This is a genomic window from Aeromonas sp. sif2416 (assembly GCF_019218665.1).
Taxonomy (GTDB): domain Bacteria; phylum Pseudomonadota; class Gammaproteobacteria; order Enterobacterales; family Aeromonadaceae; genus Aeromonas; species Aeromonas encheleia.
Genome location: NZ_JAHUXC010000011.1, coordinates 57,672 through 115,342, shown reverse-complemented (window position 1 = coordinate 115,342; position 57,671 = coordinate 57,672). Strand labels below are relative to the sequence as shown.

Here is a 57,671-nt window from a genome sequence, read left to right as displayed (position 1 = left end):
CATCAGGTCATCGCTGGTCCCCCACGCCTTGCCGTTCGGAGTCTGGATGGCTGCCTCGGGAATGACCCGGGTCTTGGACTTGGGTTCGGGATCGGCAACCTCCTGAGCAGCGGGATCTTCCCCAACCTGGTCGAAAGTCGCGTCAGCGAGTTGCGACAAAGAGTCTTTAAGATCTTTGTTTGTTTTGTTGTTTATCTTGTTTAGATCTTCGGCGTGATACTCCGCGCCTAACTCCGCTCCATCAGATTGCGATACATCCTCAATCCCCTGCCCTGATGCGGGTTGCAACTCCGCGCCCAACTCCGCGCCAATGTGTTCTGAAACTCCGCGCTGGTAAGGGTCGTAGTTGAGCAAGGTGACCAGGGTGTAACCCCGGGTACCCTGCTTGCTGGTGCGGCTGATCATCCCCTCCTGCTCGAAGGCCTCCAGGGATCGGCGAGCACTGTCCTCAGAGATGCCGCAGGCCTCCCCCAGGGAGCGAGCCGAGCCCACAATCTGCCCACGCAGCAGCAGCAGACGATTGCCGTTGAAGGTCACCTCACAGCGTTCATGCGCGGCCTCCAGCAGCAGGTGCAGCCACAGCGCCTTGCGCACTGGGTCACGGTAGAACGGCGCCTCCTTCAGGCTCTTGTAAAGCAGCACAAACCCGCTGCGGCGGTTGTCGGCCACGTTGCATCCTCGTGAAACTGGGGCGGCCACCGGGGCCGCCAGTCTGACTACCTCACCCATGGCTCACCTTCTTCAATCGCGTCGGCTTGGCCGCCTTCTTGGCATCCCTCTCCTGCTGGCGCAGCTTGCGCTGCAGCAACTTGGCCATCTTCTTTCCTTCCGCCAGACACTTGGCAAAGGCCTGCCCCTTGGCAAAGCACGGCGTGGTGCGAAAATGCCGCAGGGCCGCTTGGGTTGCGGTATGCACCACATCCGGGGTATATCCCCCCGCCGTCAGGATCTGCGCCACGTTGCGCTCGATAAACAGCTCAGGATGCATGGGCCACCTCCTGCAGGTGCTGTTGTAAACAAGCCAGATGGCGTTGCACCTGCTCGGCCGTGGCCGGAATGCGCAACCCGCTGTAGACCAGAAAGGTCCCCCGGGTGCCCACCACCAGCCTCGGCAGCATGGGCGGGATGCACGAACGGCGACTGCCTTGCGCCCTCGGCGATTGTTGGGTACGCTTGTCCACGTTGTTTTCTCCGCGAAAACCAACCTCGGGTCGGGCTGTTACAGCAGCGCCGGCCCACTCTTTTTGTGCTCCACTCATCACTTCTCTCCTTGTGCATGTGGCCCCGGGAACGGGCGCACCTGACTGGCTACCGACTCTTCCAGGCTCAGCAGCTCCTTGATGGCCCGGTGCACTGCCGCCGTGATGGACTGCCGTTCAATCGGGTCGATCACCCCGTCTTGCCGCGCCTCCCGCAGCTCGCCAAACACCGCCGCCACCACCTCGCCCACCAGCATCACCTGGTCAGCCAGCTCCTCTTCGGTCACCGTGCTATCCGGCAGAGCCACCAGCGTATGGCCGCGGGCCAGCGCCCAGGCCTGCAGGATGGCGTTGTCACCGGTTAGCTCGGTCACCGCCATTGCCTCGGACAAGGTCAGGTGGTGGTCTTCGCAAGCAGGGTTGAACTTGTTGTTCAGGGTGGTCGGGCGCTTGGAGCCCATCAGGCGGGCCAGATCGGTGATGTTGTACCGGCGGCTCAGCTGATAAGCGGCGTCAATAGGGTCAGAAAGGTGGGAGTGTTCCCGCTTCACTCTCGTGGTTGTTCTGGTGGGTTTTGTCATGATGGTTCTCATCGAGCACGCAAGGCCGTCGTTACTGCCGATGCTCTGGGTAAATGATTTCCATAACGCTGATTTTTTTAGAAAAAAAGTCAGCTATCCGCTGAGCTCGCTCAAATGATGCCCGTTGAATACCTCGTTCAATGCGGCTCAAGTTGCCAACATCGATCCCAACGGCCTGACTCAGCTCATTGATCGTTACCTTCTGCTGCTCCCGCAGCTTTCGAAGAGGAGTAAGCATGAATGACTCCCTATATGCGTTAGACGCATATAAAAACACAGAAACATATGCGTGTCACGCTTTGCGTGATTCGCATATAAATTGCCATCATGAGCAAATGAAAGTCGGAGCAAAAATCAGGGCGCTCAGAAAGGAGCGCAAAATGACCATCAGCGAGCTGGCAACCCAGGTTGATAGCGACGTTGGCAACATTTCTCGATTGGAACGGGATATACAGGGCTTTAGCCCCCAGTTACTCTCGAAGATCGCGGACGCATTAGGTGTACCTGTTGCCAAGCTCTTCTCTGATGACCCCCAGCCAACTCAGCATCAGAACATGACGATTGCGTCACCTGATATACACCGTATACCTGTGATCACCTATGTACAGGCCGGGGTATGGACAGAGACTAGTGAGATCCGTGAGTGCGATGGTAACTGGATTTACATCACGACCGACCTCGAACTGGGTGAGCGTGCATTTGCCATTGAGTTGAAAGGCCATTCCATGGAACCGGAGTTTGTTGAAGGGGATATCGTTCTGATTGATCCGGACGAACACCCTCACCCAGGTGACTTCGTGGTGGCCAAGAATGGCGAGGAAGCAGCCACTTTCAAAAAGTATCGCCCCCGAGGTGTAGGTGAGGATGGGCAGGAGGTCTTCGAACTTGTCCCACTAAATGACGACTTCCCCACCATGCGATCCGATCGCCAGCATATCCAGATCATCGGTACTATGGTCGAACACCGCCGCCGTAGAAAGCGGCGCTAAAGGCTATGCTTCTATGAAAGACTTATGCGGTCAATTTTATATCTTACTTGTCCATACGACACCTCGTAATCGATATTCCCCCTTATTCATCTTGCTTGTAATTCTGTCGTCAGCATTTTTATTCCTGCAGAGTAAGTGTGTTGCCTCAATAAGATCGTTTTATGCCGAGGGGAAAATACATGAAGTTTAGTGAGCGGATTGGCAAACGACCAGTCAAAGATATTATCCAAATTGATGGAATGGATGACGACCTTCGTAATTCATTATGGAATGTTCTTGAACTTTGCATATGGAGACGAAGCGGTTTTCTTCATAGGCCAGGGATGACCGTTGGCTTAGGTACCATTGATGACTTCAGCGCACAACTTTGGACAGCCTTTTATAAAAGGAGGTTAGACTCTAGGCCACGTTTCTCTGACCGCATAATGGATCAAATACGTAGTGATTTTTTTAGTTGTGAATGGTTCGATGTATACGATTTTCTAGAATTTGTTCTAAATTATAAACGAGCGGAGTTTATAGAAAAGGAAGTTAATAGTGTACTTGAAAGAGAGCTTGCTGGCTATCGTTATATTTCAGGTAACTTTGTTCAAGTTACAGATAAACAAGAAATTGAGTCAATAGAGCAAGCTTTAGATGCCGGACCATTTGTAGGGGTTGAAGCTCATCTAAGAAGCGCTATCGACCACCTGAGCAGGAAGCAAGATCCAGACTATCGAAATTCAATCAAAGAATCGATATCAGCTGTCGAAAGTCTAGCAAAAGAGCTAACCGATAATCACAAAGCAACTCTCGGTCAGGCCCTCTCAATCTTAGAGAAAGATGGAAAAATCCATCCGGCGCTCAAAAGTGCGCTTACTGCTTTGTATGGCTATACAAGCGATGAAGGTGGGATACGTCACGCCATGCTTGACGAACCGAATCTTTCTGCGTCCGATGCAAAATTTCTGTTGGTAGCCTGCTCGGCATTTATCAACTACCTGAAAGAAAAAGTGTAATCTCACAATTATAATGTGCCATAACTTGTACTGCGTACCACATTTATGATGTCAAGCAAGACAATTTAAATTAAGCCCACTGGTACGTGGGCTTAGTCAATATTATTACAAGTCATCGCTTACCATTTGTGTCTGTTTTAGTTGAGCTAAATGTTCATAGTCTGGTGTTGTATAAATGATCATAGCCATCGGTCCAATAGTCTCGTGCTTAGTCATTTTAAGAATCACGGTATCATTATCAAACTTGATGTATGCAACTGCCCCAGGCGTAGTGTTTAAAGCATCGAACTCCTCTTGCTCAGACATGGAAGATGCACCACCATATTTTTCCTTCAATCCCTTGGCAATACTGAGAGCCTTATCCATATCGACTATGAAGCCAAGACGCTGAAATTTATTATCGATGAAATAAGCGAATGCCATCGTTGTCTTATCACCAAACTTAAAATCCATGCATTGCCATGCATCAGTGCCATCCTCTGAAGCATCTTTAAATGAACAGATATTGGCTTTTTTTATCTCATTTTTTGACATGCCAAACTTTAGATTTTTATAACCATCGACCGCATAAGTGCTCATAGATAGTGAAATTGCAAGAGCTGCAACCGTCCAGCGAATCATGGCAATTACTCCTTTTGCTTATTGATGTATCTTAAACTCTATCATGTGGAGTTATGACTCAACAGCAGCAACTAATGCTAAATGGCTGATGGATCACACAATCCATTTTCAACAACACTGGTGCTTGCCGCTGGCTAGTAGCCAGCTTACCCACCATAGTAGTTGCTGATTTAATTTGGCAAAAGTATGCGATTGACGCATTTGCGTTTTACGCATATTTTATCTCGTACACACCAGTGAACGGGATAAACCATGTCGAATCAACACCACCAAAAGCGCATCTACATCGCCGGCCCCATGTCCGGCCTGCCTGACTGCAACCGCCTCTCCTTCCATGCCGAGGCCAACCACCAGCGTGAGCGCGGCCATATCCCGCTCAACCCTGCCATCCTCCCCGAGGGCCTGACCCAAGCCGAGTACATGGCCTGTTGCCTGCCCATGGTCATGATCGCCGACGAGCTGGTCATGCTCCCGGGCTGGCGCGACTCCCAGGGCGCCACCGCCGAGTTCCACATCGCAATGAAGTGCGGCAAGGTCATCCGCCAAGCTGAAGACGGCTTTGCCTGGTACCCCAGCAGCCCCGAGGTGGCGGCATGAACCACTACGCCCAAGCGCTGGCCGAACTGCAGGCCCAGCCTGACCACGAGCTCAAGCAGATTGGCGACCAATGGCAGACTCCCAAAGCGCTGGCCTGGGGCCTGTTCCACCAGTTCGCCCCCACCCTGGGGCCGGTGGTGCTCGACATGTTCGCCGACGACTGCAACCACCTGGTGCCCAACTACTACGACGCCGAAGACAACGCCCTCACACAGGAGCTGGCCGCCGACCTGCGCCGGCTGGGGGGCGCTGCCTACGCCAACCCGCCCTACTCGCGCCCCTGCACGGATAGCGAGGGAAACCCCATCACCGGGATGGAGTCGATCCTCAACTACTGCCGCGAACAACGGGTGCTGGGCGCCAAGATCATGTTGCTCATCAAGGCCGCCACCAGCGAAACCTGGTGGCCGGAAGATGCCGACTTCATCCAGTTCATCAGCGGCCGCATCGGCTTTGAGGTACCGAGCTGGTACGTGCCTCGCGACCCCAAGAAGGACAAGCCCAGCTCCAGCGGTTTTGCCTCAGCCGTGGTGATCTTCGACGCCGGCTGGCAGGGCGAGCGCCGCCCCGAGGCACGCCTGCGCCGTGACGACCTCATCACCACCGGCACCATCATCCTCGACATGATCCACCGCCAGGCGGTGGAGCTTACCCTGGCCGCCGATCACGTTATCCGTAACGCCGGCCCCAAGCTGGCCCCCGTGGTCACCCAGGAGCAACCCGCCATAACAGAACCGGCCGCAGGGGAACAACCAGCAGCCGACGATAACGAGGCCAGCGCCGCGGCGGCGGCCGAACTGGGCTATGCCGATGCCAGCAGCATCATGGCCAAGCAGATTGAGTGCGTTGATCTCGGCGAAGAGCAACAGGATACGGTCAGGGGTTATGTGCAAGGCTGGCTGGACGAGCCTTATCCACTCTCCGAGATCTTCTATCGGCTCGATCTGGCCGTCGCCAACTTGCTGGCTGGCAAGCCTATCCATCAGGGCTTTGTCGCAGAAGAGAGTCGTTCCCCCGCTCTGCCCCACTGGCAACGCCACCCCGCAGTGAAGAGGATTATCTACCAGATCGACGATGCGGACATCCTGACCCCGGCCAGGACCGCCGAGCTGGCCGCCTGGATCATCGACAACCTGACGGCCCCAGGCGATCTGCTGGAACTGGCCACCGCCAAGGCCGCCGAGCTGTTGGCGCAGAGTGCCGAAGCCACCAGCCCAGAGCCAAACCATGTAGAGCGGCAGCTCGAGCTGCTGGATGCCCACCACCCAACCGAGGAAGCCAGCACCAAGCCGCTCGAGGACTGGGCCTTTGACTACCAGAACAACGAGCTCAATTTGGGTGGCGCCGAGTGGTCGTGCTTTGTCGCCGTGTTGACCGTGCTCTACGGCGCCAAGGAGCACTACACCGCCCGGGAGGTAGCGATCGCCATCTCAGTCAGCGATGAGCAGCTCATGGACGAATACACCACTTTGGACGAGGAAACCAAGGCGCTGTTGCGCAAGGCTGTCTCCACTCTGAAGCAGGTTGAGGGATACAACTTCACAGAAGCCTTCACCATGCTCGACCTGCACCGCCAGGAGGCCGTCATCGCCTTTCTGAACGCCCTGCATAACGAGCCGCCCCTCAGCCCCGTCACGCAAAAGAGCGTGATGGTCAATGCCATTACTCGAGTGAATGAGGTGGCAACATGAGCATCATTCAGGAGGTTGCCGAGTGGGTTCATGCCCGAACCGATGGCGCCATCAGCACAGAGGTGGCAGCGGCCTTCTTCCTCACGGTCAGCAAGGCCAGCATCGTGATGGGCCAGATACACAGGGAGGCCCGCTTCACCACCCGGGTTGAACACTTTTGCATGGTCGGGGAGAACGGCAGAGGGCGGCACACTCGCCGCCTTTTCGTGGACCAGGTGCGGGATCCGCAATGGCATAAGACGCCGGTGATCGGCATCAACGAGGAGCAGCAGATTGTGAGGTTCGACAGCATTGTCGAGGCGGAACGAACAGGCGGGTTTGTGCGCGTCAGCATCACCCGTTGCCTGAACAACTCTCAGGCAACCCATGGTGGCTATCGCTGGACCGTCGCTACAAATGAGCAGAATGGATAGGAGAAATCATGCAAGAACAGATTGAGAAGATTGACCAGAGTGAGCTGATGGTCATGTTGGGAAAAGGGCGCACAGCGCTGTACCACCTGCGCATGAGGGATACCACCTTCCCCAAACCTATCGACCACCAGCCACTGCGCTGGATCAAGTCACACATCATGGCCTGGATTGACAGCCACAACAGGATCAGTGGCAACGCCTAGTTCCCGCTGGATCACTGTCCACCAGCGCTCATAGGCAGCCGCTTGATCCTCAAGCCAGTCATGTTTGTTGTAAACAGCCATTACGCCAAGCAAGGTGTGCCCCAGCATCACTTCGGTGATATGGGGCGACACCCCCATTTCTGATAACCGGGTCGACAGGGTCCGTCGAGCATCATGGATCCGCCAATGGGGAATCCCCAGGCTGCTGCGCAAGCGGCTCACCAGCCGATTACACGAGTGGATCTCCAGCGGCCCATTCCCCTCCCCCTGACCCGGGAACAAATAAACCGGGTCCAACGACGCCATTGCGGCTCGTTCGAACAGTTGCTTGCCTACCGATGTGATGGGGCGACGGATAGGCCTGCCGGTCTTGCTGATCTCCGCTGGCACGGTCCAGACCATAGACTCGTAATCCAGGTCCTGGCGCTTGAGCGTCCTGGCCTCTGACAGTCGACACCCGTAGACCAGACAGAGCAGATGTATCACCTTGTTACCGGTACCTGCCCGACTTGCCTCGATGGCCCGCCAGATTTTCGCAACCTCGGCAATCGTCAACACGCGGTGACCGGTTTTGGCGGGAGCGCCAACATCTCGGGCCCGCAGGCTCATCATGTTGGGCATATTGATCGTACCGCGGCGAACATGCCAGTTGAAGCAAGCCTTCAACCCGGTGATCACTGTACGGGTTACTCCAGGCGCCCGCTCACTGATGGTATCGAAATAGCTCAACCACATGTCCATGGTGATCTGGTTGAGTGGCCGGTCAGGCAAGCGGTTCTTCACCGACGAGAAGGTATAGCGGTAATATTTCTGGGTGCCTTCTCGGCACTCCCGCATCACGTACTTCTCGAACCACTCTTCAAACAAGGCTGCAGGCGTAGGCTCGTCGCCCGAGGCACTGATCGGCGCAACACCGCTTTTAAGCTCATCGGCCTTTATCCGGGCCTCTCGCAAGGTCAGAGCCGGGTACCGACCGAGAGAGGTCCGAACCCGCTTCCCGTCGACCACATGCCGAACCTGGAACGCAACCACCCCCTTCGGTGAGACCCGGACACTCAACCCATCACTGTCACTCACTTCGCTCGGGCCAGCATATGGTTTACCATTCACCCCTCGAAGCCAGCTATCTGATAACGCCATTGCTACCCCATTAAAATTTTGTACCACTCTCATGGGGTGTTTTGTACCAGATAATGTACCAGCAGGCCATTGAACAACGTCAGGTTTGGGTGAACGATGAAAGTGTCTTCGGAATTTGCACCTCACCAGAACGGCACTAAACCCTGAAAAATCAATCAGAAGCGCGAACACACAAGAACACATGAGCACATCAGCGAAGCAGACCACCCAGCCCACTTACTACTTCCACGACTACGAGACCTTCGGCATCAGCCCGGCGCGGGACAGACCGGCGCAGTTCGCCGGCATTCGCACCGATGCGGATTTCAACGTCATCGGCGAGCCGCTGGTGATCTACTGCAAGCCGCCGGCGGACTACCTGCCTGAGCCCGAGGCCTGCCTCATCACCGGCATCACGCCGCAGAAGGCGATGAAGGACGGGCTGTGCGAGGCGGACTTCATCCGCCAGATCCACGAACAATTCGCCCAGCCAGGTACCTGCGTGCTGGGCTACAACAGCATTCGCTTCGATGACGAGGTGACCCGCTACACCCTGTATCGCAACTTCTACGACCCCTATGCCTACGCCTGGCAGAACGGCAACTCCCGCTGGGACATCCTCGACATGCTGCGGGCCTGCTATGCCCTGCGCCCGGAGGGGATCACCTGGGCCTTCGATGAGGAGGGCAAGCCGAGCTTCCGGCTGGAGAAGTTGACGGTGGCCAACGGCGTCGCCCATGCCAATGCCCACGATGCGCTGTCGGACGTGCTGGCCACCATAGAGCTGGCCAAGCTGGTGAAGCAAGCCCAGCCCAAGCTGTTCGACTACCTGTTTGGCCTGCGCAACAAAAACAAGGTGAAGGCGCTCATCGATGTGGTGACCATGAAGCCGCTGGTGCATGTCTCCGGCATGTTCTCCCCCTGGCAGGGCTGCGTGAGCTGGGTGTCACCGCTGGCCTGGCATCCCACCAATCAGAATGCGGTGATCATGGTGGATCTCACCCGTGACCCCAGCCCGCTCATCGAGCTCTCCAGCGACGAGATCCGCGAGCGGCTCTACACCAAAAAAGAGGAGCTGGGGGAGCTGGCGGGCATTCCGGTCAAGCTGGTGCACATCAACAAGTGCCCTGTGTTGGCCCCCGCCGCGACCCTGACCCCGGCCCGGGCCGACGAGCTCGGGGTCAACCGCGAGCAGTGCCGCAAGAGCCTGGATCTGCTGCGGGCCCACCCCGAAGTGCGGGAAAAACTGGTGGAGGTGTTCAATCAGGAGTTTGCCGGCAGCAACGACGGCGACCCCGATACCCAGCTCTACGCCGGTTTCTTCGGTCACGGCGACAAGGCCGCCCTGGATCTGGTGCGGGCCACCCCGGCGGAGCTGCTGGGGGAGCGGGAGTTTGCCTTCAGTGATCCACGCCTGCCGGAGATGCTGTTCCGCTACCGTGCCCGCAACTGGCCGCACACCCTGAGCGAGGCGGAGCAGAAGCGCTGGCGTCTGCACTGCAGCGACTACTTCAGCAGCCGTCTGCCGGATTATGTGCCACGCCTCGAGGCGCTGGCGGAGCAGAACCAGGGTAACGAACGGAACTTTGCCATCCTCAAGAGCCTCTATCACTACCTCGAAGATCTATGAGATGTGAGCCGTTTCACAGTAAAAAACCTGTACGCTCCCTGCGCTCACGACATAATGAGCAAGGGAGGCAAGACTCCTGACAATTTAATTACTTGTATGCACGGCTGGCATGGATGCCTTGCTTTCGACCCTTGGGGATCTTGATGCGCTCCGGACTCACTGCTCTAACGCTTATCAGCTGCACTCTGCTGCCATCGGCCGCCATGGCGGGGATCCGTTTCGAGGTGCCGGACTATCTGCTGCGTCTGCCGGAGCAGACCTATCAGCTGATCGAACGCAACTTCAGCAACCTCTATCAGCAGACCGACTTCACGCCCCAGATCGTCAACAGCTATTTCAACCACTCCGATCTCTACCGCTTCGCCGGGATCCCGCTCGCGATCACGCCGCAGAACGGCTTCCAGATGGAGATCTTCGGCCAGCTCTACAACAAATCCTCCCAGATCTATGCCCAGATGAGCCAGGATCTCTCCCTCTACCGCACCCTGCGCGTCGACATGATGGGGGATCAGAGTGACGAGGTCGCCATCGGCATGGGGCTCGGCATTCCCCTGAGCTCCCGCCTGACCCTCAAGGCGCTGGCCTCCAGCAACGAGATCCCGGGCTATGGCTCCGCCAACTACGCCATCGGGATGGAGTGGCACTTCTAAGCCGTCTGCCAGACCCCTTACCATACAAAAAGGCTCCCGTCGGGAGCCTTTTTGTTGGGCGCTAGCCTCAGGCGTAGCGGATCACCCGCCCCTGGCCCCCCTGCAGCACAAGGGCGTCGCCCAGCGGGCTGTCGTCCCAGAAATCCGTGCCCCCCGCCGGCAGCGCGAGCCTCTTCGCCTGCTCGCCCCAGTTGAACAGGCAGAGCAGCTCGCCGCCCCCGGGCAGGGCCACCCGCCCACGGGAGAAGCCCATGTCATCGAAGCGGGCCGCCGGCGTGCGCGCCTCGCACAGGGCCAGCAGCCTGAGCAGTTGCGCCCCCTGCAGCTCATCGAGATCCTGCAGCCGGTCGCCGGCCAGCACCATGCCACCGCTCGCCACCAGGGCGGCCAGGTGGAACTGGTAGTCGAACGCGCCGGCCTGCTGATTGGGCAAGTCGCGCAGGCAGACGCAGTCGGGATCCAGCGCCCAGAGCCGGTCGTTCTGCCAGGCGCGGCAGAAGGCTTCCCGGGCTATCTGGCGAAAACGCGGGCCCTGGCGCTCCACGTCGTCGCTCACCCGCATACCGTGCACCAGCCCCAGGCTGGGCCAGAGGGGGGCGTTGCAGCCGAGCAGGAAGGCGCCCTCGCCCGCCCCGCGCAGCACGGCCGCCATGCCACGGCGATAAGCCTCCACCCGGGTGGCGGACGGATCGCAGAAGTGGCCGCCGTGGATGGCGCCCCAGAAGTTGGCGTCCAGCTTGAAATAGTGGATGCCCCACTGCTCGCGCAGGGTCCGGAACACCCGCTCGAGGTGGGCCTGCACCTCGGGGTGGGTGCCATCAAGCACATACCAGGGGGTGCAGCGCCAGCCGCCGTAGGTCACCCGCTCGGAGGGCAACGGCAGGCCGTCATCCCCCTTCACGAACCAGTCGGGGTGATCCTGAAATACCCGGGAGCCCGGCTCGGTGATAAAGGGGGCGACCCAGAGCGCGGGCTCGCAACCCGCCGCCCGGATCTCGGCCGCGAGCGGCGCGACCCCCTGCTCGAACTTGGGCGAAGGGGTCAGCCAGTCCCCCATCCTGGCCTGGTAGCCATCGTCTATCTGCACGTAGCGCAGCCCCGGGAAACGCTCGGCCCGCACCGCGAGGTTCTCGCGAATATCCGCCGCACTCACCTCTGCATAGTAGTGATACCAGGAGCACCAGCCGCTCGGCCGCGCGGGCACCTGGGCCACCAGGCTGCCGTGCTCTGCCTCGACTCGGCTCGCCAGCTCCCCGAGCAGGGCCTCCCGATCCGGCCCCTCCAGACAGATCAGCGCCTCGCTCTGCCAGTGCTGGCCCGGCGCGAGCGAGCGCCCCTCGCCATTCATCAGGATCTGCAAGCGACCCTCGGGGTAGAGCCGAAACTCGCCGCCAAAGCGCTGACAGCTGGCGAAGGCGAGCAACAGCCAGCCCTGCGCCCGCTCGACCAGCAGCAGGTTGTGGACGCTGTGATAGCCCTCGTCCGCCGTGATGCGATAGACGCCCGCATCCGGGCAGCGCCCGACCGGCTCGGGGCGCTGCCAAGTACCCATGGTCTGGGCCAGCATCTGGAAGCCCTCTCCATAGATGGCCGCCTCGGGGGGGATGCCCAGCTCGCCGTCAAACAGCAGCCAGTCCTGCACGGGCTCAGGGGTGGCGCCGGTGTTATCCAGCCTCACCCGGCAGAGGGGGCCGTCCCACTGACGGGTCTGCAGCAGATGGGACGGCAGGGCGGGATCGGCGGGCCACTGGCGCAGCACGGACAAGAGAGCGGGATACGACATGGGATCTCCTCATGATAAGACGCGGAAAAACGGCGGCGATGGGCCGCCATTGTATCGCCTGTGGGTCAGTTGACCCTGTTCTGTGACCCCTGCGCTCTGCTAAACTGCGACCTCGCTCACAGTTGCCAAGATGAGGCCCCCGTGCTGCTTCAACGCACCCTGCTGTACCTTCGTGACTTCATGGTCATCCTCGCCTGCCTGCTGACAGGCAAAACCCTGGCGGCCCTGCTGCCCTTCGCCTTCCCCGGCAGCATCATCGGCATGCTGCTGCTGTTCGTGCTGCTCTCCCTGCAACTCATCAAGCTGCACTGGGTCGAACAGGGTGCCGGCCTGCTGCTGCGCCACATGGGGGTCCTGTTCGTGCCGGTGGCGGTCGGGCTGGTAGCCTGGCTCGAGCCCCTGCGTCAATCCTTCGGGCTCATCATGCTCTGCGTCGTGCTGGGGATAGTGCTGATCCTGGCCACCGTCGGCCACCTCTACCAGAGGATGAACAAGCAATGATCTCCTCGTTCGCCCTGCCACTCATGCCGTTCCTCTCTGCCATGACCAGGAGGCTGCCATGATGTTCTGGCTCGCCATTCCGCTGACCCTGTCCCTCTATTTCATGACCCGGGCGCTCTATCGCCGCCTGCCCTGGCCCATCGTCAACCCGGTGCTGATCCCCACGGCCGTCATCATTGGTCTGCTGCTCTGGCTGGATCTGCCGCTGGATCAGTACCAGCACGGCACCTTCCCCATCACGGCGCTGCTGGAGCCGGCGGTGGTCGCGCTGGCGCTGCCGCTCTATCAGCAGGCCCGCCAGATCCGCTCAAGGCTCAAGCCCATCCTGGTCTGCACCCTGGCCTCTGTGCTGATCTCGGTCTGCACTACGCTGCTGATCGGCCATCTGATGGGGGCGGATCCGGCGCTGCTGGCCTCGCTCGCCACCAAGTCCATCACCACCCCGCTCGCCATGAGCGTCAGCCAGTCGCTGGGCGGCATCCCCGCCATCGCGGCGGCCGTGGTGGTGGTGGTCGGGATCCTGGGGGCCCTGATCGGTTATCCCTTGCTCAAGCTGATGCGGGTGACAGATCCCGAGGCCCAGGGCCTCGCCATGGGGGCCTGCGCCCACGCCATCGGCACCGCCACCTCCGCCGAGAAGGGGGTTACCCAGGGCGCCTTCTCGTCGCTGGCCATGGTGGTGTGCGGCATCCTCACCGCCGCCGTGGCCCCGCTGCTGTTTGCCATCTACCACTGGCTGACCTGAGACCACCGCACGCTGCCCCTGCAATGGCCGCCTCTGGCGGTCATTGCTCGCTTTCCAGCCAAACTCCCGCTCATACTCAGGTGACACTTAAACTCCCCCGTGCTGGGAGCTGACGCACAGATTGCGCAAGACAAACGTTTCCTTTAACATCGCCGGCCCTTTGCCCACCAAGGCGTGAGCGCGCTCACACATTTCACCGCGCTTGCTCCCTACAATGGCCCCCCAATTGGCCTTTGAGGACACAGTATGCATCCCCGTTTTGCCAAGCCACTCGAGACCCTGTCTGCCCCGCTGCAGGCAGCACTGCTGCCCATGCTGGGCGACGATTTCCAGGCCCGCTTCAGCCCCGAGCAGATCGCCACCCTGAGCGCCGCCACCGGGCTGGAGGATCGCGCCCTGCGCCTCGCCCTGCTGCCGCTGGCCGCCGCCTGCTCGGTCGCCCCCATCTCCAAGTTCTTCGTCGGCGCCATCGCCTGCGGCCTGAGCGGTACCTGGTACCTGGGCGCCAACATGGAGTTCGCCGGCCAGGGGCTGTTCCACTCGGTGCATGCCGAGCAGTCTGCCATCTCCAACGCCTGGCTGGGCGGCGAGACCGGGATCTCCGAGATCACCGTCAACTACACCCCCTGCGGCCACTGCCGACAGTTCATGAACGAGCTGAGCACCGCCAAGACCCTGAAGGTCTCCCTGCCGGACGACCTGAGCGAGCTGCAATCCTTCCTGCCCCACTCCTTCGGCCCGGCGGATCTCGACATCACCGATGCCCTGATGAGCCCGCAGTCCCACCATGAGCTGGTGCTGGAGAGCGACGATCCCCTGTGGCAGGCCGCGCTGGCCGCCGCCCGCCAGAGCTACGCCCCCTACAGCCAGGGTTACGCCGCGGTGGCGCTGCAGTTCGCCGACGGTCGCATCTTCTGCGGTCGCTACGCCGAGAACGCCGCCTTCAACCCCAGCCTCCCCCCGATGCAGATGGCCTGCGCCCACGCCGTGCTGAACGGCGAGGATCTCACCAGGGTGCGCCGCGCCGCGCTGCTGGAGAACAAGCAGGGCCAGATCAGCCAGCGGGATGCGGCCCAGTCCACCCTCAAGGCGCTGGGCTCGGTCGAGCTGGAATACCGGGCGGTCTGACGCCAGCGTCGCCCATGAGCCCATCAAAAAGGGGAGCCACTGGCTCCCCTTTCTATTTCTGCTCGCGAGTCCCGGATTGATCAGGACTCCCAGATAATGCTCTCGCCGCCGGACCAGCGCTCGCCGATGTCCGCGTATTTCTGCTCCAGCAGGTGGCGGCGGATCTTCATGGTCGGGGTCAGCACCCCGTTCTCGATGTTCCAGGGGCTCTTGACCACCAGGATGCCGCGGATCCTGGCATGGGACTCCAGCTGATCGTTGACCCGCTTGCGGGCGGCCTCCAGCTGGGCATTCACCTCGGCCCTGTCCCCTCTCATGGCACTCTCGGCCAGTTGCACCAGGGCGACCGGCTGCGGCATGCCATAACCGATGACGCACAGCTGCTCTATGATGGGCTCCTGCCCCAGCAACCCCTCGATGGGCACTGGCGCCACGTACTTGCCCTTGGCGGTCTTGAACACGTCCTTCATGCGGCCGGTGATGGTGAGGTAGCCTTCCCTGTCCAGCTTGCCCATGTCGCCGGTGTGGAGCCAGCCATCGGCGTCGATGGCCTCGGCGCTGTGCTCGGGATCCTTGTAGTAACCCAGCATCATGCCTTCACAGCGACAGAGGATCTCCCCCTCGTCCGAGATGCGGATCTCGACCCCGGGCCCCGCCTTGCCGACCGTGCCTATCTTGTCGGCCCTGAATGGATAGTTGAGGGTGGAGAAGGCGTGGTTTTCGGTCATGCCCCAGGCCTCGGTGATGTTGATGCCGATGCTGTAATACCACTGCAGCAGGGCTGGCGCCACCGGGGCCGAGCCACAGCCGAGTACCCGCGCCTGATCCAGCCCCAGCCCCTTGCTCAGCTTGCGCTTGATCAGGGTCGAGACCAGCGGGATCTTGAGCAGCAGGGCGAGCTTCTTCTGGGGCAGCTTCTCGTGGATCTTGATGCGGAACATGGCCCACAGCCGCGGCACCGAGATGAACACCGTGGGACGACAGCGCTTGACGTCGTCGATGAAGGTGTCGAGGGACTCGGGGAAGGCGATGGTGGCGCCGCTGAACAGGCTGCCGCCATAGATGTAGACCCGCTCGGTGATGTGAGCCAGCGGCAGGTAGGAGAAGCCGCGATCGGCGTCGGTCAGTGCCACCGCCTCCACCAGTTTCTCGCACGACCAGGCGTAGCGTTCGACGCTCAGCATGGCGCCCTTGGGCTTGCCGGTGCTGCCGGAGGTGTAGACCAGGCTCAGCAGGGAGTCCGGTGCCTGCACCGGGCTATCGGGAATAGGGGCGTGCGCCGCCAGCAACTTGTCCCATTGCAAGGCGGCCGGCATGGTGTCGTAGGGGAAGGCGATGCGCAGCAGATCGGCGGGAACACCGGCCTCCTGGCTCTGCCAGTCGTCGAGCTTGCCGACGAAGATCGCCTTGGCCTCGCTGTGACGCAGCACGTATTCGATGGTGTCGACGTTGGCGGTCGGGTAGATGGGCACGCTCACATACTGCCCCATCTGCATCGCCAGATCGGCGATGAACCACTCGGCACAGTTCTTGGAAAGCAGCGCCACCTTGTCGCCGGACACCAGCCCCAGCTCGCGCAGGGCGGTCACCATGCGCCGCGCCTGATCCGCCACTTCCGACCAGCTGAAGTCGCGGTATTCACGGTGAATGGTCTGTCTGAGATAGATCCGGTCAGGACACTGCCGCTCCCAGTGATAGAGCATCTCGAGCGGCAGTTTGGTGGCAATGCGTGAGGAGGAGGCCATAGTTTAATCCCTGAAACAAAAGGCAAGACTCATTATTAACCTTTTGATAACACTCAGGGAAGCAGATTACTCAAACTTCTGTTTGAATTGTGTGGGGGATCAAGCTTCCGCCTGCTGCTGCAGCCGTCTCCACATGTCCTGCACCAGCACCTCGTCCTGCTCGGACAGCTCGCCCTGCAAGATGGCCTCGTTCAGGCTGCGCAAGACATAGCTCTTTACATCCCGCACCAGGGTCTTGCCTTCCAGCTCGGCTCGCGCCACCGCCAGCGAGATATGGCCGCGCAGATAACCGCCCGCAAACAGATCGTCTTCGCTGGCCGTGGCGACCATGGTGTCGATCAGTCCCAACAACTTGTGCTCAAAATCGTGAATCGTCATGTAACGCAGCCTCATTTTCAGAGTGGCTGGCAATAAGTTGCCGGCAACATAATTCGGGGAGTGGAACCGCGATCCGGTTGATCGCGGCTCTCTGGCGCCAGGCCAGCCGCATCCTTGATGTCCTATTCCGGGTTGGCCACCGGGTAGATGACCTGATCCTTGTATCCGGTGGTTATCCGCAGATAACCACTTAACGACCGGTTCAGTGCCGGGTCATCGGTATCCACCAGCAGCGGACGGCCATCGAGTGCCGCCAGCTTGGCTTTGGTGGCGAGAACCTGGATATGGTCCCGCCCGACGGCCCGGATCACCTCTGGACTCAGTTGCTGATTTCCGCGCCCGAACAGATGTCCCTGGCCACCGATCAGGGTAATGATCAGGCGGCAGCGACGACCGCGGATCCGGGTCAGGATGTCCGCGGCGGACAGATCCTGCCCGATAAGCCGGCCATTTTCCACCAGATCCACACCGAGCAAGGTATTTTCCAGCCCCAGCTCCCCCATGCAGGCGGCGACCGTGCTGCCGGATCCCATCAGATAGAGGGTATCGGCCTCCATCTGCTCCACCACCCCGGCGGCGAGATCGGCCAGCACCAGCTCCTCGGACTCCCGCCCGCCCTGCTTGACCGCCTGTACGTAGCGCAGATCGCCCGGCACCAGCAGCTGGCCATAGTGACGGGCGCGCACCTTGCCCGCCCGAAACGCCTCTTCGTCGATGTCCATCACCTCGGCATCCACCAGGCTCAGCAGCTCACCGCCTATCATCCGCGCCACCACCCGACCGCTGGCGGCCGGGGTCACCCCGTACACCCCGGAGTGGATCTTGCACCCGGCCGGAATGCCGAGCACATGGCAGGACTCCCCCACCGCGGCGCAGATATCCCTGGCGGTGCCATCGCCGCCGGCGAACAGCAGCAAATCCACCCCAGCCGCCCGCATCAGCTCGGCGGCGGTGCGGGTGTCGGCGGCGCTGGTGGAGCCGGCGGCGGGTCGATGGACGATGCGATGGGGCAACCCGAGCGACTCGGCAAGCGTCCCCCCCATGTCGCCCGCCACCGTCAGCAGCTCGAAGGATTGTGTCAGCTGACAGAGCGGCAGCAGGGCCTGACGGGCCCGCTCCTGCGCCTTTGGCACCGCGCCCCGCGCCAGCGCCTCGGCCACGACACCGTCGCTGCCCTTGAGGCCGACCGCCCCGCCGATGCCGGCGACCGGGTTGATAATGAGCCCTAAACGAAACATGATTCTCTCCCTCTGATCGCCGCTATTTTATCTGTTCGCCGCTATGGGACAAGCCAAGTCGGCCTGCTAGAATGCGCTGCTTCAATTTTTTAACCAAGGTTCAATCATGCTGGAATGGATTGCTGATCCCTCTGCCTGGGTCGCGCTCGCTACCCTCACCCTGCTCGAGATCGTATTGGGCATCGACAACATCATCTTTATCTCCATCCTGGTCGGCCGGCTACCGGAGGCCCAGCGTCAGCGCGCCCGGATCCTGGGGCTGGGGCTGGCCATGGGTACCCGTATCCTGCTGCTGCTGTCACTGGCCTGGGTGATGCGACTCACCCATCCGCTGTTCAGCCTGTTCGACGAGGCCATCTCGGGCCGGGATATGATCCTGCTGGTGGGGGGCCTGTTCCTCATCGCCAAGAGCACCCACGAGATCCACCAGAGCCTGGAAGGGGCCGCCGACGAGCAGGGGATGGTGAGCAAGACCGCCGGCTTCATGTCGACACTGGTGCAGATCGCCATCCTCGACATCATCTTCAGCCTGGACTCCGTCATCACCGCCGTCGGCATGGCGGACCACGTGCCCGTCATGGTGCTGGCCATCATGATCGCCGTCGGGGTCATGATGTTTGCCGCCAAGGCCATCGGTGACTTCGTCGACGAGCACCCCACCATCAAGATGCTGGCACTCTCCTTCCTGATCCTGGTCGGTGTCGCGCTGGTGGGCGAAGGGCTGGACATGCACATTCCGAAGGGTTACATCTACTTCGCCATGGCCTTCTCGCTGGTGGTGGAGATGATCAACATTCGCCTGCGCGGTCATCAGACCCGCGCCAAGTAAGCCCCTGTATTCAGGCATTCAGAGCAACAAAAAGCGCGACCAGAGGTCGCGCTTTTTTTATGTCTGCCATGCGGGCATTGCCCGCTGGCGCTGTGCTCAGAGCGCGTTGCGGGTCGCCACCGCATCGGCCAGGTTGCGCAGCAGCACCTCGGTATCGGCCCAGTTGATGCACGCGTCCGTGATGCTCTGACCGAAGGTGAGTTCGCAGCCTTCCACCAGATCCTGGCGCCCTTCCACCAGGTGGCTCTCCACCATGACGCCGAACACCGCCTTGCTGCCGGCGCGCAGCTGATCGGCCACGTCCTCGGCCACTATCATCTGATTCTTGAACTGCTTGCTGCTGTTGGCGTGGCTGAAGTCGATCATCACCTTCTGCGGCAGACCGGCCTTGTCCAGCCCCTTCACCACCTCATCCACATGAGCGGCGCTGTAGTTCGGCTCGCGGCCACCGCGCAGTATGATGTGGCAATCCGGGTTGCCCCGGGTGGAGACGATGGCGGAGTGGCCGTACTTGGTCACCGACAGGAAGTGGTGCGGCGCACTGGCGGCACCGATGGCGTCGATGGCGACCTTGATGGTGCCGTCGGTGCCGTTCTTGAAGCCGACCGGGCAGGAGAGACCGGAGGCCAGCTCGCGGTGCACCTGAGATTCTGTGGTGCGGGCACCGATGGCGCCCCAGCTCATCAGATCCGCCATGTATTGCGGCGTGATCATGTCGAGGAATTCGGAGGCAGTCGGCAGCCCCATGTCGTTGAGATCCAGCAGCAGCTTGCGACCGATGCGCAGGCCGTCGTTGATCTGGCAGCTATTGTCGAGGTAAGGGTCGTTGATCAGCCCCTTCCAGCCCACTGTGGTGCGCGGCTTCTCGAAGTAGACCCGCATCACTATCTCGAGCGACCCCTTGAGCTCATCACGCAAGGCCTTGAGGCGCTTGCCATATTCCAGCGCGGCCAGGGGATCGTGGATGGAGCAGGGGCCGATCACCACCAGCAGGCGCTGATCTTCGCCGGCCAGGATCTGATGAATGGCCTGACGGGATTCAAAGACGGTCGATGAGGCGGTCTCGGTCGCCGGAAACTTCTCGAGCACCGCAACCGGGGGCAATAACTCTTTGATTTCACTGATTCGAACGTCGTCGGTTTGATGCTGCATGACAAGATTTCCTGCTAGATGACTGCGATAGAGAGATCTCAATCTAGCCCTACGGCGGGACGGTGTAAATAGAAAATTACATTGCCAATGGAAGAATTTTTAGAGGTGATCTTGCAAGTTACAGAAATGATGCTAGGGAGGCAGGAAGTGAAAAGGCCCGCACTGAGGCGGGCCCGACGGGGTTAGACGGCCTGGCTGATGCCAGCCAACTTGTCGAAATAGTCCGGGAAGGTCTTGGAGGTACAACCCGGATCGTTGATGGTCACCGCCGTATCCGACAACGCCACCAGCGAGAAGCACATGGCGATACGGTGATCGTTGTAGGTGTCGATCGCCGCGTGTTGCAGCTGCGCCGGCGGGGTGACGGTGATGAAGTCATGCCCCTCCTCCACTTCCACACCCAGCTTGCGCAGCTCGGTCGCCATGGCGTGCAAGCGATCGGTCTCCTTCACCCGCCAGTTGTAGATGTTGCGAATGGAGGTCGGCCCCTCGGCGAACAGGGCCGTGGTGGCGATGGTCATGGCCGCGTCCGGGATCTGGTTCATGTCCATGTCGATGCCGTGCAGCGGAGCCTGCTCCGCTTCGATGAAGTCGTCACCCCAGGTGATCTTCGCCCCCATCTTCTCCAGCACGTCGGCGAAGTGAATGTCGCCCTGGATGCTGTGCTTGCCGATGCCGGTCACCCGCACCTTGCCCTTGATGGCGCCCGCCGCAAGGAAATAGGAGGCGCTGGAGGCATCCCCTTCCACCAGGAAGTCACCGGGGCTGACATAGGTCTGGTTGCCCTTGATGTAGAACAGCTTGTAGTCGTCGTGTTCGATGACCACCCCAAACTGCTTCATGATGTGCAGGGTGATGTCGATGTAGGGCTTGGAGACCAGCTCCCCCTTGATGTGGATGCGGGTATCGCCGGCCGCCATGGGGGCCGCCATCAGGAAGGCGGTCAGGAACTGGCTGGAGACGGAGCCGTCGACGTGCACATCGCCGCCCCAGAGTCCCTTGGCATCCACCACCAGCGGCGGGTAGCCATCTTTCTTCAGGTACTGGATGTGGGCGCCGGCTTCACGCAGGGCGTCCACCAGATGGCCGATGGGGCGCTCCTCCATGCGCGGCTCACCGCCCAGCATGTATTCACCGGATCCCAGACACAGCGCCGCGCAGAGCGGACGCATGGCGGTGCCGGCGTTGCCGAGGAAGAGGTTGACAGGCTCCTTCACCGCGAAGCTGCGACCCAGGCCGTGCACGGTGCACTCGGTCTTGTCGGCGGAGAGCTTGTACTTGACGCCGAGCTGGGTCAGCGCCGCCAGCATGTGACGGATGTCATCGCTGTCGAGCAGGTTGGTCAGCCGGGTGGTGCCCCGCGCCAGGGCTGCCAGCAGCAGGGCACGGTTAGAGACACTTTTGGAGCCAGGCAGATTGACCACGCCAGCCACACGAGAAATGGGTTCCAAACGCAACGAATTCATAGACTTCCTGTACTATCTCAATTAAATCACCTGACCGGACGTTAACAGCCTGCGTTCTGCGCGGCAAGACTACTCTTGGCACAAAAACCGGGCCGCTGATGCGGGCGGTCAGGATCCACCGGAAAAACAGACGCCGGGGAGTCCCCGGCGCCTTGCATCAGAGGGAAGATGCTTTAGAACCTGTTCACGGGTTGTCGCGAGAGGCCGTCAGCAAGGTGAAGCGCAGCGCAGGAACCGGAGTTTATCCCCATAAATGAGGCTTCCGAGCAGCACATGAGCCTTGATCACGGCGTCGCAGCAGGCACGTGAACGGCTTCTCAGCCGTGGCGCTTGGCAAAGCCATCCATAAAGCTGACCAGGGCCTTGACCCCCTCCAGCGGCATGGCGTTGTAGAGGCTGGCACGCATGCCGCCGACGATACGGTGCCCCTTGAGCGCCAGTAGACCGGACGCCTCCGACTCGGCCAGGAACAGCTTGTCCAACTCGGCGTTCTTGAGCTGGAACGGGATGTTCATGCGCGAGCGACAGGCCGTATCCACCTGGTTGCCATAGAAGCTGGACTGATCGAGATAGCCGTAGAGGAAATCGGCCTTCTCCTTGTTGCGCGCTGCCATCGCCTCGAGCCCGCCCTGTTCTTTCAGCCACTCGAACACCAGCCCGGCCAGATACCAGGCGTAGGTGGGCGGGGTGTTGAACATGGAGTCGTTCTTGGCGGTGAGCTGGTAGTCAAAGATCGAGGGCACATCGGCTCTCGCCTGGCTCAGCAAGTCGTCGCGCACTATGGCGATGGCGAGGCCAGAGGGGCCGATGTTCTTCTGGGCGCCGGCATAGATGATGCCGAAGCGGCTCACGTCGATGGGACGGGAGAGGATGGTGGAGGAGAAGTCCGCCACCAGCGGCACGTCACCGGTGGCCGGGATGTCGAACATCTCTATGCCATCTATGGTTTCGTTCGGGCAGTAGTGCACATAGGCCGCGTCGGCGCGAAACGCCGGGGTCGGCAGCAGGTGGCTTATCCCCTGCGCATTCTTGGCCACCCCCTGGAAGGTCTGGATATCGCCATACTTGTGGGCTTCATCCACGGCGCTCTGGGCCCAGACGCCGGTCAGCAGGTAATCCGCCTTCTTGTTGGCGCCGCCGAGCAGGTTCATGGGCACCGCGGAGAACTGGCCACGACCACCGCCATGCATGAACAGCACCTTGTAGTTGGCCGGCACCGCCAGCAACTCGCGCAGGTCAGCCTCGGCCTTCTCGGCGACCGCCATGTAGGGCTTGCCGCGATGGGACAGCTCCATGACCGAGGCTCCCAGCCCCTGGAAATTACAAAATTCGCGCTGGGCGCGCTCCATGACTTCAACCGGCAACATGGCGGGGCCGGCGCAGAAGTTGTAAATCTGTTTGCTCATGACGCTTTCCGTGAGTGGATGAGAGTAATCGATGACTTGAACGTTTTTACACGAGAGGCCCCCACCGGATCAAAGGCTTTTTGGGATCTGGCGCAAGCTTTTGTCCCGCGGGGCTGGCCCGGGCGCCATAGAAAAAGCCCTGAACGGGTCAGGGCTTGTGCGACATCAATGCCGACATGGCGAGGATGCCTAGGGGCCGCTCACCGCGACCAGGCTACAGCTTGGCGGTGAGCTCAGGCAGCAGGCTGAACAGGTCCCCCACCAGGCCATAGTCCGCCACCTGGAAGATGGGAGCCTCGGGATCCTTGTTGATGGCGACTATCACCTTCGACTCCTTCATCCCCGCCAGATGCTGGATGGCCCCCGAGATGCCGACCGCGATATAGAGCTCGGGCGCCACCACCTTGCCGGTCTGACCCACCTGCAGATCGTTGGCCACGAAGCCGGCATCCACCGCCGCCCGGGAGGCACCGACCGCGGCCCCCAGCTTGTCGGCCAGGGCCTCGATCAGCGCGAACTGCTCCTTCGATCCCAGCGCTCGCCCCCCCGAGACCACCACCCGCGCCGCACCGAGTTCGGGCCGGGCGGATCGCACGGCGCGCCGCTCGATGAGGCGGGTGCGGCAGCCCAGCTCGGGCACCGACACCCGCGAGCTGGGGGCCAGCTCAGTACCGCTGCCCGCCTTGGCAAAGGCCGTCGGCCTGATGGTGAGCACCTTGACGGGCGCCGAGCTTGCCACCCTGGCGATGGCATTGCCCGCGTAGATGGGGCGCAGGAAGGTATCGGGCCCTTCAATGCCAGTCACCTCGGAGATCATCTCCACCCCGAGCCGGGCCGCCAGCCGCGGCAGCAGATCCTTGCCATGACAGCTCGCCGCCATCAGGCAATGTTGATAATCCCGCGCCAGCCCGACCAGCCAGGCATCAACGCCGTCGTTGAGCCCCTCCGCCAGCATGGGGTGCTCGGCCAGCAAGACCCGGCTCACCCCTTGCAGCGCCGCTGCCTGCTCGGCCGCCTCGGTCAGCCCCTGCCCCAGCAGCAACAGGTGCAGCTCACCGCCGAGCTGCGTCGCCGCAGTGACCAGCTGGGCCGCGTTGTCGGCGAGCCGGCCCTGATGATGTTCGACTATGACCAGTACGCTCATGGCAGCACCTTAATTTGGTTGTTGAGTTTGCCCGCCACACCAGCTATTCCGGCAACCTGCTGGCACCCGATGGGGTCCACCATCACCAGGGCGCTCATGGCAGCACCTTGGCTTCGTTTCTGAGTCTGTCCACCAGCTCATCCACGGAGCCGACCCGCACGCCGGCGCTGCGCACCGCGGGTGCCATCACCCCGAGCAGCCGGGTCTGGGCGGCGGGCTCGACGCCGAGCGCCGCAAACGGCTGGCTCTCCAGCGGCTTGCGCTTGGCCTTCATGATATTGGGGAGCGACGCGAAGCGGGGCTCGTTCAGCCGCAGGTCCACCGTCACCACGGCGGGCAGCGGCATGCCGAGAGTCTCCAGGCCGCCATCGATCTCGCGGGTCACCTGCAGCTCCCCCTCGACCAGTCTGACGACGGAGGCGAAGGTGGCGAGCGGCCAGTCCTGAAGGGCCGAGAGCATCTGGCCGACCTGATTGTTGTCGGAATCGATGGACTGCTTGCCGAGCAGCACCAGGTCCGGCTGCTCCTGCTCACAGACCCGTTGCAGGGCGCGCGCCACCGTCAGCGGGGTCAGTGCCTCGGCGGTGCCGCCCTCGTCCGTGAGATAGTGCAACGCCCTGTCCGCCCCCAGCGCCAGGGCATGGCGCAGCTGCTCGGCTGCCGCCTGCGGCCCGAAGCTGACCACCACCAGCTCGCTCGCGACCCCGGCTTCGCGCAGCCGCACCCCCTCCTCCACCGCGATTTCACAGAACGGGTTGATGCCCATCTTCACGTTGGCGAGCTCCACATCGGAGCCATCGCCCTTGACCCGGATCTTGACGTTGTAATCAACGACCCGTTTGACAGCGACCAGCAGCTTCATGGCGGTCATACCTCGTATCGGTTGAGTGAATCCATTTTGCACTCTCAGAACCTGTCCACGATCTTACTGCGAGGCCGTGATCAAGGCTCATGTGCTGCTCGGCATCCTCACGTATGTCTATACGCTCCGGTTCCTGCGCTGCTCTTTACCTTGCTGACGACTTCTTGTCACAGGTCGTGAACAGGTCCTCACACTTTTGTGCTTACAAAATGCTTTACGTTTACGTAAACTACCAGCACTACCCTAGGCCAAGTCGAGCGCAGAGGCAAGATGGAACGCGAAGCAATGGAATTTGATGTCGTCATCGTCGGTGGCGGCCCGGCTGGCCTCAGTGCCGCCATCGCACTGAAGCAGCACAGCCCGGATCTCGCGGTCTGCCTGCTGGAGAAAGGGGCGGAAATCGGCGCCCATCTGCTCTCCGGCGCCCTGCTCGATCCCGTCGCCCTCAAGGAGCTGCTGCCGGACCGCTGGCAGCAGGCCCCGCTCGGCGTGCCGGTCACAGATGACCAGGTACATCTGCTGCGAAACGAGAGCCGTGCCCTGCAGCTGCCCCACTGGGCGGTGCCGCCCCGCATGCACAACGACGGCTGCCACATCGTCAGCCTCGGCAACCTCTGTCGCTGGCTCGGCCGGGAGGCCGAGTCGCTCGGGGTCGAGATCTACCCCGGCTTCGTGGCCAGCGAGCTCATCATGGAGGAGGGGCGGATCAGAGGGGTGATCACCGGCGATCTCGGGCTGGATCGGGACGGCGTGCCCAAGGCGGATCACGTGCCCGGCATGGCGCTCTATGGCCGCTACACCCTGTTCGCCGAGGGGGCCCGCGGCCACCTTGGCAAGCAGCTGATCAACGATTTCCAGCTGGAAAGCGGTGCCCAGCCGCAGCACTATGCCATCGGTTTCAAGGAGCTGTGGCAGGTGCCCGCCAACCAGTCCCAGCCCGGCCGCGTGCTGCACGGCAGCGGCTGGCCGCTCGGCGAGGACGGAGGCAACAAGAGCCAGGGCGGCTTCTACCTCTATCATCTGGCGGATAATCAGGTGGCGGTCGGCCTCATCGTCGATCTCAACTACCAGAATCCCTGGCTCAGCCCGTTCGACGAGTTCCAGCGCCTCAAGCATCACCCGCTCATCGCCCAGACCCTGAGCGGGGGCGAGCGCATCAGCTACGGCGCCCGGGCCATCGCCAAGGGGGGCTGGCACTCGCTGCCGCGCATGCACTTCCCCGGCGGGCTGCTCATCGGCTGCGACGCGGGCACCCTGGACTTTTCCCGTATCAAGGGCATTCACACCGCCATGAAGTCGGCCATGCTGGCGGCGAAGACGGTGGCCATGAGCCTGCGGGGGGGGGATGAGGGGGGTCGGGATCTGGCCCAGTATGGGGATGAACTGCAACAGAGCTGGTTGGCGCAGGAGCTGAAAACCGCCCGCAACTTTGGCGCGGCGCTGCACCGCTGGGGCCCCTGGCTCGGCGGCGCCTTCAACTGGCTGGAGCAGCGGCTGTTTGCCAAGCCGGGCAAGGGCTCTCCCTTCACCCTGCTGGATCGGGAGCCGGACTACCGCCAGCTGCGCCTGGCCAGCCGTTGCCGGCCCATCAACTATCCCAAGCCGGACGGGCGGCTCAGCTTCGACAAGCTCTCCTCGGTGTATCTTGCCAACACCAGCCACGACGAGGATCAACCCTGTCACCTGCGGTTGCAGGATGCGCGCATCCCGGTGGAGGTGAACCTGCCGACCTGGGCGGAGCCGGCCCAGCGCTACTGCCCGGCCGGCGTCTTCGAGATCCTGGAGACACAGGGCCAGCCACGGCTACAGATCAACGCGGCGAACTGCATCCACTGCAAGACCTGCGACATCAAGGATCCGAGTCAGAACATCCTCTGGACGCCGCCTCAGGGAGGATCTGGGCCCAACTACCCCAATATGTAGCAGCTGTGGCCTGGGCCCTGACATCAAGGATGCTCAGCCCCAGAATATCCTCTGGACGCCGCCCCAGGGGGGCTCTGGCCCGAACTACCCCAATATGTAACAGCTGTGGCCTGGGCCCTGACATCGAGGATGCTCGGACCCAGCATATCCTCTGGACGCCGTCCCAGGGGGGCTCGGGGCCCAACTACCCCAATATGTGATCCCTGCAACAGCAGGGATCCTGGTCAATTAATCCCCCGATTTTCCCCCGCCCGGGCCCGGTTATGCCGGCCACGGCAGCTGATCCGACCTCGCCGTTTTTTTGTGCAAACAGGCTGCAAGCCAGATGAATAGGCCCTGACAAGCGCGGCGAGCCCCTGTATAGTTCGCCGCATTCAGGTTGTCCATCGGCCTCGTTATGCTTTCCATGGGATCGCTTTCTATGCGCTCTAAGGCCCATGAACCTGTGCAACCATCCCTGATTACCCATGACTTACTAAGGGGGAACAGATGATCACCGCCTACATTCTCAATAACAAGGTGCTGGACATAGTCACGCTCGGGCCTGACGACATAGTGCCTGACAACACCGTCTGGCTGGATGCCTACAAGCCGGACACGGCGGAACGAGAATGGTTGACGGGCCTGTTCCTGGAGGAGGTTCCCGACAAGGAGGAGCTGGACGACATAGAGGCGTCCGCCCGTTTCTACTGGGACACCGATGGTCTGCACATTCACTCCCTGTTCCCCCAGCGGATCGGCCGTGACACCAAGGGTGTCCACGTCTCCTTCACCCTGCGCAACAACCTGCTGATCAGCATCCGCGAGGATGACATCGGCCTGGTGCGCCTGCTGCGTCACTACATGCGTCAGGACAGGCTGGAGGTGGAGAATGCCCTCGACATCCTGCTGGAGGTGCAGAACCTCAAGGTGGAATACCTCTCCGATCTCATCGAGGACGGCTACAAGACCCTGGAGAACACCGCCGATCAGATCTTCGAGCCGGATCAGATCAATGCCATGCTCAAGGAGCTGATGGCCCAGGAAGAGGCCAACGGCCAGATCCGTCTATCCCTGCACGATACCCGGCGCGCCCTGCGCTTCCTCAAGCGCAGCCTGCGCCAGCGCATGACCGGCGAGCAGAACAAGTGGATCGACGAGATGCTGCACGACGTGGAATCCCTGCTGCCCCACACCCAGTTCCTGTTCGACAAGATCAACTTCCAGCTGGAGGCCTCCATGGGGGTGACCAATCTGGAGCAGAACAAGGTGATCAAGATCTTCTCGGTGGCCGCGGTGATCTTCCTGCCACCGACCCTGATCGCCAGCATCTACGGCATGAACTTCGGCCGCATGCCGGAGCTCGCCTGGGAGTATGGCTATCAGATGTCGCTGGTGCTGATGGTGATGTCGTCGCTCGGCACCGGCCTGTTCTTCAAGCGCAAGGGCTGGCTGTAACGCGCACATCGACGTGCCAGACCCGCGAATGCAAATCAGGGAGCCAAGGCTCCCCGATTAATTTCTGCCCCGCGCCTCGCTTGTAAAGGGCGCGCTATCGCCCCATATCCCCCCTATCACCAGCATCATCCGGCAACTCAAGGGCCCTTATGACCCTCTATCCCGAACACCGTTACGACGATCACGGCCAGCTGCGGCCGCCGATCTGGTTCTGGCCCATCGCCCTGCTGCTGACCCGTTCGGTCTGGTTGTTTCTGATGGCGGGGGTGACCCGCGAGAGCGGCAGCGCCATCCTGAGCCTCTTCTACCCGGACAGGATGAGCCTCTACATCGGCCTGCTGACCGACGTGCCCGCCATGCTGGCACTGCTCGCCTGCGGCGGCACCCATCAGCAGACCCACAGTGTTCGCGCCTGGCTCAGACGCCACAGCCGCGGCCTGCTGCTTAGCTCCACCCTGAGCGGTCTGGTGATGCAGTTGCACAGCCTGAATCTGCAGAAGTGGTCGTTCAGCTGGCCCACCGCCCTGGTGCTGATCGGCAGCCTCTGGGCGCTCTGGTATCTGCTGCGCAGCCGCCAGATCCGGGAATATGCCGTCGATCAGCCCCACGGGCAGGGCTGATCAGGGCGGCAGCTGGCAAACCGATCAGACGCACGGCGCCGTTATTGGCGAGTTACCCGGATCTGCAGGGTCTGGCGCTCGCTGCCGCTGGCCATGCCAACTCGTGACTGGTTCGAGAGTTCGGCCCCACTGCCCTCTTGGCTGGTGGACAGCTCCCCCACCGTCAGCCACTGACCGGGGGCACCGCTCACCTCGGTGGCGCTCTGCCCAGTCTTGATGTCGCCCCGCTCAAGCCTGGCCTGCTCGCTGCTGAGCGCTATCTGTACCCTGTCCCCTATCAGGGTGGCGGTGGCGTAGAGGCCGTTGATCAGCGGCACCATTCCTACCACCCGGCCCCCCTGCCAGCGATAGAAGGTCACCGGTTGGTAGGATCCCATCTGCAACAAGACGGGCCGCCCCGACAGGCCGCGCACCTGCCAGCTGTCATTCTGGCTGCGCTGGTAGCTTTGCCCCTTGCCCTCCGCCAGCCACTGTCGCCTGGCATTATCATTGCTGATGCCAACCCCCAGCTGCTGACCGCTTGAGGCCCCCTCCACCCGCCACTCGATGAGCAGACTCTGGGGCGGCTGATTGAGCTGGTTCAGGGTTCCCTCGGCCTCCTGCAGCTGCGCCGCACTGCCGCTCAGCACCAGCTGGTTGCCCATGGCACTCACCCCAAGCTCGGGGTAGATCTCCTTCAGGGTCCGCACCATCCCCTCTGCCTCAAACACCGGGATCACCTTCACCTCGGCCCGCAAGGGCAACACCCAGAGCCCGCAGCACCACAGTACCCAGATCCAACGCCACTGTTTCATTATCGCCTCTCTTCGCCGCAACCCCTGCCTCATGACAGTTTGCCATCATCCATCGCTGACGCGTTACTGCCATGACGGCAGCGCGCGGGACAGTCTCTCTCTTGTTCAGTTTCGCCCCCTTGAAACGCCCGGCGAGGCCAGGCTCCGACGGCCATCTCGGCCGAGAAAACAAGACTCACAAGGAGATTCAAAAAACCTGAATAGAAATGGTTATCATTTGTTGTCACAACAAGATCGCTCGGATACAATTCGGACTCATTTTTTCGAGCCAGCCTCTGATGAAGCCAGTTATTGCCGTTTCCAGCACCCCCGCTGCCATTCATCTGGCGATGCTGATCAACATGCTCTCCATGGGAAGCATGATGATGGTCATGCCGCTCGGGCCCGATCTGGTCATCAGCCTCGGCATGGCGCCGGAGCAGACCGGCTACTTCAGCGGCGGGGCCACCCTGGGGGCCGCCCTCATGGGTATTATCGCCGCTCCCTGGCTCGACCGCTTCGATCGCAAACCCGCCCTGCTGCTGCTGCTGAGCCTGCGCTTCCTGCTGCTGATGGTCTGCGCCCTGGTGCAAGACAGCCAGCAACTGCTGTTGCTGTTCATTCTGTCGGGCTGCGTGGCCGGTCCGCTCTCCGCCATCCTGATGGCCGCGGTGCTGGATCTGGTGCCAACCGCCGAGCGGGGACGCCGCCTCGCCTACGTCGGCATGGCGTTTTCACTGGCCGCCATCCTGATCGTGCCCGTCGCCCTGATCCTGGCCCAGTGGCTCGGCTGGCAGAGCCCCTTCCTGCTGTTTGGCGCGAGCGGCCTGCTGCTGGCCCTGCTCTGCGCCCGCCTGCTGCCGTCCCTGCCGGTGACTCACTCCCCCCAGGGCAGCGGTCTGCGCCAGTTGCTCGCCTCGCCCCTGTGCCAGGGGGCCCTGTGCATCCTCTGTCTGCAGATGTTCGGCCACTTCCTGCTGATCCCGCACTTTGCCAACTATTTCCAGTTCAACCTCGGCTTCCCGCGCGAGCAGATCGCCGCCCTCTATCTGTGCGGCGGGCTCGCCAGCATGGCCACCATGCGCCTGTGCGGCAGCTGGATCGATAGAGGCAAGGCCCAGGGCGCCATCCTGCTCACCAGCCTGCTGCTGGCACTGGTCACCCTGCTCGGTTTCGCGCTGCCGGTCGGCCTGCCCGTCTACCTGCTGTTTACCCTGTTCATGGCGCTGAGCTCGGCCCGCGCCAGCACCACGCTCGCCATCACGGCCGCCATTCCGGCGCCCCATCAGCGCGCCGCCTTCATGTCATTCCAGGGCACGGTCACCAATGTGGCGGCCGGGCTCGGCAGCCTGCTCTCGGCCAGATACCTGGTCTCCGACGACGGCGGCGCCCTGCAGGGATTCGCCGCGCTGGCCTGGCTCAACATCGCCTGCGGCCTGCTGGCCTGCGGTGGCGTCTGGTTCCTCATCCGAGGGCTGGCGCGGATAAAAAATAACAATAATCCTGCCTCTGGTACTGCCAGACAAGGAAGTCAGTGAGCATCCGGGCCAGAAGAGCCCGGAACCCATAACCTCTGTTTATTCATGGAGTTTTGACAATGCAGTTGCAGCCTGGCGTATTTCGCTTGAACCCTATTTTGCTCTCCCTCGGTCTGCTGGCCCTGCCGGGCCTGGCCCAGGCCGAGTCGGTCAAGGCCAACGAGACCATAGTCGTCACCGCGACCCAGACCAAGCACACCGAGTTCACGGCCCCGGCCAGCGTCTCCGTAGTGAGCCGCGCCGATCTGGACAAGATGAACGTCAACAACATCGGCGATGCGCTCAAGCACGTGCCCGGTGTCAACATCATCGCCACCAACCCCACCGGCCGTAACGAGATCAAGATCCGTGGCATGGGAGGCGACTACACCCTGCTGCTGATCAACGGCAAGCGCGTCAACGCCCGCGAGACCCTGGGCAGCGCCTATGGCAACGACTTCGACCTGAGCTCCATCCCCATGGCGGCCATCGAGCGCATCGAGGTGATCCGTGGCCCCGTCTCCTCCCTGTACGGTGCCGATGCCTTGGGCGGCGTGGTCAACGTGATCCTGCGCCAGGCCACGGAGAAGACCGAGGCCGCTGTGGGTTACACCCACAGCATGCCGACCGAGGGGGATGGCGGCGACGCCAACCAGGGCAGCGCCTTTGTCTCCGGCGCCCTCATCGACAACAAGCTGCTCGGCAGCATAGTGGTCGAGGGTTATCAGCGGGATCGCTGGAAGAGCGATCAGAGCAACAACCCGGACGCCGACGCCCTGGAGAAACGGGAAGTGGTCAACGTGCTCTCCAGCCTGAAGTGGCTGGTCGCCGACAATCAGGACATCGATTTCGATCTGGGCTACAACCAGAACGACATGGACAGCTACTTCAACAACGTGCCGCGCGCCCCGACGGCGCCGGCCACCCCCCACAACGTGCAGAACCTCGATCGCCTGAGCCTGGGGCTGACCCACAACGGCCGCTGGGAGCACTTCGACAGCCGGGTCCGCTACTACTTCGAGCAGATCGATCTGATGGATGACTCCCAACTCAATGGCGGCGCCGCCGATGTCACCCAGACCAACAACACCGTCGATGGTCAGGTCAGTGGCTACCTCGGCGAGCACCTGCTCACCTCGGGCGCCGAGCTGCGCAAGACCGAGCTGGAGCACAGCCGCAACATCGCCAACGGCAGCGTGGATGCGACCCAGAGCGCCGTCTACCTGCAGGACGAGTTCGGCTTCGGCGATCTGGCGCTGACCCTGAGCGGCCGCCTCGATCACCACGAGACCTATGGTACCGAATTCAGCCCCCGCGCCTACGCGCTCTACACCCTGACCGACGAGTGGGTGATCAAGGGCGGCGCCGGCAAGGCGTTCAAGGCTCCGACCCTGGCCCAGTCCAGCGAAGGCTTCTCCACCACCGCCTGCCGCGGCGCCTGCCAGGTGGTCGGCAACCCGGATCTGAAACCGGAAACCGCGGTCAGCTATGAGCTGGGCACCGCCTACGAGGCCGCTCACTTCGGCTCCGGGGTGACCGGCTTCCACAACGACATCGAGGATCTGATCCAGAGCGATCAGTGGGGCCCGGGCTACCGTCCGACCGTGATGACCTACCTCAACGTCAAGAAGGCCAGGATCAAGGGTCTCGAGCTGACCGGCTGGGTCGACGTGCTGGACAACGTGCAGCTGACCGGTAACTGGACCCTGCTGGACTCCGAAGACAAGAGCACCGGCGAGGATCTGGCCAAAACCCCGGATCACACCGGCAACCTCGGCCTGGACTGGCAGGCGAGCGACATGGTCAGCGCCAACCTGGCCTGGCAGTATGTCGGCAGCCAGATCATCAAGGTCCCGGCCCGCAATGCCCAGGCGTTCAAGTCCGACAGCTACCAGACCCTGGACGTCAACACCAACTGGACCGTCACACCGGCCCTGGACTTCAAACTCGGCATCACCAACCTCACCAACACCAAGCGTGATCAGGTGGCCACCGACGCCGACTTCATCCTGGAAGGTCGCACCGTCTACGCCGGGGTTGACTACAAGCTGTAATGACCCCCTGATGCGGGAGCCCAAGCGGGCTCCCTTTTTGCGTTTCTGTCCCCTGGTATAAGGAGTTCTCCGGTGTCAAGACACCAAACACAGCTGCTCTGGCTCGGATTGGTTCTCCTGTTCCTGCTGATTTCACTGTCACTGGCCACGGGTGCCGGTGTCTATGGTGGCCGCGAGGTCGCCGGTTTCCTGCTGGGCGATCCCGCCCTCGTGGCCGATGAAAAACTCGCCATGATAGTCAATACCCTGCGATTGCCCCGCACCCTGGCGGCCCTGGTGGTGGGGGTCTGTCTCGCACTCGCCGCCTCCATGCTGCAGAGCGCCACCCGCAATCCCCTGGCCGAACCCGGCCTGCTCGGCGTCAACGCCGGCGCCGTCTTCGCCCTGGTGATAGGCCTCACCTATTTCGGCGTCGAATCTTCCTACGGTTACCTGCTCTGGTCCGGCATGGGGGCCCTGCTTGGCAACCTCGTCGTGCTCGGCCTCGGCCTGATGGTGGGTCGCTCCAACCCGCTCAAGCTCATCCTGGTGGGGGTCGCCCTCTCCGCCACCTTCGGCGGCCTCTCCAACTTCCTGCTGCTCTCCAACAAGGTGGTGCTGGAGCAGTTCCGCTTCTGGAACCTGGGCTCCTTGGCCGCCTCCAGCCTGGACGCCGTGCTGACGGTGCTGCCCTTCGCCCTGGCGGGCCTGCTGCTGACCCTGGCGCTGTGCCGCCAGCTCACCCTGATGCAGATGGGGGACAACCAGGCCCAGGCGCTCGGCATCCGGCCGACCCGGGTGCGCATCGGCGTGCTCCTGGCCGCCACCCTGTTCACCGCCTGCGCCATCGCCATCGCCGGCCCCATCGGCTTCGTCGGCTTCCTGGCCGCCTACTGCGCCCGCCTGGTGGAGCCGGTGCGCCTCGCCATCCAGGTGCGCTTCTCCGCCCTGTTCGGGGTGCTGTTCCTGCTCGGTGCCGACATACTGGCGCGCTGGCTGCTGCAGCCGTTCGAGCTGCCCAACGGCGTCATTCTGGCGCTGATCGGTGCCCCCGTGCTCATCCTGGTGGTGCGCAGCGGCGGCTTCCGCTCCCTGCTGGCCGTCAAATAAGGTGACCTCCCATGAATAACGCCATGAATGACGCCATTACGGGCGCCGCGCCCAAGCCCCCCCTCCCCACCGGCACCCTCTGCCTGCGCCTCGGCCGCCGTACCCTGCTGCTGGAGCGCTGCGCCTGGCTGATCACCCTGGGGCTCATCTTGGCCCTAATCTTGTTGTCCCTGCTGGCACTGACCCTGGGCTCCGGCAAGATCAGCATGATGGGGGTCATCCAGACGCTGCTGGGCGAAGGGAGCCGACTCAGCGAGGTGACTGTGTTCAAGATCCGGCTGCCGCGCATCGTCGCCGTGCTGGTGGCGGGCGCCGCCATGGGCCTCTCCGGCTGCCTGGTGCAGACCCTGATCCGCAACCGCCTCGCCACCCCGGACATGATCGGGGTCAACGAGGGGGCCTCCTTGGCCATCATCATCTTCTCCCTCTACCTCACCCTCGGCAGCTGGCCCTGGTGGGCCGCGCCGCTCGGCGCCCTGTTCGCCGCAGCCGTGCTCTATGCCCTGTGCAACAAGCCGGGGGAGCAGGGCTACCTGTTCGTGGTGATCGGTATCGGCGTCTCCGAGCTGATGAATGCCATCGGCCAGTTCGCCATGTCCACCCAGTCCCTGGTACACCTCAGCAGCCTCTACCTGTGGAACATGGGCAACTTCGTCGGCCAGGGCTATGGCACTGTGGCGCCGGTGGGGATACTGATCCTGCTGATCTGCCCCTGGATCATTTATCTATCCCGCGCCCTCGGCGTGCTGCGCCTCGGCCCCATCACGGCCCAGACGCTGGGTGTAAACGTCAACCGGGTGCAGCTCGGGGTGCTGGCCCAGGCCATCATGGTGGCGGCGCTCGGCACCGCCATCGGCGGCCCCGTGGTGTTCATCGCCATGGCGGCCCCAATCCTCGCCTCCTGGCTGAGTCGGGATCGCATAGTGCCGCTCTGGATAGCGGCCCTGTGCGGCGCCCTGCTGCTGCTGGCGAGCGACACCCTGGTGCGGGTGCTGGCCAGCCCCCACGAGGTCGCCACCGGCATCATGACCCGTATCCTCGGCGGCCTGCTGCTGCTGTTCATCCTGATCAAAGACCGACAGAAGGCCGACTGACGATGAATTCCACCCTCTTCCCAACCCGACCATCTTCATCAGACAAGGGGCCGAACCATGACCCTCAGCGTTAACCGCCTCCATTTCGGCTATCAACAGAAGCGCGTGTTCGACGACATCTCCTTCAGCATCCCCAGCGGCAAGCTGGTGGGCATCGTCGGCCCCAACGGCGGCGGCAAGTCCACCCTGCTCAAGCTGCTGGCGGGCCAGGAGCAGCCCCAGTCCGGGGAGATACTGCTCAAGGGCAAGCCGTTGGCGGGCTATGGCATGAAGGCGCTGGCCCGGGAGCTGGCCTACCTGCCCCAGCGGCCGCTGGTGCCGGCGGGCATCCGGGTCGAGCAGCTGGTGCAATACGGCCGCCACCCCCATCAGGGCTGGTTCAATCAGTGGAGCGAGGAGGATGCGCGCATGGTGCGCTGGGCCCGGGAGCGGATGCAGCTCGATGCCATCTGGCAGCAGAGCGCCAATTCGCTGTCCGGTGGTCAGGCGCAACGGGTCTGGCTCGCCATGGTGCTGGCCCAGGATGCGGACATCATACTGCTGGACGAACCCACCAGCGCGCTGGACATCGGCCACCAGACCGAGGTGATGGAGGCCATCCACCAGATCACCGCCGAGGGCAAGACGGTGCTCATCGTCATCCACGATCTCGCCACCGCCGCCCGTTACTGCGACGAGCTGATCGCCTTGGGGGACGGCGGCGTTCAGGCCATGGGGCCGGCCCGGGAGGTGGTGACCAAGTCCCTGATCGACCGTCTCTACCAGACCGACGTCGACATACTGCACGCCCCCGGCGACGGTGCCCCCGTCATAGTGCCGCGCCGGCGCGGCGATGCCGTGACCAAGCAACAGGCCTGAATAAAAAACCGCCCATCCGGCGGTTTTTTATTGGCTGATGTCCTGGCTGATTCAAAGCGCCAGCAGGGTAAGCAGCCCCCCCGGCAGCCGCTGCCAGCGCAGGGTGCAGTGCCAGCCGGCGGGCAGGTCAGGCGCGAGGGGAGTCTTGAGCACTAGGCTGATGCTCTGCTCCGTCATCCCCAGCCAGCGGGCATCCAGAAAGTCGAAGTAGCGCCCCACCCTGGGATAGAGCGCCTTGAACAGGCTCTCCTTGGCCGAGAACACCAGGGTCAGCCCCTGCGCCCTGTCCAACCCGGCGGTGAGGGCCCCCGCTTCCAACCGCCCCCACTCCTGCTCATCGACGATGCCGGGCCAGAGCGGGTCCGCCTGCTCGCCGTCCAGCCAGGCCTCCAGATCCAGCCCCAGCCCGGCTCGGCCGGGGCGCGCCGCGCACAGCGCCACCCCCTCCCCCAACAGCCGGCTGTGGCTGATGCTGCCCTCCATCCCCGCGGGCCAGCGCGGCTCGCGGGCCGGGCCTATGGCCACCGTCTCGCCGCCCAGGCCATAGGGGCGCAGCGCCTCACGGGCCGCCAGACGACCCGCCAGAAACTCCCCCTGACGCTTGCTCACCGCTCCCTGCAGGGTCACGGGCAGCAGGATGCCGTGCGCCGCGAAGCAGGCCGGGGGGAAGGCCGCGGCATCGAAGCGGATCCGGTGGATGGGCAGTGGCTCCAGCCCCGGCAGTGACAGGGCATCGGTCTGCCGGAGGAAGGGTGCGACCGTGGATGAAGGGGTGACTGTAGATGAAGGGAGCATCGGGGATCCTCACAATGGGGCTCCCATGGTACCAAAGCCGCCCTGGTCTATACACAAATACAAATGACAACCTTTCTCAATTGATCTTGTGGTAGCATATTCCCGCCCATTTGGGGCCCAGGTTCTGCCTGCCGGCGGCAGGCAACAGGACAGCGCATAGGGGCAGGCCATACGAACAGGTCATACGAACAGGTCATACGAACAGGTCATACGAACAGGTCATACGAACAAAGAGTGCCGCCGATTTCACCCATAAGGATGTAACCATGAAGATCTTCTCCCCCCTGGCAGCCGTGCTGATGCTGGCCAGCCTGGTCGGCGTTCAGGCCCAGGCTGACAGCCGCCAGGTGATCGATGCCAACGGCAAGACCCAGACAGTGCCCGCCCAGCCCAAGCGCATAGTGGTGCTGAGCGAGCTCGATCTGGACACGGCCCTGACCCTGGGCGTGCAACCGGTCGGCACCGTCAACGGCCGCGGCCAGGCCACCCTGCCGCGCTACCTGCTGGACAAGGCGGGCCCGGATATCGCCGTGGTCGGCGATCTGGACAACCCCAACCTGGAGCGGCTGATAGACCTCGAGCCGGATCTCATCCTGACCAACCAGACCAAGCCCGAGCTGCTGAGCCTGCTGCAGGAGATAGCCCCCACCGTGGTCACCGGCAACTGGGGTCAGCCCTGGAAAGAGGTGTTCAGCCGCAGCGCCCAGGTGATGAACAAGGAGGCCGAGGGCAAGGCCTTCCTCGCCCTGTACGATGCCCGCCTGCAGCAGGCCCGCACCCAGCTGGCCGCCCATCAGGGCGAGCGCCTCAGCATAGTGCGCTGGAACCCGAAGGGACCGAGCTACATGCACGGCGGCACCTTCGCCAGCAGCGTGGTGATGGAGATGGGGCTGGCCCGACCGCCCCACCAGATGGGTGACAAGAGCCCCCACTCCCCGGCCCTGAGCCTGGAGTCCCTCAACCTGCTGGACGCGGACTGGCTGGTGATCGGTACCCTGAGCGCCAGCGGCGATGCGGTGGATGCCATGCAGCAGGCCGAGCAGACCCCGGCCTTCCAGCAGCTCGGTGCCATCAAGGCCAGGCGCTTCGGCGCCGTGGACGGGTCGCTCTGGACCTCCACCGGCGGCCCCCAGGCGGCCTTGCGGGTGATCGAGGACGTCGAGCAGCTGATGAGCAAGCCGGATGCGGCCCCCGTCACCCGTTAGAGGCGCTCGCCCCGCCGGCGTCTCTATGCCGGAGACAAAGAAGCCCGCATCGCTGCGGGCTTCTTGTTTATCGGCTTCTTGAGTTTTCCCCGTCGCCTCACTCCGGCAAGGGTAGCGCCTTTCTGTCCAGCTTGCCGCTGCCGGTCTTGGGCAGGGCATCCAGCAGCAGGATCCGCGCCGGCACCATGTTGTTGGAGCAGACTGGCCTGCATCCCCTTTCACTCAGGCAAGGGCAACGCCTTTCGGTCCAGCTTGCCGCTGCCGGTCTTGGGCAGGGCATCCAGCAGCAGGATCCGCGCCGGCACCATGTAGTGGGGCAGACTGGCCTGCAGCCCCTTGCGCAGGGCCAGTCGATTGAGCGTCACCTCGGCTTTGGCCTCCACATAGCCCACCAGCATGGCCTCGTCCCCCTCACCGATGAGCCGCACCGCCGCTTCCTGCACCCCGGGCTGGCGCCGCAGCGCCGTCTCGACCTCCCCCAGCTCGATGCGAAACCCGCGCAGCTTGACTTGATCGTCACGCCGCCCGAGATAGAGGAAACGGTCCACCCCCAGCCGGCGCACTCGATCCCCGCTGCGGTAGAGGCGGTGGTTATCCAGCCGCAGGAAGGCCGCCGCGGTGAGGGCGGGCTTGCGCCAGTAGCCCTCGCACAGGGCCGGACTCTCGATGCAGAGCTCCCCGGCTTCCCCGTCGGCCACCGGCCGCCCTGTCTCGTCCAGCACCCAGTGCCGGTAGCCGGGCAAGCTGTGGCCTATGGTGATCTGCCCATCGGCCGGGGGCCAGCGCACCTCGCTCACCAGGGACCAGACGGTGGCCTCGGTCGGGCCGTAACAGTTCCACAGCCGCCGGGTGCGGGCACAGAGCTGCTCGGCCAGGCCCGGATCCAGCGCCTCGCCACCGCACAGGGCGGTGAGGCCGTCATGGCCCTGCCAGCCCGCCTTGAGCAGCATGCGCCAGCAGGCCGGGGTCGCCTGCATCCAGTCGATGGAGGCGTCCGCCGCCAGCAGCGCCAGCATCCCCAGCGGATCCTTGTTGTGCTGGCTGTCCGCCACCGTCAGCCGGCCCCCGCTCCAGAGCGGCCCCAGCATCTCCAGCAGGGAGATGTCGAAGGCCGGGGTGGTGATGAAGAGCCAGTGGCAGCTGGGCGTCAATCCGAGCCGCTCGCGGATCCCGTCGAGGAAGCAGAGCAGGGCCCGCCGGCTGATGACCACCCCCTTGGGCTCACCGGTGGAGCCCGAGGTGAACATCATGTAGGCCGCCAGGGCATCGTCCACCTGGGGGTAGGTGGGCCGCGGGCGACGCTCGCCCTGCCCCGGGGCAGGCAGGGTTCGCAGCGGACAGCCAAACGCGGGCATCCCCAGCACGACGTCGCAGATCACCGCCGAGAGCCTCGCCTGACGGGCGATGCCCTGCAGCCGCTCCACCGGGAAGTCCGGCTCGAGCGGCACGAAGCAGAGGCCGAGCCGCAGACAGGCGAGCAGGCTGGCCACCAGATCCGGGCTGCGCGTCAGGTAGAGGCCAACCCGCTCCCCCACCGCCAGTCCCTGCAGGCTGGCGGCTATCTGATCGACCCTCAGGTTCAGCCCGGCGTAGGTCAGCCAGTGGCCGTCCATGCCGATGGCGGGCGCCAGCGGCGTGGCGCCCAGCAGGTCGGTCAGGCGGGCGCCCAGCCCCCTAGACTCCCCGGCATTGGGCGGGCTGCCCCCCGCCGCCTTTAATGCGACCTGTGTAGCGACAGGGGTTGAAGCCGTCATGACACCTCCTCGGGCAGGCGCGCCAGCCAGTGGTTGAACAGGGTGCAAGGCGCCCCCTGCGCCTTGAGCTCCCGCAGCGTCAGCGGGACATGTTCCCCGGCGAACGCCTGATTCAGGGCCGCCAGCAGGGCGAGCTGCTGCACCGAGTCCACCCCGAGCTCAAGCAGACTCTGCTGCCAGGACGCCGCCTCGCCGCAGTGCTGCCGCCACAGGGCCAGCAACTGGTTCGCCTGAGGGCTCATCGCCTGCGCTGGTTCATCTTCCTTTGCCAGGGGCAACGGTTCGCCCGGACGAGGGACGCAGCCGGCAGCCAGACGGGCGGGTTGGGCCAGATCAGCCTGCGCCAGCCAGCCGAGCTCGGCGAGCCACTGGGCCAGCACCGCCTCGGCGCTGGCGGGTGCGATCAACTCGCCATCGTATTCGAGGCGCAGGTTGAGCAGACCGCCGCGGGCGTTCACCACCAGCGAGAGCGGCAGCTCCACCTTCTCCACCACGCTACCAAAGTGCGGCACCAGCTGATGGGGCTCAGGCGTCTGGGGCTGCGCCGGCATGGGGTAGTTCTCGAACACGAACAGGCTCTGGAACAGCCGGCCCCGGCCCTTGGTCAGGGCGACGAGGGACTGGGTGCCGTATTGGTTCAGGGCCAGCGAGTCCGACTGCAGCTGCGCTATGTGCTGCTCGAGCGTCCCCTCGGTGCGCCAGTCCAGGGCCAGCGGCAGGCTGTTGATATAGAGCCCCACGCTCTGGGTGATCCCCTCGATGGGGAAGTCCCGGCCCGGGGTCACGTTGCCCACCAGGGTTACGGCGTCGCCGCAGCGGCGGGCGAGCAGCCGATGCCAGGCGTATTGTGCCAAGAGGCCCGTGGTCACGCCGAGCTCGCGGGCACGGGCCTCCAGTCGGGCCGAGATCTCCGGCGCCAGGGTCTGGCCGCAGACCGCCGGCCTGTGTTGGGTGAGGTGCGGCTCCAGCGCCACCCCGAACAGGGCGGCCAGATCGTTGGGCCGAGCCAGCAAGTCGCTGCGCCCCTGCCAGTAAGCCTGGTTGGCGGCGGTTTGGCTCGCGATATGGCGACCAAATTCGAGCCAGGCCTGATCCGGGCTGGTCTGCGGCGACAGGCCGTTCATCAGGGGTTGCGTCATTAACTGCTGATAGCAGCGATGCAGGCTGCCCAGCAGCACGGGGCCGCTCCAGCCGTCCAGCACGGCGTGGTGGGCGCTCAGGATCACCCTGTGGTGATCCTGTGCCAGCGTGAAGCAGGCGATGCGCAGCAGCGGGGCCGCATCCAGCGGGATGGGATGAGCCAGATCCCGCTGGCGATAGGCCGCGATGTGCGCCTCGGCCCCCGCCATGCCGGACAAGTCCTCGTGGTGGAACGGCAGCTCGGCGTGGCGCAGGATCCGCTGCAGGGCAACTCCCTCCTCCACCAGCAAGGCGGCGCGCAGCACGGGCCAGCGGGCGAGCTGCGCCTGCCAGGCGGCCTGGTAGACAGCCACATCCAGCCCCTGGCGGTAGTCGATCTCGGTCTGCAGGTGGTAAGCCGTGTCACGGGGCGCCAGCGCCCTGTGGTAGAGCATGCTCTGCTGCAGGGAGCTCATGGGCAGCAGTGTCTCCACCTCACCCCCCGCCGGATCCAGCACGAGATCCAACGCTTGCTGGGAGAGCGGCAGGCCCGGGAAGTCGCTCGGGGTGTGGCGCGGCCGCTCGACTGCGCAACAGGCCGCCACCAGCGCCTCTATATTGGCCCCCAGGGACGCCATCAGGGCATCGCTGGCCTGCTGATTCAGGGCGCCGACCTGGCGCAGGGTGAGGCAACCATCATAGACGCCGCCATGCAGGCTGATGAGTTCGCGCGGCAGGTTGTCCGGTGCCGAGGGCTGGCCAGGTGCCACCGGCAGCGGCTGCCAGGACGCGGCGGCCGTCCCCCGATGGGAGACCCCCAGGTAGTTGAAGACGATGGCCGACTGTGGCAACTCACGCCCGCGGGGATGGTGCATGCGCAGGGCGTTGAAGCCGACCCCCTTGTCCGGCACCGCACGCAGCCGCTCCTTGGTATCGCACACCAGACCCCCCCAATCGCCCCTGTTGGCCAGGGCCAGGGGATAGGTGCTGGTGAACCAGCCCAGGGTGCGGCTCACATCGAGTTGGGGGGCTCTGGCTTCAGAGTCAATGGCCTCAGCGTCAATGGCCTCACGGCCGTGCCCTTCCAGCATCAGGCAGTGGTTTTCCCCGTAACCGAGATCGCTCAGGGTGCGGGTCAGGGCCGCCAGCAGCAGATCCGGCACCCGGGTAAAATGGGCCTGGTTCGCCTCATTGATGAGGCGAGCCGTGGTGTCGGCATCCAGCCGCAGCAGGCTGGCGGCGGCGCGGCCATCCGGGGCGCGCTGCGCCTTCAGCAAGCCTTGCTGGCTGCCCTCCCCCTGAGCCTGCCAGAAGGAAAGCTGTGCGGCTTCGCGGCCGGCATAGGCCTCGAGCCCCTCCCCCCACTGGCGGTAGCTGCTGCCCTTGGCGGGCAGGGGCTCGCCGCGGGCCAGCCGGGCGAGATCCTCGGCCAGGATGCGCCAGGAGACGGCATCGATGACCAGATGATGGAACGCCAGGAAGAGCCCCTCCACGGGCTCCGCCTCCCCCTCGATGGGCAGGTTGTGGAGCCGGGCCCAGGCCAGGGTGTGGCCGCTGGCGGGATCGAGATCCCCCTGCAGCTCGGTCAGGCGGGCCTGCAGTTCCGCCCCGCCGAGTGTTCCTGCATCCAGGGTCGGCAAGGGCGGCAGCGCCAGCTCGGCCAGATAGCGCTGGCCGGCCGGGGTCACCGCGAGGCGCAGGGCGTCATGATGCTGGCGCAAGGTGGTCAGCCAGCCGGCCAGGGTGTCATCATCGATCCCGGCGGGCAGACGCAATATCACCCCCTGATTCCAGTGGCCGGGCTTGGCGAAGCCCTGCTCGAAGAACCAGTGCTGGATGGGGTGCAGCGGGAATTCCCCTTCCAGGATCCCCTGCTCAGTCTGGTGGCTTGTGGCCTGTTGCTGGTCAAGCTGGCGGCAGAGGCGGCGCACCGTCTTGGCCTCGAACACGTCCTTGACGCTGCAGTGCAGCCCCGCATCCCGCAGCCGGGTGCAGAGCTGGATGCTGAGGATGGAATCCCCCCCGAGGCGGAAGAAGTCATCCTCCACCCCGAGCGGCTGCTTGAGCACCCCCTGCCAGATGGCGAGCACCGTTTGCTCCAGCTCGCCCTGTGGCTCGCCCTTGCTCTCCTGCCATTGGAGGGCGGGCAGGCGGCGCAGATCCAGCTTGCCGTTGGGGGTGAGCGGCATCTCGGCCAGCCAGCAGAGCCTCACCGGCACCATGTATTCCGGCAACAATTCACCGGCCCGTTGCAGCAGCGCCTCACCATCGGGCTCGCTCGCACCAGCTTGCAGGCTGGCCTTGTCTAAACAGGCATAGGCGAGCAGGCGGCCCTCTTGCACCACCACCTTGATCTGGCGGATGGCCGGCTCGATCGCCGCGAGCTGGGTCTCTATCTCGCCGGGCTCGATGCGATAGCCCCGCAGCTTGATCTGCTCATCCAGCCGACCCAGGTAGTTGAGGTTGCCATCACGGCGCTTGAGCGCCCGATCCCCGGTGCGATAGAGACGATGTGTACGACCGGCGTGAGTCAGCTCGACGAAGGCCTCGGCGGTACGCTCCGGCAGGTTGAGGTAGCCGCGGGCCAGCCCGAGGCCGGCCAGACAAAGCTCGCCGGGCACCCCGACCGGGCAGGGGTTGCCCCCCTCGTCCAGGATCAGCGCCTTCAGGTTGTTGATAGGCCGGCCTATGGTGATGGGCTGGCCTGGGCTGAGCCGCGCGCAGAGCGCCGTCACCGTGCACTCGGTCGGGCCGTACATGTTGTAAAGGGCCACCCGCGCGCCCCAGCGATCGACCAAGGTGCTCGGGCAGGCTTCGCCGCCAAAACCGATGGCGCGCAGGGAGCCGAGATCCAAAGGTGGCAGCAGGTTCGCCAGCAGGGCGGTGGGCAGGATCATGTGGCTGGCGCCGCACGCCATGGCGGCGGCGATCACCCCCTCCCCCGGTTCACCGAAGTGCAGGGCCGCGCCGCAAGAGAGCGGCAGCAGGGTTGTCATGTTGCCTGCATCGAACGACAGGGACATGCAGTTGAACATGGCCCCACTCCGATCGAGCTCGATACGCTCCGCATGATCGGCCATCAGGTTGACCAGGCTGCCCTGCTCCACCATGACCCCCTTGGGCAGGCCGGTACTGCCCGAGGTGTAGATGATCTGGGCCAGCATGGCCGCATCCCGCGAGACGGCGGGGACGCTGCATGGCAGCGACTCCAGCACCAGCCGATGCAGATTGTGGTAGCCGGCATCGGCGCCGGTCAGCGCCTCGGCGAGCCTGGCATCCTGCCCCCCCCCCAGCACCAGCTTGATACCGGCGTCACTCAGGATGTGAGCCAGTCGCTCGGCGGGATAGGCAGGATCGAGCGGCACATAGGCCGCCCCCGCCTTCCAGCTGGCGAGCAGCGCGATGACGAAGGCGAGGTCCCGCTTGGCCTGAATGCCGATGGCGGCGCCCGGGGTCACCCCTTGTGCCAGCAACCAGTGGGCCAGTTGGTTGGCCCTGGTCTCCAGCTCGCCATAACTCAGGGTACCCTCGCCGTCGCTCACCGCCGGGGCAGCGGGGTGAGCCGCCGCCTGGCGCTCAAACTGGCAGAGCAGGGTGTCGCGGCGTTGGTAGTCCGTCGGCAGGCTGGCCAGCTCGGCGGCGAGGGCCGCCCTGTCCATCCCCGCCTCCAGCGGCAGTTGCCAGATGTCGGTGTCGGGGGCCGCCACCACGGCGCGCATCAGGTGCAGCAGCCTGTCTGCATAGCCTTCGATGGTGGCACGCTCGAACAGGGCGGTGGCGAACAGCCAGTCCACCCGCACCGAGTCCATCAGCTCGGTCACCTTGACCGAGATGTCGGTCTTGGCGGGCAGCACGGGGGAGGTCTCCTCCACCAGCTGGCAGCCGGGGATGAGATCGTTGAAATCCACCTTGGCCTGATAGACCAGCATGATCTGGAAGATGGGGTTGATGGCGGTGGTGCGATCCGCCCCTATGGCCTCGGCCAGCGCCTCGAAGCGGTAGAGCTGGTGATCGAAGGCCGCGAGATCATCGATCCGGCACTGCTGCAAATAGTCGACGAAGCTGGGGTTGCCTTCGAGCCGGGTGCGCAGCACCAGGGTGTTGACGAAGAAACCCACCAGGGACTCAATCTCGTGGCGCTCGCGATAGGCGAGCGGCGTGCCGATGACCACCTCCTTCTCCCCGCTCTGGCGCACCATCAGCAGGGCAAACAGGGCGTGCAGACCGATAAAGTTGGAGGTGTTGTGGCGCTGGCACAGCCGCTTGAAGCTGTCCCACAGCGCGTTGTCTATGGTGGAGAACACCAGCTCGCCGCCGCTGGCCTGATGAGCCGGGCGGGGTTTATCCAGCGGCAGGCCGTGCACCTCGGGGCTGCCACCGAGGCGGTCCACCCAGAACGGCTTGAACTCGGCGTGGTAATCCAGAAAGCGCGGCGAGTTGAACCAGCGGGCATAGTCGATATAGGTGAGCGGCAGCTCGGCCAGATCCAGCGACTCGCGGTTCTGATGGGCGAGGAAGGCGCGTTTCAGATCGGCGAACATGTTTTTGACCGACCAGCCGTCGGAGATGATGTGGTGCTGGGTGATCAGCAGCACATGCTCCCGAGCCCCCAGCCGGATGAGGTGCACCCGGCTTAGATCCCCCTGCACCAGGGAGAAGGGGCGCCCTATCTCCTCGCGCACCCGTCTGGCCACATAGGCCTCGCGCTCGGCTTGCGGCTGCTGGCTGACATCTTCAATGGTCAACTTGAACGGAGTGTGGGGCAGTATCTCCTGGGCCCCCCTGCCCGCCTCATCCTTGACGAAGCGGGTGCGCATGCTGGGGTGGCGGGCGAACAGCCGATCGAAGGCAAATTCCAGCGCGGCCGTGTCCAGCTCACCGCTGACCCGAAAATAGACCGGCATGTTGTAGAGGTGGGAGGCCTCCTCATACTGCTCGATAAACCAGAGCCCGCTCTGGGAGGAGGAGAGCGGCCCCTGCAGGGCGCCCAGCCCCTCTATCGGCGCCTCGAAGGCGGCGCGGGCGGCCAGGCAGCGCACCAGCGCCTCCTTGTGCTGCTTGATGAGGGCGCCGATGGCGGGGGTCACCGCCTCCTTGCTCGATTGGGAGACCAGCTGCCCCTTGTCGTTCAGCGCCAGCTTGACGCCCTGGCGCTCCAGCTGCCGAAGCAGCGCAATCATATTGTTCATAAATTACCTCTGGCTCTTCTAGGCGGTGTGCAATCAGGCACTTAGTGTGGCGCCGCCGTCGACGACCAGATCCTGCAGCGTGATGTGACTGGCCAGATCCGAGGCCAGGAAGAGGACTGTGTGGGCTATCTCGCTCGGGGTAGCGATCTTGCTGAGCGGAATGCCGAGCTTGAACTGGGCCGGCAGTCCGGTAATGGTGCGGGCCAGCGCGGCCTCATCCGGCAGCATGCCGCGCAGCATTTCGGTATCGGTCGAGCCCGGCGACACCAGGTTGGCCCGCACGCCGAAGGGCGCCAGCTCCAGCCCGACCGTCTGGGTCAGGCTGGTCACCGCCGCCTTGGAGGCGCAGTAGGCCGCCATCTGCATCCGTGGCACATGGGCCGCGTTGGAGCCTATGGTGACGATGGCGCCACGCCGCTGCGCCTTGAAGTGGGGCACCAGGGCCCGCAGCAGGTAGAAGACGCCGCTGGCGTTGACCGCCATGCAGTCATCCCAGTCCGCGTCGCTCAGGGTTTCGGTGGGGCCGAGGCGCAACACCCCTGCCCCGTTGACCAGCACATCCAGCCCGCCATCGGCCAGCAGGGCGGCGCAGCAGGCGTTGACCGCCTGTGGGTCGCGGATGTCGAGCGCGCGGATGGTGTAGGGATAAGCGGCATGGGGAAAATCGCGATCCAGCCCCACCACAGAGGCGCCGGCGGCGACGAACTGCTCCGCCACCTCGCGCCCTATGCCACGGCCGGCGCCGGTCACCCAGACCCGCTTGCCACTGAAGTCAAAGGCCACTTTGGGCTGCTCCTGTTTCATCTTTGTCTCCATCACCACACCATCTCCACGCTCTCTTCGTCTTCGGTCAGCTTGCCGTCGAGGAAGCGGCAGAAGTCGTCGAGGCGCGGGTGATCGAACACATCGGAGACCTTGACCTGCACCCCGAACTCGGCGCCGAGCCGGTTCACTATCTGTATGGTCTGCAGGGACTGGCCCCCCAGCTCGAAGAAGTTGTCCGCTGGCGCCATGGTGGCGAGCCCCAGGATCTGCTGCCAGATGGCGCCGACCCTGTTCTCGGTCTCGCTGCCAAGCACCAGCGCCTCGTCGGTGGCCTGGTACTGGGCCAGCAGCGCCTTGCGATCCAGCTTGTTGGAGCCGGTGCGGGGCAACTGATCGTAGTGGCGATAGTCGGTGGGGATCATGGCGGCGGGCAGCACTTTGGCGAGCTGCCCCTTGATGATCCTGCTGTCGCGCTCGGCCCCGGCCACGAAGGCCACCAGCCGGCGCACGCTGCCGATGCTCACCCCCTGCACGCAGGCCTCATCCACCCCCGGCAGGGCCAGCAACTGGGCCTCCACCTCGCCGGGCTGGATACGATAGCCGCTGATCTTGAACTCGTTGTCGCGCCGACCCAGGTAGACCAGACGGCCGGCCACCCAGCGCACCCTGTCGCCTGTGCGATAGACGGGCCTCTCCTGCGCGCCGACCCGCAGGGTGCCAAAACTGCTCTGCGCACTCCCCACATTCGCGCTCTGCGCGCTGCCGACATAGCCGTTGGCGAGCTGGGGGCCGAGCAGCACCAGCTCCCCTTCCTCGGCGGGTTGCTCCCCCGCCCCCAGGATCAGCGCCTGCATGCCGGGCAGCGGCAGGCCTATGGGCAGCTGGGCCTGGGTCGGGTCTTCCCCCTGCAGCTCATGAGTAGTGACCACGACCGTGGTCTCGGTGGGACCATAGGTGTTGAACAGGCGCACATCAGTGCGGCCCTGGCGCTGCCACTGGGCGAGCTGCTCCGGATAAACCGCCTCACCGCCGATGATGACGGTGGCGAGCCGGGCCGGGATCTGGGCCTGGCCCGATCCCAGCGACACCACCCACTCGTTCCAGAAGGCGGTAGGCAGGTCGAGGTGGGTGATCCCCAGCTCCTCCACCCCGGCCACGAAGGCGGGGATGGATTCGAGCAGGGCGTCGGTGCGCAGCACCAGAGTCGCGCCGGCGCTCAGGGTGGCGAACACCTCCTCGATGCTGGCGTCGAAGTTGAAGGGGGCGAATTGCAGCATCCGCGCCCCCGCATCCAGGTGATAGCGGCAGCGGGCGGCGGCGGCGAAGTGATCCAGGGCGCCGTGACTGACCGCCACCCCCTTGGGCAGACCCGTGCTGCCCGAGGTGAACATCAGGTAGGCGACGGCGCCGCCGGCGGCCGGCTGGCAGAGGCGGTTTTCGCTCACCAGATCCCCCACCAGCAGGGTGCGGCCCTCGAACAGGCTGGCCAGCTTGTGGCGATACTCCGCCTGGGTGATCAGGCTCTTCACCTCCCCCAGCCGCAATATGTGGCCCTGACGCTCCAGGGGCTGCTCGGGGTCGAGCGGCACATAGACGGCGCCGGCCAGCAGCACCGCCAGCTGGGCGAAGATGGCCTGGGGGCTGCGCGCGAGCATGACGCCGACACGCTCGCCTGGCTGCACGCCTGCGGCCTGCAGGGCCGAGGCCATCTGCTCGCTGCGTGCCAGCAGCACCTCGTAGCTGAAGCTGGCTTCCCCTTGCTCCAGGGCAATCTTGTGGGGGGTCTGGGCGGCGAAGTGGCAGAGCGCGTCCAGCACCGGACGCACGCTGATCACCTCATGGTCCGGGCCCGTGATCAGCGCATCCAGCCGCTGCTCCGCCAGCCAGTCGGCCTTGAGGGTCCCCAGGGTCAGGGAAGGCTGCGCCAGCCAGCGGCCCAGCAGGGCGAACAGGGTATCGGCGATCTGCGCCAGCTCGGCCTGCCGGTAGCAGCCGGGGTTGGCATCCAGATCCAGCCTGGGCTGACCGTCGGCCCCGACCTGGATCTCGATGGTGAGATCCTCCACCGGCCCGGCGCTGATGTTGAGGATGTGGGCACTGAGCGGCCCGAAGCGGCGGGCGTGGTCGAACGGCATTATGTTGACCAGGGGGCCAAACAACCGCTTGTCACCGCCCACCAGGCCAAGGTCGCGGCGCAGCAGCTCGTAGCGATAGTGCTGATGCTTGCGCACCCCGCGCTTGGCCTTGGCCACGGCGCCGGCGGCCCCCGCCAGATCCAGCTCCTCATCGAGTGCCAGCGCCAGCGGGGTGATGTTCATCTGCATGCAGGGCACGGTGAGGGAAGCCGAGCCGATGCGGTTCATCATCATCAGGCCCAGCAGTGTCTGGCTCTGACCACTCGCAAGCGACAGCTGGGCCGAGAGCCCGGCCAGCAGCAGATCGGGCCAGCCCAGCTTGTTGTCATCGGCGAAGCGCACCAGGGTCTGCCACAACGCCGCCGGCAGGGGGCGGCTCTCGCGGATAAACTCGGCGGCGATGGGGGCGCGGGACTCGCTGAAGGAGCGTACCTCGGGCCAGTCTTGCAACTGCTCCTGCCAGAAGGCGCGGGCGGCGGCATTCTTGCCGCTCGAATCCCGGATCAGCTCCTCGGCCAGCACCTCATCGAGCAGGCCGAACGGGGACGGTGAATTCACCACCCCGGCCAGCCCTTCGCCATAGAGCTCGGCGATGCGCTGGAACAGCAAGGTGGTGCCGAAGCCGTCCAGGGCGATGTGGTGCACGCAGCTGTAGAGGTAATCCCGCGCCACGCCGCGCAGCAGGGCGAAGCGGCAGGGGGACTCTCTGGTCAGCTCGAACGGGCGGCGCAGATCGGCCCAGGCCCAGGCGCGGGCGGCGGCCTCGTCGCCCCCCTCCAGCACCAGCTCGCGATAGGCAAGGGGCACCGGCTGGGAGACGAAACAGACCGGCTCGCTGGCCGCGTCGAAGTGGCCCTGCAGCGCCTCGCACTCGCTCACCGCCTGAGTGAGCGCGGCCACCAGCACGGCGCCGTCCACCTTGCCATCGAAGGCGATGCACTCGGCGGTGTTGAACATCGCCTTGTCATCGTTGAGCAGATGGCCAGACCAGAGCCCCTGCTGGGGGATGGTGAGGGGGAAGCGACTCATGGGGTCACCTCCCGGGTCTTCTGCTCGGCCAGCTTGGCTTCGATCAGTCGCCACCAGCCGTTGAGGCTCGGCGTCTTGGCCAGGTCCACGAAGCCGAGCTCCACCCCGGCGGCGCGCCATTCGGTGAGCAGGGACATGATGCGCACCGAGTCGAGGCCATAGTCGATGAGGTTCTCGTCCGGGTCGAACTCGGCCTCGTCCTCGTCGATATGGCTCAGCAGCCGGGCCTTGAGCCCGTCGTAGGTCAACAGCGGGTTCTGCTGTTCAGGCTTGGGCGCTGCCGCGATGGCCAGCACCTCGGCACAGGGGATCACCTTGCCGCAGCGGGTCGCCACGTAGTCCAGCGCCATCTGGTGATCGGCCAGGGAAAAGTCCGCCACCCCGTCCGCCAGGAAGAAGGGCTGGATGTCGCGCATGAAGGCGTCGCAGGCGGTCATCATGCAACCGATGTGACCATAGATGCCGCCGATGATGAGCTGATCCCGGCCCTGGGCTTGCAGCATCTGCTCGAGCTCGGAGCGCTGAAAGGCGCTGTAGCGCCACTTGACCAGCACCACATCGTCCCGCTCGGGACGCAGGGGGGCCACCACCTGCTGCAGCTCCGGGCGCTTGTTCAGACCCGGGCCCCACATGTCGTTGAGCAGGGCGCGATCCTCTGGCGCCTGATCCTTGGGCTGGGCCGTGTAGTAGACCGGGATGCCGAGGGCCTTGCAGTGCCGGCGCACCGCGGCCAGACGCTCGGTCAGAGCGGTGATCAGGGGACTGTGCTCGCCATAGAAGGCGGTGAAGTACTCCTGCATGTCGTGGATCAGCAGGGCGGCGCGGCGCGGCTCCAGGGTCCAGCTGACCTTGTTGGCCTTCCATTGGCTGGGCATGGCGTAGGCGCTGAGGGTTGGGATAGCCATAACGGTATGATTCCTTTTTAGTTTTAAGCGGTAGTAGCCTGAGCTGTCAGTCTGTTGTCGCGAGCGACCGGGCAATCCGCGCCCGCAGTCCCTGCTTGTCAATCTTGCCCACCGCCGTCATGGGCAGGGCGGTGAGGATTTCGAATCTGTCCGGCAACTTGAATTCGGCGACGCCGCGCCCGCGCAGGAACTTGCGCAGGGCCAGCGCCTTGAGGCCGGGCTCGGTGGTGACGATGAAGGCACAGCTCTTCTCCCCCATGGCGCTGTCCGGCATGGAGACCAGGGCGGCCTGGGTGATGGCCGGGTGGTGCAGCAGCTGGTTCTCCACTTCCTCGGCCGCGATCTTCTCGCCGCCTCTGTTGATCTGATCCTTCTGCCGCCCCACCACGGTGAGGTAACCATCCTGGTCTTGCACCACCAGATCGCCGGAGCAGTAGAAGCCCTCGGCATCGAACACCCGGGCGTTGTGGGCCGGGCTTTGGTAGTAGCCGCGGAAGGTATAGGGGCCGCGGGTGTGCAGGGCGCCGGGCTGCCCGGGGGCGACCGGGTTGCCCTCCTCGTCCAGGATGCGCACCTCGTCATCCGGGCACATGGGGCGGCCCTGGCTGTGGATGATCTTGTCGTCCGGGTCATCCAGCCGGGTGTAGTTGACCAGCCCCTCCGCCATGCCAAACACCTGTTGCAGCTGGCAACCGAGCAGCGGGGTGATCCGGCTCGCCACCGCCTCCGCCAGCTTGGCGCCGCCCACCTGCAGCAGCGCCAGGCTGCCCAGCTGGGCGCGCACCGAGGCATCGGCCTCCACCGCCTGCAACCAGAGGGAGACCGCCGGCGGCACCAGGGAGCAGAGGTTGACCCCGTGGCGCGCTATCAGCGGGAAGCAGCTCATGGGACCGGGATCCGGCGCCAGCACCACGGCGCCGCCGGCGTCGAACACGCCGAGGGCGCCGGGGGAGCTCAGGGGGAAGTTGTGGGGGGCCGGCAGGGCGCAGAGGTAACGGGTATGGGGCCCCAGCCCGCAGATCTCGTTGCTGCGGCGCACGCTGTAGTAGTAGTCGTCATGGGTGCGGGGAATGAGCTTGGGGGTGCCTGTGCTGCCGCCGGAGAGCTGGAAGAAGGCCACCTCGTCCGCCGGGCTCGGGCCATAGGCCGAGTCGGGAGCCTCTGCGGGCCCCAGCTCTTGCGGGCCTAGCCAGTGGGATAGGCCATGGTCCCCTTCATCACCATCCAGCAGCACCAGCTCGGCCCCCATGCTGTGCAGAACCTCACTGTCGCGGCCTGAACTTGCAAACAGCGGATGGGTGACTGAACCGATAAAGAGCCTGGGGCTGATCTGTTCGGCATAGGCGGCAAGCTCCAGCCGGTTGTGGCTGAACAGCGCATTGACCGGCGCCATCCCGACCTTGAGCAGGGCGAAGAACACCAGATAGAACTCGGCCACGTTGGGCAGCTGCACCAGGGCGGTGTCGCCGACCCTGAAGCCATGATGGGCGAGTCTGGCGGCCAGCCGGGTCGAGCCCGCATCGAGCGCGCGGTAGCTGAGGCGGCGCTCGCCGCAGAGAATGGCCGGGGCATCCGGCGCCGACCCGCACTGGCGGGCCAGCATGGCGGTCAGGGGCTCGCCGCGCCAGTAACCCTTGGCGCGATACTGCTGGGCCAGATCCTGGGGCCAGCGGCTGTAAGGGAGGAAGGTATCGGGCTGGGTCATAGCGCCACCTCCGGCTCTAAGCCGAGCGCCTTGGGATTGGGCTGCCAGCTCGGCAAACCTAGGCGGTAGTGCTGTTTCATAGCGCCACCTCAGTTCCTAGGCCGAGCGCCTTGAGCATGGTGCCCAGCTTGGTGCCGGTCTCGGCCCACTCCATGGCAGGATCCGATCCCGCGACTATACCGGCGCCGGCGAACAGCTCCACATGGTGGCCATCGAGCACGCCGCAGCGGATCACCACGGCCCACTCGCCGTTGCCCTGGCTGTCACACCAGCCGACGATGCCGCTGAACAGGGCGCGCTGAAACGGCTCCTGCTCGCGGATGAACTGGCGCGCCAGCTCGGTGGGATAGCCGCACAGGGCCGGGGTGGGGTGCAGCTGGCAGGCCAGGGAGAGCACCGAGGCCTGCCCCGCATGCAACTGACCGGCGATGGGGGTGCCCAGATGCCAGAGGGTGTCCGTGCTCATCAGGGAGGGCTCGGCCGGAATGGCCAGCTCGCGGCAATGGGGTGCCAACACCCGGCGGATCTCGTCGATCACCAGGCGATGTTCATGCCGATCCTTGCTGGACGCCAGCAGCTTGCGCGCCACCGCCTCATCCTGCTTCGGCTCGCCGCCACGCTTGGCCGAGCCGGCCAGCGGATGGGTGAAGACGGCGCCCCCGCTGACCCGCAGCAGCAGTTCGGGGCTGGCACCGAGCAGGCGACGCCCCTGCCCCAGCGGCAGCGAGAAGTGGAAGGCGTTGGGGTTCTGGGTCATCAAGCGCGCCAGCACCTGCTCGGGATCGGCGGCCTGGCTCAGCTGCAGCTTGAGCTTGCGCGACAGCACCACCTTGGCGAGCGTCCCCTGGGCGAAGGCATCCAGCGCGGCGCTGACCGAGGACTTGAACTCGGCGGCGGCCGGCGTGCTGTTGGCCGAGATCACCTGGTTGGCCATGGCGGGCATCGCCTCGGGCGCGCTGCGCTCCCCTCGCTCATAGCGGCCGGGAACATAGAGGCAGGAGGCTTCGGCAGGATCGAAGGCGAAGGCGCCGATCAGCAGCGGGTTGGCCTGGCCTGCGTCCTCTGCGACTGCCAGGGCCTGGACTATCTGCCGCTCGAGCAGAGACCATTCACAGGCGGGGGTGCTGATGGGCTGACCCAGGTCATAGGCGCGAAGGGAGCCCTGACCCGAGGTAAACAAGAAATCGGGCGGCGATCCCGTCTGGACGGGCGCGGCATTGGTCATCACAAGAGTATTCACTTTACACCCTCAAAAAAGATTCAAAATGATAATGATTATCAGTTTGCTTTTGTGCGGCGGTAAAATACTCGCTTTGAAATCGCCCGGTCAATGGGATTTTTTGTCGATAAAACTGGAGTTTATCTGTGGGTATTGGGCCGATGACGCCAGCGCTGGCCCGCCGGCGCCTGGGTTGGTGACGCTACTCGAATGAAAACAAATTGCCATGCCCATATGGGGGATGCGACAGAAACGGGATGGCGTCGGCCAGGCTGGCGGCCGCCCCGCTTTGCCCCTAAGATGGCGCCATGTCCTGTTGTCACCCGTCGAGATGAAACCATCCATGTTAAAGCACCTGCTTCTGCTCCCCCTCAGCCTGCTGCTGGCGGCCTGCTCGCTCACCCAGTACAACGTCAGCGAGGGCGAGATCAACCAATACCTGAAAGACAGGGTCGCCTTCGAGAAAGAGATAGGGATCCCGGGCATCATGTCGAGCAAGATCCGCCTCGACGATCTGCAGAGCCGCATCGGCCGCAGCCGCGCCGACAGGGTCGAGCTGGATGCCGCCGGCGATCTGCAGGTGGCGAGCCCGCTCGGTAGCCAGCAGATGCGTATTCGCCTCTCCCTCAGCGCCCGCCCCGATTACGTGGCCGAGCAGGGCGCCATCTACCTGCGCGATCTCGAGCTCATCTCGGTCAAGACCGAGCCGGCCGATGTGGGGGCCGCCCTCACCCCGCTGCTGCCGACCTTCAACCAGTCGCTCTCCCTGTTCCTCTCCCAGACCCCCATCTATCGGCTCGACAGCAGCCGCCAGAACGAGGCCAGGATCAAGGACAAGGTCGAGGCGCTCAAGGTAGAACCCGGCCGATTAGTGATCCCCTTCAAACTGATGTAAAGCCAGCGCCGCCCCCCTCCCTCGGGGGCGGTTTTTTTCTTCTCAAGCCCCTCGCCTTGCCCCATAATGCACACCATTCTCATTTCGATTCTGAGAAGCGTCATAATAAAATCAAACATATGGTGAAAAGGACATGAGAAAAACCGTACTGGTGCAGGCGATCGCCTGTGCACTGCTCAGCGGCGCCGCACACGCCGCCGTCAAGGTAGAAGACAAGACATTCAACACCGCCGCCAGCATGCTGGCCTACACCGAATTCGAGCTCTCCGGTGAGCCGCTGGCCGAGGCGCTGGGGCTGGATCTGGACGTGCTGGATGCCAACCGCGACGATGAGCCGACTCCGTTCGACTTCGCCACCGGCATCGAATCCTATGAATACTCCGAAGAAGCCATGTATGCCCTGAACTATCAGTCCGGCATGGGCCCGCATCTGGTGAACGGGCCGCAGAACCTGGCCCGCGGCGGCACCCTGGCCGATCTGGGCAAGCGGGTGCTGGCCATGGCCGAGGCGGTCGGTTTCCCGGCTGACGAAGTGCCGCAAGGCATGTATCCCCTCTCCCTGCCCTACGCCTCCGCCAATCCTGAGTTTGCGCAAGGGGTGAACACCACTCCGGTCAATGGCGATCAGCTCACCATCAAGACTGCCAAGGGCACCGAGAAAGCGGTCAAGACCCAGGTGCCCGCCTACTTCCGTGACTACGCCACCCTGCGCTGGAGCGGCTCCGACAGCCTGCTGAACCCGGCGGCCGTGGGCGGCATCCTGCTCAAGGAAGTGATGTGGTCCCAGGACTTCCTCGGCGGCATGCACGTGGCCGAGAGCGATGAAGAGGTGGAGGCGGCCTCCGCCACCATGGATCAGGATGGCAAGCACAAGCTCGGCGTCTCCGCCGCCGACGGCTTCAACGGCATGATGCTGACCGAGCAGTCCATCGACAAGCTGGCCATCTTGCAGGGCCAGCTCGGCTTCGACGGCAAGCAGCTGGGTGCCAGGATCACACCGCAATATGACCCCGCCAAGGGCATCGTCTACTTCCCTCATCAGGTGAAAGTGACCGAAACCAGCAAGAATGAGGTCGGCGCCATCGGCAAGCTGGAGGTCGTGGATGGCTCTGCCCAGCTGCGCGATGCCTGGATGCTGCTGTGGCCCCTGTCCGAGTTCTACGCCTTCACCGATCAGCGCAGCGCCAACACCAACCAGAACCCGGCCTTCCACGCCGTGTTTGACGGTGCCCCCTTCGCCGCCGCACCGGCCGCCAACAAGGGCAACGAGGCCGCCAAGCAGGTCGCGGGCGAGGATGCCTTCTCCCTGGCCCTCAACCTCTCCAACCTGACCTTCAAGAACCTCAATGCCCTGCATTTCGAGCCTAAGGCCGGTACCCTGGTCGACAGCTGGCAGGACGGCAAACAGGGCAAGCACGTCACCACCTTCGACGCCGCTTACACCCTGGTCGCCCTGCAGATCTTCCAGCGGGCCCAGGATGCCCTGCCGGTCGGCTACGCCGCCGGTGACAACGGCGAGCTGAACCTGAAAACCGCGCAAGGTCAGCAGGCGCTCGCGCTCATCCGCAAGCAGGCCGACTTCATCCTGGCGCAGCTCAAGGGCAAGAACGGTCTGGTCCATGACGGTCTGACCCTGGGTGGCCAGCCGGATGCGGGTCAATCCATCGAGGCGCAGTTTGCCGCCATCCGTGGCCTGACGGCGGCCTTCCTGGCCACCTCGGATGCCAAGTACCGCAGCGCCGCGCGCGAGCTGTTCATAGCGACCGACAAGGCGTTCTTCAACGCCAAGGCCGGCACCTGGCTGGCAGGCAAACAGGGCACCTACACCCCCTGGACCCAGGCCGCCATCTCGGGTGCCCTGCGCTCCGCCATGCTGAACCTGCGCAACGAAGGCGCGGAGAAGACCCCCGAGCTGGAACTGGCGCAGCTGACCCAGCGTTACGTGAGCTGGTTCAGCGGCACCGTCAACGGCGGCATGCAGATGGCCGAGTGGATCGGTGACTCCGGTGAGAACGTCATCGACGGCGCCGGCAAGGATACCGACGAAGACGGCGTGCCTCAGGTCACCGCCGCCGGTGGCAAGCACGGCACCGCCATGGTGATGGCAGGCAAGGCCATCGTCAGCGAATGAGTCAGCCCTGACCCATGAAAAAGGGAGCCTTCAAGGCTCCCTTTTTATTTGTCTGCGAACTAATCAGTCGAGCTTGGCCAGCATCTCCTTGGTCACCAGCACTATGCCCTGCTCCGAGCGGTAGAAGCGACGGATATCCTCATCGGCATTCTCCCCCACCACCAGCCCGTCGGGCAGCACACAGCCCTTGTCCACCACCACCCGGCGCAGCCGGCAACCGGCCCCAATCTCGACCCCGGGGAAGATGATCGCCTGATCCAGGGTGCAGAAGGAGTGCACCCGCACGTGAGTGAACAGCACGGAGTTCAGCACGAAGGAGCCGCTGACGATGGATCCCCCCGCGAACATGGAGTTGATGGTCATGCCGTGCTGACCGTTCCTGTCCTGCACGA

Annotated in this window: 48 protein-coding genes (2 of these 48 cut by a window edge); 22 read left to right on the top strand and 26 right to left on the bottom strand. The window is 63.9% G+C overall.

Features of this window, described 5'->3' with window-relative positions; all coding sequences use genetic code 11:
* The 5 genes in view from KW821_RS17595 to KW821_RS17575 are tightly spaced (at most 52 nt apart) and all read right to left on the bottom strand, a layout consistent with a single transcriptional unit that may run on beyond the window.
* Positions 1-669: the 5' portion of a hypothetical protein gene (locus KW821_RS17595; RefSeq protein WP_218292356.1), read on the bottom strand. 342 nt of this gene lie to the left of the window's left edge; the window shows 669 of its 1,011 coding nt (coding positions 1-669); it begins with the start codon at positions 667-669; the stop codon falls past the left edge of the window.
* 52 nt (positions 670-721) lie between these two features.
* Complete coding sequence (locus tag KW821_RS17590; protein ID WP_045525008.1) at positions 722-988, bottom strand: hypothetical protein; 267 nt, start codon at positions 986-988, stop codon at positions 722-724.
* A complete protein-coding gene (locus KW821_RS17585) occupies positions 978-1,259 on the bottom strand; it encodes a hypothetical protein (protein WP_256353542.1) in 282 nt (93 codons plus the stop codon). The genes KW821_RS17590 and KW821_RS17585 overlap by 11 nt, the downstream gene beginning before the upstream one ends.
* Positions 1,259-1,780, bottom strand: a complete 522-nt coding sequence (locus tag KW821_RS17580; RefSeq protein ID WP_076362762.1) for a phage regulatory CII family protein — start codon at positions 1,778-1,780, stop codon at positions 1,259-1,261. The genes KW821_RS17585 and KW821_RS17580 overlap by 1 nt, the downstream gene beginning before the upstream one ends.
* A gap of 31 nt (positions 1,781-1,811) precedes the next feature.
* Positions 1,812-2,018: a helix-turn-helix transcriptional regulator gene (locus KW821_RS17575; RefSeq protein ID WP_069784422.1), complete on the bottom strand. Its 207-nt coding sequence runs from the start codon at positions 2,016-2,018 to the stop codon at positions 1,812-1,814.
* Between KW821_RS17575 and KW821_RS17570 the strand changes: the two genes are divergently transcribed.
* Both KW821_RS17570 and KW821_RS17565 read left to right on the top strand, forming a co-directional pair.
* Positions 2,017-2,769, top strand: coding sequence for a LexA family transcriptional regulator (locus KW821_RS17570; protein ID WP_256353541.1), 753 nt, complete (start codon positions 2,017-2,019; stop codon positions 2,767-2,769). The genes KW821_RS17575 and KW821_RS17570 overlap by 2 nt on opposite strands.
* Positions 2,770-2,948: 179 nt before the next feature.
* Positions 2,949-3,767: an AbiJ-NTD4 domain-containing protein gene (locus KW821_RS17565; RefSeq protein WP_218292355.1), complete on the top strand. Its 819-nt coding sequence runs from the start codon at positions 2,949-2,951 to the stop codon at positions 3,765-3,767.
* Between the two features lie 105 nt (positions 3,768-3,872).
* Here the strand turns inward: KW821_RS17565 and KW821_RS17560 are convergent, their stop codons facing one another.
* Positions 3,873-4,388, bottom strand: a complete 516-nt coding sequence (locus tag KW821_RS17560) for a hypothetical protein (protein WP_218292354.1) — start codon at positions 4,386-4,388, stop codon at positions 3,873-3,875.
* Between the two features lie 252 nt (positions 4,389-4,640).
* Between KW821_RS17560 and KW821_RS17555 the strand changes: the two genes are divergently transcribed.
* The 3 genes from KW821_RS17555 to KW821_RS17545 are packed head-to-tail and all read left to right on the top strand — an operon-like array spanning position 4,641 to position 7,089.
* Positions 4,641-4,985 (top strand): DUF4406 domain-containing protein, encoded by a 345-nt coding sequence (locus tag KW821_RS17555; RefSeq protein ID WP_218292353.1) that lies wholly within the window; start codon positions 4,641-4,643, stop codon positions 4,983-4,985.
* Positions 4,982-6,676, top strand: coding sequence for a phage N-6-adenine-methyltransferase (locus KW821_RS21760; protein ID WP_256353540.1), 1,695 nt, complete (start codon positions 4,982-4,984; stop codon positions 6,674-6,676). Before KW821_RS17555 ends, KW821_RS21760 begins: the two co-directional genes overlap by 4 nt.
* Positions 6,673-7,089, top strand: a complete 417-nt coding sequence (locus tag KW821_RS17545) for a hypothetical protein (protein WP_218292352.1) — start codon at positions 6,673-6,675, stop codon at positions 7,087-7,089. The genes KW821_RS21760 and KW821_RS17545 overlap by 4 nt, the downstream gene beginning before the upstream one ends.
* Before the next feature lie 149 nt (positions 7,090-7,238).
* Here the strand turns inward: KW821_RS17545 and KW821_RS17540 are convergent, their stop codons facing one another.
* Positions 7,239-8,432: a site-specific integrase gene (locus KW821_RS17540; RefSeq protein ID WP_218292351.1), complete on the bottom strand. Its 1,194-nt coding sequence runs from the start codon at positions 8,430-8,432 to the stop codon at positions 7,239-7,241.
* Positions 8,433-8,613: 181 nt separating this feature from the next.
* Here KW821_RS17540 and sbcB point away from each other — a divergent pair, with 181 nt between their 5' ends.
* Together sbcB and KW821_RS17530 are read left to right on the top strand one after the other, a co-directional pair.
* A complete protein-coding gene (gene sbcB / locus KW821_RS17535) occupies positions 8,614-10,041 on the top strand; it encodes an exodeoxyribonuclease I (protein ID WP_218292350.1) in 1,428 nt (475 codons plus the stop codon).
* Between the two features lie 143 nt (positions 10,042-10,184).
* Positions 10,185-10,691: a hypothetical protein gene (locus KW821_RS17530; RefSeq protein WP_218292349.1), complete on the top strand. Its 507-nt coding sequence runs from the start codon at positions 10,185-10,187 to the stop codon at positions 10,689-10,691.
* A 67-nt stretch (positions 10,692-10,758) separates the two neighbouring features.
* Here the strand turns inward: KW821_RS17530 and KW821_RS17525 are convergent, their stop codons facing one another.
* Positions 10,759-12,474: a glycoside hydrolase family 36 protein gene (locus KW821_RS17525; protein ID WP_218292348.1), complete on the bottom strand. Its 1,716-nt coding sequence runs from the start codon at positions 12,472-12,474 to the stop codon at positions 10,759-10,761.
* A 141-nt stretch (positions 12,475-12,615) separates the two neighbouring features.
* On the opposite strand from KW821_RS17525, the gene KW821_RS17520 reads away from it, so the two are divergent.
* From KW821_RS17520 to cdd, 3 genes are all read left to right on the top strand, one after another.
* Positions 12,616-12,975 (top strand): CidA/LrgA family protein, encoded by a 360-nt coding sequence (locus KW821_RS17520; protein ID WP_042653570.1) that lies wholly within the window; start codon positions 12,616-12,618, stop codon positions 12,973-12,975.
* Between the two features lie 58 nt (positions 12,976-13,033).
* Positions 13,034-13,720, top strand: a complete 687-nt coding sequence (locus KW821_RS17515; protein ID WP_218292347.1) for an LrgB family protein — start codon at positions 13,034-13,036, stop codon at positions 13,718-13,720.
* 246 nt (positions 13,721-13,966) lie between these two features.
* Positions 13,967-14,848 (top strand): cytidine deaminase, encoded by an 882-nt coding sequence (gene cdd / locus KW821_RS17510; RefSeq protein ID WP_218292346.1) that lies wholly within the window; start codon positions 13,967-13,969, stop codon positions 14,846-14,848.
* Positions 14,849-14,928: 80 nt separating this feature from the next.
* On the opposite strand, the gene KW821_RS17505 is transcribed toward cdd, so the two are convergent.
* The 3 genes from KW821_RS17505 to KW821_RS17495 form a co-directional block, all read right to left on the bottom strand.
* Entirely contained in the window at positions 14,929-16,593 is a 1,665-nt protein-coding gene (locus tag KW821_RS17505) for an AMP-binding protein (protein ID WP_218292345.1), read from the bottom strand.
* 99 nt (positions 16,594-16,692) lie between these two features.
* Complete coding sequence (locus KW821_RS17500) at positions 16,693-16,971, bottom strand: YfcL family protein (protein ID WP_042653566.1); 279 nt, start codon at positions 16,969-16,971, stop codon at positions 16,693-16,695.
* A 122-nt stretch (positions 16,972-17,093) separates the two neighbouring features.
* A complete protein-coding gene (locus KW821_RS17495) occupies positions 17,094-18,209 on the bottom strand; it encodes an ATP-NAD kinase family protein (RefSeq protein ID WP_218292344.1) in 1,116 nt (371 codons plus the stop codon).
* A gap of 106 nt (positions 18,210-18,315) precedes the next feature.
* On the opposite strand from KW821_RS17495, the gene KW821_RS17490 reads away from it, so the two are divergent.
* A complete protein-coding gene (locus tag KW821_RS17490) occupies positions 18,316-19,038 on the top strand; it encodes a TerC family protein (protein ID WP_042653564.1) in 723 nt (240 codons plus the stop codon).
* Positions 19,039-19,134: 96 nt separating this feature from the next.
* On the opposite strand, the gene aroG is transcribed toward KW821_RS17490, so the two are convergent.
* The 5 genes from aroG to KW821_RS17465 form a co-directional block, all read right to left on the bottom strand.
* Complete coding sequence (gene aroG, locus KW821_RS17485; protein ID WP_042653563.1) at positions 19,135-20,190, bottom strand: 3-deoxy-7-phosphoheptulonate synthase AroG; 1,056 nt, start codon at positions 20,188-20,190, stop codon at positions 19,135-19,137.
* A gap of 182 nt (positions 20,191-20,372) precedes the next feature.
* Positions 20,373-21,656 (bottom strand): 3-phosphoshikimate 1-carboxyvinyltransferase, encoded by a 1,284-nt coding sequence (gene aroA / locus KW821_RS17480; protein WP_218292343.1) that lies wholly within the window; start codon positions 21,654-21,656, stop codon positions 20,373-20,375.
* 317 nt (positions 21,657-21,973) lie between these two features.
* Positions 21,974-23,062, bottom strand: a complete 1,089-nt coding sequence (serC, locus tag KW821_RS17475) for a 3-phosphoserine/phosphohydroxythreonine transaminase (protein ID WP_042653561.1) — start codon at positions 23,060-23,062, stop codon at positions 21,974-21,976.
* Positions 23,063-23,276: 214 nt separating this feature from the next.
* Complete coding sequence (locus KW821_RS17470) at positions 23,277-24,206, bottom strand: electron transfer flavoprotein subunit alpha/FixB family protein (RefSeq protein ID WP_171269694.1); 930 nt, start codon at positions 24,204-24,206, stop codon at positions 23,277-23,279.
* A gap of 94 nt (positions 24,207-24,300) precedes the next feature.
* The gene (locus KW821_RS17465; protein WP_218292342.1) at positions 24,301-25,068 is read right to left on the bottom strand and encodes an electron transfer flavoprotein subunit beta/FixA family protein; all 768 of its coding nucleotides are present in this window, start codon (positions 25,066-25,068) and stop codon (positions 24,301-24,303) included.
* A gap of 270 nt (positions 25,069-25,338) precedes the next feature.
* Between KW821_RS17465 and KW821_RS17460 the strand changes: the two genes are divergently transcribed.
* From KW821_RS17460 to KW821_RS17445, 3 genes are all read left to right on the top strand, one after another.
* Positions 25,339-26,991: an electron transfer flavoprotein-ubiquinone oxidoreductase gene (locus KW821_RS17460; protein WP_218292341.1), complete on the top strand. Its 1,653-nt coding sequence runs from the start codon at positions 25,339-25,341 to the stop codon at positions 26,989-26,991.
* Positions 26,992-27,480: 489 nt separating this feature from the next.
* The gene (corA, locus tag KW821_RS17450) at positions 27,481-28,428 is read left to right on the top strand and encodes a magnesium/cobalt transporter CorA (protein WP_042653558.1); all 948 of its coding nucleotides are present in this window, start codon (positions 27,481-27,483) and stop codon (positions 28,426-28,428) included.
* A gap of 149 nt (positions 28,429-28,577) precedes the next feature.
* Positions 28,578-29,048: a DUF2919 domain-containing protein gene (locus KW821_RS17445; RefSeq protein ID WP_218292340.1), complete on the top strand. Its 471-nt coding sequence runs from the start codon at positions 28,578-28,580 to the stop codon at positions 29,046-29,048.
* A gap of 41 nt (positions 29,049-29,089) precedes the next feature.
* Here the strand turns inward: KW821_RS17445 and KW821_RS17440 are convergent, their stop codons facing one another.
* Complete coding sequence (locus KW821_RS17440; protein ID WP_218292339.1) at positions 29,090-29,842, bottom strand: hypothetical protein; 753 nt, start codon at positions 29,840-29,842, stop codon at positions 29,090-29,092.
* Between the two features lie 278 nt (positions 29,843-30,120).
* Here KW821_RS17440 and KW821_RS17435 point away from each other — a divergent pair, with 278 nt between their 5' ends.
* The 5 genes from KW821_RS17435 (at position 30,121) to KW821_RS17415 (ending at position 36,433) form a co-directional block, all read left to right on the top strand.
* Positions 30,121-31,359 carry an MFS transporter gene (locus tag KW821_RS17435; protein ID WP_218292338.1) on the top strand — a complete coding sequence of 413 codons (1,239 nt, stop codon included), beginning with the start codon at positions 30,121-30,123 and terminating at the stop codon, positions 31,357-31,359.
* 59 nt (positions 31,360-31,418) lie between these two features.
* Positions 31,419-33,392 (top strand): siderophore amonabactin TonB-dependent receptor, encoded by a 1,974-nt coding sequence (locus KW821_RS17430; protein ID WP_218292337.1) that lies wholly within the window; start codon positions 31,419-31,421, stop codon positions 33,390-33,392.
* Positions 33,393-33,464: 72 nt separating this feature from the next.
* Positions 33,465-34,481, top strand: coding sequence for an amonabactin ABC transporter permease subunit 2 (locus KW821_RS17425; RefSeq protein WP_042653554.1), 1,017 nt, complete (start codon positions 33,465-33,467; stop codon positions 34,479-34,481).
* An 11-nt stretch (positions 34,482-34,492) separates the two neighbouring features.
* Positions 34,493-35,575, top strand: coding sequence for an amonabactin ABC transporter permease subunit 1 (locus KW821_RS17420; protein WP_218292336.1), 1,083 nt, complete (start codon positions 34,493-34,495; stop codon positions 35,573-35,575).
* Positions 35,576-35,632: 57 nt separating this feature from the next.
* Positions 35,633-36,433, top strand: a complete 801-nt coding sequence (locus tag KW821_RS17415; RefSeq protein WP_218292335.1) for an ABC transporter ATP-binding protein — start codon at positions 35,633-35,635, stop codon at positions 36,431-36,433.
* A 51-nt stretch (positions 36,434-36,484) separates the two neighbouring features.
* Here the strand turns inward: KW821_RS17415 and KW821_RS17410 are convergent, their stop codons facing one another.
* The gene (locus KW821_RS17410; RefSeq protein ID WP_218292334.1) at positions 36,485-37,228 is read right to left on the bottom strand and encodes a 4'-phosphopantetheinyl transferase; all 744 of its coding nucleotides are present in this window, start codon (positions 37,226-37,228) and stop codon (positions 36,485-36,487) included.
* A 266-nt stretch (positions 37,229-37,494) separates the two neighbouring features.
* On the opposite strand from KW821_RS17410, the gene KW821_RS17405 reads away from it, so the two are divergent.
* Positions 37,495-38,433, top strand: coding sequence for an iron-siderophore ABC transporter substrate-binding protein (locus tag KW821_RS17405; protein ID WP_218292333.1), 939 nt, complete (start codon positions 37,495-37,497; stop codon positions 38,431-38,433).
* Between the two features lie 218 nt (positions 38,434-38,651).
* Here KW821_RS17405 and KW821_RS17400 read toward each other — a convergent pair whose 3' ends face one another.
* From KW821_RS17400 to KW821_RS17370, 7 genes are all read right to left on the bottom strand, one after another.
* Positions 38,652-40,187, bottom strand: a complete 1,536-nt coding sequence (locus tag KW821_RS17400; RefSeq protein WP_218292332.1) for an amino acid adenylation domain-containing protein — start codon at positions 40,185-40,187, stop codon at positions 38,652-38,654.
* A complete protein-coding gene (gene amoG / locus KW821_RS17395; protein WP_218292331.1) occupies positions 40,184-46,495 on the bottom strand; it encodes an amonabactin biosynthesis non-ribosomal peptide synthetase AmoG in 6,312 nt (2,103 codons plus the stop codon). The genes KW821_RS17400 and amoG overlap by 4 nt, the downstream gene beginning before the upstream one ends.
* Before the next feature lie 33 nt (positions 46,496-46,528).
* A complete protein-coding gene (dhbA, locus tag KW821_RS17390; protein WP_371317617.1) occupies positions 46,529-47,278 on the bottom strand; it encodes a 2,3-dihydro-2,3-dihydroxybenzoate dehydrogenase in 750 nt (249 codons plus the stop codon).
* 32 nt (positions 47,279-47,310) lie between these two features.
* The gene (gene amoF / locus KW821_RS17385; RefSeq protein WP_218292329.1) at positions 47,311-50,424 is read right to left on the bottom strand and encodes an amonabactin biosynthesis non-ribosomal peptide synthetase AmoF; all 3,114 of its coding nucleotides are present in this window, start codon (positions 50,422-50,424) and stop codon (positions 47,311-47,313) included.
* Complete coding sequence (locus KW821_RS17380; RefSeq protein WP_218292328.1) at positions 50,421-51,329, bottom strand: isochorismatase family protein; 909 nt, start codon at positions 51,327-51,329, stop codon at positions 50,421-50,423. The genes amoF and KW821_RS17380 overlap by 4 nt, the downstream gene beginning before the upstream one ends.
* A gap of 46 nt (positions 51,330-51,375) precedes the next feature.
* Positions 51,376-53,034 (bottom strand): (2,3-dihydroxybenzoyl)adenylate synthase, encoded by a 1,659-nt coding sequence (locus KW821_RS17375; RefSeq protein WP_218292327.1) that lies wholly within the window; start codon positions 53,032-53,034, stop codon positions 51,376-51,378.
* Positions 53,035-53,110: 76 nt separating this feature from the next.
* Positions 53,111-54,259: an isochorismate synthase MenF gene (locus KW821_RS17370; RefSeq protein ID WP_256353554.1), complete on the bottom strand. Its 1,149-nt coding sequence runs from the start codon at positions 54,257-54,259 to the stop codon at positions 53,111-53,113.
* 337 nt (positions 54,260-54,596) lie between these two features.
* On the opposite strand from KW821_RS17370, the gene KW821_RS17365 reads away from it, so the two are divergent.
* Both KW821_RS17365 and KW821_RS17360 read left to right on the top strand, forming a co-directional pair.
* Positions 54,597-55,148, top strand: a complete 552-nt coding sequence (locus KW821_RS17365; RefSeq protein ID WP_042653543.1) for a lipoprotein — start codon at positions 54,597-54,599, stop codon at positions 55,146-55,148.
* A 133-nt stretch (positions 55,149-55,281) separates the two neighbouring features.
* Positions 55,282-57,279, top strand: a complete 1,998-nt coding sequence (locus KW821_RS17360; RefSeq protein ID WP_218292325.1) for a hypothetical protein — start codon at positions 55,282-55,284, stop codon at positions 57,277-57,279.
* Positions 57,280-57,342: 63 nt separating this feature from the next.
* On the opposite strand, the gene glgC is transcribed toward KW821_RS17360, so the two are convergent.
* Positions 57,343-57,671 carry the end of a glucose-1-phosphate adenylyltransferase gene (glgC, locus tag KW821_RS17355; protein ID WP_218292324.1) on the bottom strand. The gene runs 946 nt beyond the window's last position, so only the last 329 of its 1,275 coding nucleotides appear in the window; its start codon lies off the right edge, out of view; the stop codon is at positions 57,343-57,345.

Bases quoted from the DNA above. Each gene is read 5' to 3' on its own strand.
- KW821_RS17590 (WP_045525008.1), bottom strand. From the start codon at position 988: ATGCATCCTGAGCTGTTTATCGAGCGCAACGTGGCGCAGATCCTGACG.
- KW821_RS17585 (WP_256353542.1), bottom strand. From the start codon at position 1,259: ATGAGTGGAGCACAAAAAGAGTGGGCCGGCGCTGCTGTAACAGCCCGA.
- KW821_RS17580 (WP_076362762.1), bottom strand. From the start codon at position 1,780: ATGACAAAACCCACCAGAACAACCACGAGAGTGAAGCGGGAACACTCC.
- KW821_RS17570 (WP_256353541.1), top strand. From the start codon at position 2,017: ATGAATGACTCCCTATATGCGTTAGACGCATATAAAAACACAGAAACA.
- KW821_RS17575 (WP_069784422.1), bottom strand. From the start codon at position 2,018: ATGCTTACTCCTCTTCGAAAGCTGCGGGAGCAGCAGAAGGTAACGATC.
- KW821_RS17565 (WP_218292355.1), top strand. From the start codon at position 2,949: ATGAAGTTTAGTGAGCGGATTGGCAAACGACCAGTCAAAGATATTATC.
- KW821_RS17560 (WP_218292354.1), bottom strand. From the start codon at position 4,388: ATGATTCGCTGGACGGTTGCAGCTCTTGCAATTTCACTATCTATGAGC.
- KW821_RS17555 (WP_218292353.1), top strand. From the start codon at position 4,641: ATGTCGAATCAACACCACCAAAAGCGCATCTACATCGCCGGCCCCATG.
- KW821_RS21760 (WP_256353540.1), top strand. From the start codon at position 4,982: ATGAACCACTACGCCCAAGCGCTGGCCGAACTGCAGGCCCAGCCTGAC.
- KW821_RS17545 (WP_218292352.1), top strand. From the start codon at position 6,673: ATGAGCATCATTCAGGAGGTTGCCGAGTGGGTTCATGCCCGAACCGAT.
- KW821_RS17540 (WP_218292351.1), bottom strand. From the start codon at position 8,432: ATGGCGTTATCAGATAGCTGGCTTCGAGGGGTGAATGGTAAACCATAT.
- sbcB (WP_218292350.1), top strand. From the start codon at position 8,614: ATGAGCACATCAGCGAAGCAGACCACCCAGCCCACTTACTACTTCCAC.
- KW821_RS17530 (WP_218292349.1), top strand. From the start codon at position 10,185: ATGCGCTCCGGACTCACTGCTCTAACGCTTATCAGCTGCACTCTGCTG.
- KW821_RS17525 (WP_218292348.1), bottom strand. From the start codon at position 12,474: ATGTCGTATCCCGCTCTCTTGTCCGTGCTGCGCCAGTGGCCCGCCGAT.
- KW821_RS17515 (WP_218292347.1), top strand. From the start codon at position 13,034: ATGATGTTCTGGCTCGCCATTCCGCTGACCCTGTCCCTCTATTTCATG.
- cdd (WP_218292346.1), top strand. From the start codon at position 13,967: ATGCATCCCCGTTTTGCCAAGCCACTCGAGACCCTGTCTGCCCCGCTG.
- KW821_RS17505 (WP_218292345.1), bottom strand. From the start codon at position 16,593: ATGGCCTCCTCCTCACGCATTGCCACCAAACTGCCGCTCGAGATGCTC.
- KW821_RS17500 (WP_042653566.1), bottom strand. From the start codon at position 16,971: ATGACGATTCACGATTTTGAGCACAAGTTGTTGGGACTGATCGACACC.
- KW821_RS17495 (WP_218292344.1), bottom strand. From the start codon at position 18,209: ATGTTTCGTTTAGGGCTCATTATCAACCCGGTCGCCGGCATCGGCGGG.
- KW821_RS17490 (WP_042653564.1), top strand. From the start codon at position 18,316: ATGCTGGAATGGATTGCTGATCCCTCTGCCTGGGTCGCGCTCGCTACC.
- aroG (WP_042653563.1), bottom strand. From the start codon at position 20,190: ATGCAGCATCAAACCGACGACGTTCGAATCAGTGAAATCAAAGAGTTA.
- aroA (WP_218292343.1), bottom strand. From the start codon at position 21,656: ATGAATTCGTTGCGTTTGGAACCCATTTCTCGTGTGGCTGGCGTGGTC.
- serC (WP_042653561.1), bottom strand. From the start codon at position 23,062: ATGAGCAAACAGATTTACAACTTCTGCGCCGGCCCCGCCATGTTGCCG.
- KW821_RS17470 (WP_171269694.1), bottom strand. From the start codon at position 24,206: ATGAGCGTACTGGTCATAGTCGAACATCATCAGGGCCGGCTCGCCGAC.
- KW821_RS17465 (WP_218292342.1), bottom strand. From the start codon at position 25,068: ATGAAGCTGCTGGTCGCTGTCAAACGGGTCGTTGATTACAACGTCAAG.
- KW821_RS17460 (WP_218292341.1), top strand. From the start codon at position 25,339: ATGGAACGCGAAGCAATGGAATTTGATGTCGTCATCGTCGGTGGCGGC.
- corA (WP_042653558.1), top strand. From the start codon at position 27,481: ATGATCACCGCCTACATTCTCAATAACAAGGTGCTGGACATAGTCACG.
- KW821_RS17445 (WP_218292340.1), top strand. From the start codon at position 28,578: ATGACCCTCTATCCCGAACACCGTTACGACGATCACGGCCAGCTGCGG.
- KW821_RS17440 (WP_218292339.1), bottom strand. From the start codon at position 29,842: ATGAAACAGTGGCGTTGGATCTGGGTACTGTGGTGCTGCGGGCTCTGG.
- KW821_RS17435 (WP_218292338.1), top strand. From the start codon at position 30,121: ATGAAGCCAGTTATTGCCGTTTCCAGCACCCCCGCTGCCATTCATCTG.
- KW821_RS17430 (WP_218292337.1), top strand. From the start codon at position 31,419: ATGCAGTTGCAGCCTGGCGTATTTCGCTTGAACCCTATTTTGCTCTCC.
- KW821_RS17420 (WP_218292336.1), top strand. From the start codon at position 34,493: ATGAATAACGCCATGAATGACGCCATTACGGGCGCCGCGCCCAAGCCC.
- KW821_RS17415 (WP_218292335.1), top strand. From the start codon at position 35,633: ATGACCCTCAGCGTTAACCGCCTCCATTTCGGCTATCAACAGAAGCGC.
- KW821_RS17410 (WP_218292334.1), bottom strand. From the start codon at position 37,228: ATGCTCCCTTCATCTACAGTCACCCCTTCATCCACGGTCGCACCCTTC.
- KW821_RS17405 (WP_218292333.1), top strand. From the start codon at position 37,495: ATGAAGATCTTCTCCCCCCTGGCAGCCGTGCTGATGCTGGCCAGCCTG.
- KW821_RS17400 (WP_218292332.1), bottom strand. From the start codon at position 40,187: ATGACGGCTTCAACCCCTGTCGCTACACAGGTCGCATTAAAGGCGGCG.
- amoG (WP_218292331.1), bottom strand. From the start codon at position 46,495: ATGAACAATATGATTGCGCTGCTTCGGCAGCTGGAGCGCCAGGGCGTC.
- amoF (WP_218292329.1), bottom strand. From the start codon at position 50,424: ATGAGTCGCTTCCCCCTCACCATCCCCCAGCAGGGGCTCTGGTCTGGC.
- KW821_RS17380 (WP_218292328.1), bottom strand. From the start codon at position 51,329: ATGGCTATCCCAACCCTCAGCGCCTACGCCATGCCCAGCCAATGGAAG.
- KW821_RS17375 (WP_218292327.1), bottom strand. From the start codon at position 53,034: ATGACCCAGCCCGATACCTTCCTCCCTTACAGCCGCTGGCCCCAGGAT.
- KW821_RS17370 (WP_256353554.1), bottom strand. From the start codon at position 54,259: ATGACCAATGCCGCGCCCGTCCAGACGGGATCGCCGCCCGATTTCTTG.
- KW821_RS17365 (WP_042653543.1), top strand. From the start codon at position 54,597: ATGTTAAAGCACCTGCTTCTGCTCCCCCTCAGCCTGCTGCTGGCGGCC.
- KW821_RS17360 (WP_218292325.1), top strand. From the start codon at position 55,282: ATGAGAAAAACCGTACTGGTGCAGGCGATCGCCTGTGCACTGCTCAGC.